Origin of the sequence: Promicromonospora sp. NPDC050249 (assembly GCF_040656015.1) — a bacterium.
Lineage (GTDB): Bacteria > Actinomycetota > Actinomycetes > Actinomycetales > Cellulomonadaceae > Promicromonospora.
This window is the reverse complement of record NZ_JBFAKY010000014.1, coordinates 1-57,671: the sequence shown is the minus strand read 5'-3', so window position 1 is coordinate 57,671 and position 57,671 is coordinate 1. Positions and strand designations below refer to the sequence as shown.

The 57,671-nt window shown below is 70.7% G+C and carries 47 protein-coding genes and 1 pseudogene (1 of these 48 running past the window's edge); 24 read left to right on the top strand and 24 right to left on the bottom strand.

The features are described from left to right. Positions 1–432, bottom strand: the 5' end (the start) of a protein-coding gene (locus tag AB0I32_RS13485; protein ID WP_357506686.1) for a sugar ABC transporter permease. The gene continues 453 nt to the left of window position 1, outside the view; only the first 432 of its 885 coding nucleotides appear in the window; its start codon is at positions 430–432; its stop codon lies beyond the left edge, outside the window. Continuing rightward, positions 429–2,585 carry a beta-galactosidase gene (locus tag AB0I32_RS13480; protein ID WP_357506684.1) on the bottom strand — a complete coding sequence of 719 codons (2,157 nt, stop codon included), beginning with the start codon at positions 2,583–2,585 and terminating at the stop codon, positions 429–431. The genes AB0I32_RS13485 and AB0I32_RS13480 overlap by 4 nt, the downstream gene beginning before the upstream one ends. 164 nt (positions 2,586–2,749) lie before the next feature. On the opposite strand from AB0I32_RS13480, the gene AB0I32_RS13475 reads away from it, so the two are divergent. Continuing rightward, positions 2,750–3,865 (top strand): substrate-binding domain-containing protein, encoded by a 1,116-nt coding sequence (locus AB0I32_RS13475; protein WP_357506682.1) that lies wholly within the window; start codon positions 2,750–2,752, stop codon positions 3,863–3,865. Positions 3,866–4,320: 455 nt separating this feature from the next. Here the strand turns inward: AB0I32_RS13475 and AB0I32_RS13470 are convergent, their stop codons facing one another. Both AB0I32_RS13470 and AB0I32_RS13465 read right to left on the bottom strand, forming a co-directional pair. After that, positions 4,321–4,611 (bottom strand): hypothetical protein, encoded by a 291-nt coding sequence (locus AB0I32_RS13470; RefSeq protein ID WP_357506680.1) that lies wholly within the window; start codon positions 4,609–4,611, stop codon positions 4,321–4,323. Between the two features lie 108 nt (positions 4,612–4,719). Further along, positions 4,720–5,520 (bottom strand): HAD hydrolase family protein, encoded by an 801-nt coding sequence (locus AB0I32_RS13465; protein ID WP_357506678.1) that lies wholly within the window; start codon positions 5,518–5,520, stop codon positions 4,720–4,722. A 169-nt stretch (positions 5,521–5,689) separates the two neighbouring features. Between AB0I32_RS13465 and AB0I32_RS13460 the strand changes: the two genes are divergently transcribed. Genes AB0I32_RS13460 through AB0I32_RS13450 form a run of 3 tightly spaced genes read left to right on the top strand, consistent with a single transcriptional unit; the run spans position 5,690 to position 7,261 of the window. Further along, the gene (locus AB0I32_RS13460; protein WP_357506676.1) at positions 5,690–5,890 is read left to right on the top strand and encodes a hypothetical protein; all 201 of its coding nucleotides are present in this window, start codon (positions 5,690–5,692) and stop codon (positions 5,888–5,890) included. Between the two features lie 2 nt (positions 5,891–5,892). Beyond that, a complete protein-coding gene (locus AB0I32_RS13455) occupies positions 5,893–6,411 on the top strand; it encodes a DUF6879 family protein (RefSeq protein WP_357506674.1) in 519 nt (172 codons plus the stop codon). Position 6,412: 1 nt separating this feature from the next. Beyond that, on the top strand, positions 6,413–7,261 hold the full coding sequence (locus tag AB0I32_RS13450) for a helix-turn-helix transcriptional regulator (RefSeq protein WP_357506672.1): 849 nt from the start codon (positions 6,413–6,415) through the stop codon (positions 7,259–7,261). 19 nt (positions 7,262–7,280) lie between these two features. Here the strand turns inward: AB0I32_RS13450 and AB0I32_RS13445 are convergent, their stop codons facing one another. Both AB0I32_RS13445 and AB0I32_RS13440 read right to left on the bottom strand, forming a co-directional pair. Beyond that, positions 7,281–8,273, bottom strand: a complete 993-nt coding sequence (locus AB0I32_RS13445; RefSeq protein ID WP_357506670.1) for a Clp protease N-terminal domain-containing protein — start codon at positions 8,271–8,273, stop codon at positions 7,281–7,283. After that, positions 8,270–8,515, bottom strand: a complete 246-nt coding sequence (locus tag AB0I32_RS13440; RefSeq protein ID WP_357506668.1) for a hypothetical protein — start codon at positions 8,513–8,515, stop codon at positions 8,270–8,272. The genes AB0I32_RS13445 and AB0I32_RS13440 overlap by 4 nt, the downstream gene beginning before the upstream one ends. A 205-nt stretch (positions 8,516–8,720) precedes the next feature. Between AB0I32_RS13440 and AB0I32_RS13435 the strand changes: the two genes are divergently transcribed. Next, a complete protein-coding gene (locus AB0I32_RS13435) occupies positions 8,721–14,786 on the top strand; it encodes an Ig-like domain-containing protein (RefSeq protein ID WP_357506666.1) in 6,066 nt (2,021 codons plus the stop codon). A 45-nt stretch (positions 14,787–14,831) separates the two neighbouring features. On the opposite strand, the gene AB0I32_RS13430 is transcribed toward AB0I32_RS13435, so the two are convergent. Together AB0I32_RS13430 and AB0I32_RS13425 are read right to left on the bottom strand one after the other, a co-directional pair. Further along, positions 14,832–16,268: a glycoside hydrolase gene (locus AB0I32_RS13430; protein WP_357506664.1), complete on the bottom strand. Its 1,437-nt coding sequence runs from the start codon at positions 16,266–16,268 to the stop codon at positions 14,832–14,834. Positions 16,269–16,421: 153 nt separating this feature from the next. Next, positions 16,422–16,910, bottom strand: a pseudogene (locus AB0I32_RS13425) (ABC transporter ATP-binding protein); the annotation flags it as partial. Between the two features lie 131 nt (positions 16,911–17,041). On the opposite strand from AB0I32_RS13425, the gene AB0I32_RS13420 reads away from it, so the two are divergent. Continuing rightward, on the top strand, positions 17,042–17,263 hold the full coding sequence (locus tag AB0I32_RS13420; RefSeq protein ID WP_357506662.1) for a hypothetical protein: 222 nt from the start codon (positions 17,042–17,044) through the stop codon (positions 17,261–17,263). Positions 17,264–17,383: 120 nt separating this feature from the next. Then, on the top strand, positions 17,384–17,788 hold the full coding sequence (locus AB0I32_RS13415; RefSeq protein WP_357506660.1) for a BlaI/MecI/CopY family transcriptional regulator: 405 nt from the start codon (positions 17,384–17,386) through the stop codon (positions 17,786–17,788). Between the two features lie 26 nt (positions 17,789–17,814). On the opposite strand, the gene AB0I32_RS13410 is transcribed toward AB0I32_RS13415, so the two are convergent. The 3 genes from AB0I32_RS13410 to AB0I32_RS13400 form a co-directional block, all read right to left on the bottom strand. Further along, positions 17,815–18,459 carry a DUF5134 domain-containing protein gene (locus AB0I32_RS13410; protein ID WP_357506658.1) on the bottom strand — a complete coding sequence of 215 codons (645 nt, stop codon included), beginning with the start codon at positions 18,457–18,459 and terminating at the stop codon, positions 17,815–17,817. Between the two features lie 313 nt (positions 18,460–18,772). Further along, entirely contained in the window at positions 18,773–20,050 is a 1,278-nt protein-coding gene (locus AB0I32_RS13405; RefSeq protein WP_357506656.1) for a glucuronoxylanase, read from the bottom strand. 215 nt (positions 20,051–20,265) lie between these two features. After that, the gene (locus tag AB0I32_RS13400) at positions 20,266–21,840 is read right to left on the bottom strand and encodes an alpha-L-arabinofuranosidase C-terminal domain-containing protein (protein WP_357506654.1); all 1,575 of its coding nucleotides are present in this window, start codon (positions 21,838–21,840) and stop codon (positions 20,266–20,268) included. Positions 21,841–22,011: 171 nt separating this feature from the next. On the opposite strand from AB0I32_RS13400, the gene AB0I32_RS13395 reads away from it, so the two are divergent. From AB0I32_RS13395 to AB0I32_RS13375, 5 genes are all read left to right on the top strand, one after another. Then, on the top strand, positions 22,012–23,061 hold the full coding sequence (locus AB0I32_RS13395; RefSeq protein WP_357506652.1) for a LacI family DNA-binding transcriptional regulator: 1,050 nt from the start codon (positions 22,012–22,014) through the stop codon (positions 23,059–23,061). A gap of 84 nt (positions 23,062–23,145) precedes the next feature. Beyond that, positions 23,146–23,721, top strand: a complete 576-nt coding sequence (locus AB0I32_RS13390; protein ID WP_357506650.1) for a hypothetical protein — start codon at positions 23,146–23,148, stop codon at positions 23,719–23,721. Beyond that, complete coding sequence (locus tag AB0I32_RS13385) at positions 23,711–24,442, top strand: glycosyltransferase family A protein (protein WP_357506648.1); 732 nt, start codon at positions 23,711–23,713, stop codon at positions 24,440–24,442. Before AB0I32_RS13390 ends, AB0I32_RS13385 begins: the two co-directional genes overlap by 11 nt. Positions 24,443–24,579: 137 nt before the next feature. Continuing rightward, entirely contained in the window at positions 24,580–25,020 is a 441-nt protein-coding gene (locus AB0I32_RS13380) for a ribonuclease domain-containing protein (protein ID WP_357506647.1), read from the top strand. 86 nt (positions 25,021–25,106) lie between these two features. Then, a complete protein-coding gene (locus tag AB0I32_RS13375; protein ID WP_357506645.1) occupies positions 25,107–25,517 on the top strand; it encodes a barstar family protein in 411 nt (136 codons plus the stop codon). A 2-nt stretch (positions 25,518–25,519) separates the two neighbouring features. On the opposite strand, the gene AB0I32_RS13370 is transcribed toward AB0I32_RS13375, so the two are convergent. The 5 genes from AB0I32_RS13370 to AB0I32_RS13350 form a co-directional block, all read right to left on the bottom strand. Next, complete coding sequence (locus AB0I32_RS13370; protein ID WP_357506643.1) at positions 25,520–26,335, bottom strand: hydrolase; 816 nt, start codon at positions 26,333–26,335, stop codon at positions 25,520–25,522. Between the two features lie 20 nt (positions 26,336–26,355). Next, a complete protein-coding gene (locus AB0I32_RS13365; protein WP_357506641.1) occupies positions 26,356–27,246 on the bottom strand; it encodes an SDR family oxidoreductase in 891 nt (296 codons plus the stop codon). 104 nt (positions 27,247–27,350) lie between these two features. After that, positions 27,351–27,998: a hypothetical protein gene (locus tag AB0I32_RS13360; RefSeq protein WP_357506639.1), complete on the bottom strand. Its 648-nt coding sequence runs from the start codon at positions 27,996–27,998 to the stop codon at positions 27,351–27,353. Then, positions 27,995–28,567 carry a sigma-70 family RNA polymerase sigma factor gene (locus AB0I32_RS13355; protein ID WP_357506637.1) on the bottom strand — a complete coding sequence of 191 codons (573 nt, stop codon included), beginning with the start codon at positions 28,565–28,567 and terminating at the stop codon, positions 27,995–27,997. The genes AB0I32_RS13360 and AB0I32_RS13355 overlap by 4 nt, the downstream gene beginning before the upstream one ends. A 77-nt stretch (positions 28,568–28,644) precedes the next feature. Next, positions 28,645–29,619 carry an MsnO8 family LLM class oxidoreductase gene (locus AB0I32_RS13350; RefSeq protein ID WP_357506635.1) on the bottom strand — a complete coding sequence of 325 codons (975 nt, stop codon included), beginning with the start codon at positions 29,617–29,619 and terminating at the stop codon, positions 28,645–28,647. Positions 29,620–29,823: 204 nt separating this feature from the next. Here AB0I32_RS13350 and AB0I32_RS13345 point away from each other — a divergent pair, with 204 nt between their 5' ends. The 4 genes from AB0I32_RS13345 to AB0I32_RS13330 all read left to right on the top strand — a co-directional run bounded on the left by AB0I32_RS13345 (position 29,824) and on the right by AB0I32_RS13330 (position 36,818). Then, a complete protein-coding gene (locus tag AB0I32_RS13345) occupies positions 29,824–32,430 on the top strand; it encodes a glycoside hydrolase family 9 protein (protein WP_357506633.1) in 2,607 nt (868 codons plus the stop codon). 168 nt (positions 32,431–32,598) lie between these two features. Next, a complete protein-coding gene (locus AB0I32_RS13340; RefSeq protein ID WP_357506631.1) occupies positions 32,599–32,946 on the top strand; it encodes a hypothetical protein in 348 nt (115 codons plus the stop codon). Next, on the top strand, positions 32,947–33,876 hold the full coding sequence (locus tag AB0I32_RS13335) for a cation transporter (protein ID WP_357506629.1): 930 nt from the start codon (positions 32,947–32,949) through the stop codon (positions 33,874–33,876). Positions 33,877–34,151: 275 nt separating this feature from the next. Next, positions 34,152–36,818 (top strand): LuxR C-terminal-related transcriptional regulator, encoded by a 2,667-nt coding sequence (locus AB0I32_RS13330; RefSeq protein ID WP_357506627.1) that lies wholly within the window; start codon positions 34,152–34,154, stop codon positions 36,816–36,818. Here the strand turns inward: AB0I32_RS13330 and AB0I32_RS13325 are convergent. Continuing rightward, positions 36,784–39,468 carry an RNA polymerase sigma factor gene (locus AB0I32_RS13325; protein WP_357506625.1) on the bottom strand — a complete coding sequence of 895 codons (2,685 nt, stop codon included), beginning with the start codon at positions 39,466–39,468 and terminating at the stop codon, positions 36,784–36,786. The two genes, AB0I32_RS13330 and AB0I32_RS13325, sit on opposite strands and share 35 nt — an antisense overlap. A gap of 171 nt (positions 39,469–39,639) precedes the next feature. Here AB0I32_RS13325 and AB0I32_RS13320 point away from each other — a divergent pair, with 171 nt between their 5' ends. Next, positions 39,640–40,404: a hypothetical protein gene (locus tag AB0I32_RS13320; protein WP_357506623.1), complete on the top strand. Its 765-nt coding sequence runs from the start codon at positions 39,640–39,642 to the stop codon at positions 40,402–40,404. Positions 40,405–40,430: 26 nt separating this feature from the next. On the opposite strand, the gene AB0I32_RS13315 is transcribed toward AB0I32_RS13320, so the two are convergent. From AB0I32_RS13315 to AB0I32_RS13285, 7 genes are all read right to left on the bottom strand, one after another. Further along, a complete protein-coding gene (locus tag AB0I32_RS13315) occupies positions 40,431–41,072 on the bottom strand; it encodes a sigma-70 family RNA polymerase sigma factor (protein ID WP_357506621.1) in 642 nt (213 codons plus the stop codon). Between the two features lie 284 nt (positions 41,073–41,356). After that, entirely contained in the window at positions 41,357–41,539 is a 183-nt protein-coding gene (locus AB0I32_RS13310; RefSeq protein WP_357506619.1) for a hypothetical protein, read from the bottom strand. Positions 41,540–41,707: 168 nt separating this feature from the next. Then, on the bottom strand, positions 41,708–42,889 hold the full coding sequence (wecB, locus tag AB0I32_RS13305; RefSeq protein ID WP_357506618.1) for a UDP-N-acetylglucosamine 2-epimerase (non-hydrolyzing): 1,182 nt from the start codon (positions 42,887–42,889) through the stop codon (positions 41,708–41,710). Positions 42,890–43,049: 160 nt separating this feature from the next. Further along, positions 43,050–43,637 (bottom strand): hypothetical protein, encoded by a 588-nt coding sequence (locus tag AB0I32_RS13300; protein ID WP_357506616.1) that lies wholly within the window; start codon positions 43,635–43,637, stop codon positions 43,050–43,052. After that, positions 43,634–43,765: a hypothetical protein gene (locus tag AB0I32_RS13295; protein ID WP_357506614.1), complete on the bottom strand. Its 132-nt coding sequence runs from the start codon at positions 43,763–43,765 to the stop codon at positions 43,634–43,636. Before AB0I32_RS13295 ends, AB0I32_RS13300 begins: the two co-directional genes overlap by 4 nt. A 225-nt stretch (positions 43,766–43,990) precedes the next feature. Then, a complete protein-coding gene (locus tag AB0I32_RS13290; RefSeq protein ID WP_357506612.1) occupies positions 43,991–45,790 on the bottom strand; it encodes a M15 family metallopeptidase in 1,800 nt (599 codons plus the stop codon). Positions 45,791–45,904: 114 nt separating this feature from the next. Continuing rightward, positions 45,905–49,969, bottom strand: coding sequence for a hypothetical protein (locus AB0I32_RS13285; RefSeq protein ID WP_357506610.1), 4,065 nt, complete (start codon positions 49,967–49,969; stop codon positions 45,905–45,907). A gap of 295 nt (positions 49,970–50,264) precedes the next feature. Here AB0I32_RS13285 and AB0I32_RS13280 point away from each other — a divergent pair, with 295 nt between their 5' ends. The 7 genes from AB0I32_RS13280 to AB0I32_RS13250 all read left to right on the top strand — a co-directional run bounded on the left by AB0I32_RS13280 (position 50,265) and on the right by AB0I32_RS13250 (position 57,560). Next, a complete protein-coding gene (locus tag AB0I32_RS13280; protein ID WP_357506608.1) occupies positions 50,265–51,905 on the top strand; it encodes a LuxR C-terminal-related transcriptional regulator in 1,641 nt (546 codons plus the stop codon). Positions 51,906–52,084: 179 nt separating this feature from the next. Next, on the top strand, positions 52,085–52,234 hold the full coding sequence (locus AB0I32_RS13275; protein ID WP_357506606.1) for a hypothetical protein: 150 nt from the start codon (positions 52,085–52,087) through the stop codon (positions 52,232–52,234). Between the two features lie 120 nt (positions 52,235–52,354). Continuing rightward, positions 52,355–53,467, top strand: a complete 1,113-nt coding sequence (locus AB0I32_RS13270) for a PhnD/SsuA/transferrin family substrate-binding protein (protein ID WP_357506604.1) — start codon at positions 52,355–52,357, stop codon at positions 53,465–53,467. Beyond that, positions 53,464–54,318 (top strand): ABC transporter permease, encoded by an 855-nt coding sequence (locus AB0I32_RS13265; protein WP_357506602.1) that lies wholly within the window; start codon positions 53,464–53,466, stop codon positions 54,316–54,318. The genes AB0I32_RS13270 and AB0I32_RS13265 overlap by 4 nt, the downstream gene beginning before the upstream one ends. Then, positions 54,294–55,106, top strand: a complete 813-nt coding sequence (locus AB0I32_RS13260) for an ABC transporter ATP-binding protein (RefSeq protein WP_357506601.1) — start codon at positions 54,294–54,296, stop codon at positions 55,104–55,106. Before AB0I32_RS13265 ends, AB0I32_RS13260 begins: the two co-directional genes overlap by 25 nt. Beyond that, positions 55,103–56,485: an LLM class flavin-dependent oxidoreductase gene (locus AB0I32_RS13255; RefSeq protein WP_357506599.1), complete on the top strand. Its 1,383-nt coding sequence runs from the start codon at positions 55,103–55,105 to the stop codon at positions 56,483–56,485. The genes AB0I32_RS13260 and AB0I32_RS13255 overlap by 4 nt, the downstream gene beginning before the upstream one ends. Before the next feature lies 1 nt (position 56,486). Continuing rightward, the gene (locus tag AB0I32_RS13250) at positions 56,487–57,560 is read left to right on the top strand and encodes an LLM class flavin-dependent oxidoreductase (protein WP_357506597.1); all 1,074 of its coding nucleotides are present in this window, start codon (positions 56,487–56,489) and stop codon (positions 57,558–57,560) included. Positions 57,561–57,671 lie beyond the last annotated feature (111 nt).

Sequence of the window (57,671 nt, the reverse complement as noted above, 5' to 3'; positions counted from 1 at the left end):
GCCGAGCCACTCGTTGATGCTCGCCGTCAGGCCGAAGTTGTCGCTGTACAGGAATCCCCACATGAGGACCGCCACGACGGCGGGCACCGCGTAGGGCAGGAACACCACCACGCGGAACAGCCCGGTGGCGTACAGGCGCGCGCTGTCGATGGCGAGGGCCGCGACCATGGCGAGGACCAGCATGATCGGCACCTGGATCAGCAGGAACCCGAAGACCCGCCCGAAGCCCTCCCAGAAGCTCGGGTCCTGGAACGCCGTGACGTAGTTGCCGAGGCCGACGAACCGGTTGCCGCCCACGAGCTGGTTCTGGAACAGGCTCAGCCAGAGCGCGTAGACCAGCGGCGTGATGAACACGAAGACGAACACGAAGGCGAACGGCCAGGTGAACAGCCAGCCCGTCCAGTCCCTCTTCGGGTGGCGGACGGCCGTCATCGGACCGCCTCGCTGTTCCCGAGTGCGGCGACGAGCTCCGGCGCCCGCTCGTCGACGAGCGTCCGGCAGCCCCACGGCCCCAGCGTGAGCTCCGAGCCGGTGACGTGCGCGGTGTCGGCGCCGGCGTCCCGGACGTCGGCAGAGAGGACGAGCCGCTGCTCGCCCCAGCCCCAGTTGAAGACGAACCAGACGCGGCGCCCGTCGGGCAGGGTGCCCGAGGACACCGTGACGGCCGGGCTGCGGTCGGCCGCCAGCAGGTCGCCGACTCCCTGGGGAGCGGCCCACCGTACGACGGCGGTCGCGAGCGCGGGTGACGGGACCGTGCCGACGGTGGTGACCCGGCCGCCGCCGTGCGGGTGGGTGACCACGGCCGGGAAGTCGCCGAACCGCGGGTGCTCGTACGCGGCAAGGGTCTGGGCGCCGTCGGGGATCAGGCCGTCGACCCAGCGGCGCGCGGAGGCGTCCGCGTCCAGGACGAGCGGGCTGCCTTCGGCGGCCACCACCGTGAGGTCGGTGTCGAGGTTGGAGAACTCCTCGTACCAGACGCCCGCCGCGTCGTGCAGGCCGTCGGGTGCGACCGCGACGCGGGCGCGCGCCTCGTCGTCGGCGTAGGCGGTGCGCGGTCCGAGGATCAGGTGGCCGCCCGCGGCGGCGTACCGGCGCAGCAGGTCCAGGTCGAGGTCGGTGGTGATGTACAGCCCGGCGGCGACGAGGACCGGGAACCGGCGGGCCAGCTCCGCCGCGCCCAGCGCGTGCGCCTGCGGCAGGTGCAGGATGCGCGCCTGCCGGCCGGCGCCGGTCACACCCCGGTAGAAGGAGTCGACGATCTGCTCGTACGACTCGTCCTCGGCCTGCCCGTCGGTGGCGAGCGGGGGCATGTACTGCAGGGCGAAGCGGCTGGGGTTGGACCAGAGGATCGCGACGTCGGCGTCGGGCTCGTACCCGTCGAGCGTGGTCCCGAGCCGGGCCAGCTCGTTACCGATCTCCGCGATCTCCGCGTAGACCCGGCCCGGGCGGAGGCTGTGGGGCAGCACCCCGCCCCAGTAGGTCTCCGCGCCGTACGGCAGCGTGTGCCAGTGCCAGTACTCGATCATCGCCGCACCGCGGGAGATGAAGGCATAGGCGGCCTGCTTGAGCTGGCCGGGGTACGGCGGGTGGTTGGCGTGCGACGCGTCGATGGCCTGCGCGTTGGTCTCGGTGACGAGGTAGCGGGCCTGGCGCGAGGAGTACATGCGGTCGGCCTGGCGCAGCAGCCCGGCCACGCCCGTGGTGTTCCAGTAGTTCGGCTGAGCGAGCTCGGAACCGGCCTCGAGATGGTCCTGCATGCCGTAGTACGGGTTGCCGGACAGCACGTCCAGGTGCCGGCCGAGCTGCTCGTCGTCGAGCGCGCGACGGGGGTACTGCAGGCAGGTGGTGACGAACTGGCCGGGGCCGCGGTACTCGCCGACGATGGCCGCCTGCCAGGCGATGAACTCGCTGGTGACGTCCGCCTGGTAACGGCGCCAGGCCAGGTCGTACTGGGGGAACGAGTTGCCGTCGGGCCGCCACAGCTCGTCCCAGCCGTCCAGCCGGTGGGACCAGTAGGTCAGGCCCCACTCCTCGTTGAGGGTCTCGACGTCGCCGTACTGCTCCTTCAGCCGGCGTACGAACCGCGTGAACGTCCCGTGGTTGTGGATCAGCTCCAGGCCAGGCTCGTTGTCGACCTGGTAGCCGATCACCGCGGGGTGCGAGGCGTAACGGCCGAGGATCGCGCGGATGACCCGCTCGGCGTGGTGCCGGAACGCGGGGTGCGAGTAGTCGACCTCCTGGCGGGCACCCCACGGGATCGGCTCGCCCGTGCGCCGTTCGGCGGCGATCTCCGGGTAGGCGGTCTGCAGCCACGGCGGCACCGCGTAGGTGGGCGTGCCGAGGATGACGTCGATCCCCCGGGCTCCTGCGGCGTCGAGCACCGGTGCGAGCCATTCGAGGTCGAGCTCGCCGTCGCGCGGCTCCCACGTCGACCAGACCGACTCCCCGACGCGGATGACGTTGATGCCCGCCGCCACCATCAGGTCGAGGTCCTCCTGCAGGCGGCCGTGGCGGTGGTACTCCGGGTAGTACGCCACGCCGAAGAGCATGTGGCGGGCCGGGGTGGGGTGGTTGTGCAAGTCCATGAGGCAGCTACTCCGTTGTCGTGCGCTGGAACTTGGGTGACGCTAGCGCCAAATGTGACCGGTCACAATGCTCTGAGACCAACTTGTTACCGGTCACATGCGTCGAACCCAGGGTGACGCGCCCTACGGTGGGACGATCCGAGCTCGCCGACGAAGGAGACCGAATGCCGCACGGCACCGCACCGCTGGAGACCGGTGAGGCGCGGGACGCACCCCGGGACGACCTGTCGTCCGAGGTCACGCCCGGTGCCGGCACGGTCGCCGCCTCGGCCGAGGAGCTGGGGCGGCCCGCGACGATCCGCGACGTCGCGGCACTGGCACGGGTGTCGCACCAGACGGTGCACCGGTTCCTGCAGGGTTACGAGGGCATCCGGCCGACGACCCGCGAGCGTGTCGTCGAGGCGCTCGCGGCTCTGGAGTACCGCCCGAACCTGACCGCCCGCTCGCTGACCACCGGGCGGTCGATGCGGATCGGCGCGCTGACCCACGAGCTCGACCAGTTCGGACCGAGCAAGATCATCCAGGGCGCCGCGCAGGCTGCCCGCGACGCCGGCTACGTGCTCGACATCCTGAGCCTCGACATGGGCGACCCGGAAGAGATCGACCAGGCGCTGCAGACCGTCACGCAGCACGACCTCGCCGGCGTGCTGGCCCTCGCCTCGACCGACCACATGGCGCAGGCGTTCGGCGCCGCGAACTTCCGGGTGCCCGCCTTCCTCGCGGGCGAGGAGGACGAGTTCGCGAGCCACCATCCCTCACAGCTCACCACCGTGGGGTTCCCCGCCCTCATCGACCACCTGGCGGAGCTCGGCCATCAGCGGCTGCTGCACGTCGCAGGCCCCACCGCCTGGTCGGCGGCCCGTAACCGGGCCCGTGCCTTCGAGACCGCCGTCGCCGCCCACGGCCTGGTGTCCGTCGGCGTCGTGCACGGCGACTGGACCGCACGCTCGGGTTACGAGGCCATCTCGGCCCTACCGGCCCGCCTCGACTTCACGGCCGTCGTCGTGGCCAACGACCAGATGGCGCTCGGGGCACTCCTCGCCCTCCGGGAGCGCGGCGTGCGGGTCCCTGAGGACGTGAGCATCACGGGAGTCGACGACATCCCCGACGCCGCCTACTTCTCTCCCCCGCTCACTACTCTCCGGGTCGACTTCGTCGCCCAGGGACGCCGCGCCGTCGAGCACCTGCTGGCGCGCATCGCCCAGCGTGAGCCCGCGGACGACGAGGCGCTGATCTCGCGGCTCGTCGTGCGCCGGTCCACCGGCACCGTGGCTCCGTAGCGCGAGGGATCGGTCGGCAAGGTACATACGTGGAGCAGGTGCCAGGCCTGCTGAATTTCGTTCAGGCCGACCCGGCGCCTCCCGAAACAGTACGCCTCGCCCGCCGGAGGCCATCCGCAGCCTCGCCGCAGGCCCGAGCCTCTAGGCCGCATCCGAGCCTGAGTCCGTCCAGGTTCTCACCGTGCGAGCAGCGCACGCAGCTCGTCAGCCGCGCCCGTGGCACCGAGCAGCCGGACCCCGTCGGGGAGCAGGACGAGAGCCCCCGAGTGTGCCCGTGCCGCGATCCGCGCCTGCTCCCAGATCAGGACGGTCTGCAGGATGACCGCCTGATAGGCGTAGTAGTCACCGCTTCTGCGGGCTTCTGAACGCCGCCACGAACGTGCTGGCGGCGAGCGCGGCGATCTCCTCGCCCAGCAACGCCTCGACGCCCGAGTCCGTGGTGTCGGTCACGGGTGTCAGAGCTCGTCCGCTGCGGGCCGGCTGCGCCGTCCGACGACAAAGCCGGCCGCGCCGCCGAGCAGGAGCGCGCCGGCGCCGGACAGCAGCACTGCCGTCCCGGGCGTAAATGCGCCACCCGGGACGTAGGTCGTGTCCGACAGTGGCGCGTACGCGAACCACCCGGGCGCCGGGCGGCTCTCGACCCAGGCGGCGGTGCCCAGCAGGACCAGTCCGAGGACGGCGAGAGCCGGGATCACGACCTGTACGGCGCGCCTCCGACGGGGTACCGGAGGCGGGGTGGCTGTCATGTCGCTCATCCTCCCGGCGCACGCCACAGAGGGCAACCGTCATTCGTGTCGTATCCGCAACCGCCGCCGTCTACAACGCCGACGTCGGACCGCGAGGGCCAACGGACCTCAGCCAAGCAGCGAGAGCAATGCCGACGCTGCGCCGTCGTCGTCGATCGGGCCCGTGGCTCGGTCCGCGCAGCCCTGCACGTGGGCGGGGGCGTGGCCCATGACGACGGACCGGGCGGCCCAGCGGAACATCTCGACGTCGTTCTCCCCGTCACCGATGGCCGCCGTGTCCCAGGACTCCACGCCCAGCTCGGCCCGCACCTGCTCCAGCGCCGTCGCCTTGGACAAGCGGGGCGGGGTGACGTCGAGCCAGTCCGGGCGCGTCTCGATCACCGTCAGCCTCATGGCGCGCAGCACAGGCACGAGGCCGAACGCGGCGGGCCCGTGGATCACCAGCCGCGGCGTCGGTTCCGCCCACAGCTCCTCAAGCGCGCCCACGCTGCGCTGGTCGCCGTTCAGCTCACCGTCGGGGAACGGGATGTTCACGCGGTACCCGACGCCCACCACCTCTGCCGCGACCCGGATACCGGGCATGACCTCAACAGCCACGCGCACGGCCTGCTCTGGCTCGATGCCGTGCAGGTCGGTGATCTCGTACTCGCCACCCTTGAGGTGCGCCGTCACGGCACCGTTGCTCGCCACCAGCCACACGTCGTCGAGGCCCAGCTCGACGGCAGCGTCCAGCGCGCCGATCAGGGAGCGGCCCGTCGCCAGGACGATGTGATGGCCAGCAGCGCGGACCCGCTCCACCGCGGCGCGCACAGCAGCGGTCGGCGGCCGCCCGGTGTTGATCAGGGTGCCGTCGACGTCGCAGGCGACGAGCTGGGCCGTGTCGGCCTGCACGTCGGTCTGAATTTTCATGGTCCCAGCGAAGCAGGAAGTTGCCGCCGACCACGTGGGATTGCACATGCTCGTGCAATCGAGAGATGTCGTCAAACCATTGCCCCGTGATTGCCTGTGATCGACATCCGGTGCGAGACTCCGGGTGTCGTTCCACTCATTCCGATCCACCCGACCAACCGGAGGAAAGATGGACATCGAATTCATGTGGAAGGACGAGAATTCCAGCGTCACGCAGTGCCCCGCTCTGTACGCCACCGACGGCGGATACGTCGTGCAGGGAGTCAAGCTCGACGCGGCCACGCGCGCGCAGCTCCGTGACCTCGGCGAGGGCGAGGACGGCGTGTTCGTCCCGGCCAACGTGCTCGACAAGCTGAAGGGCGCCCTCTGACGGTGCAGGAGATCACAGGCGGCGAGTTCGGGCATTACATGCTCACCTTCGAGTCCACGGCGTTCCGGTTCGAGCAGCAGCCGGCTTATGTCGTGGCTTACGAGGCCGAGTATTTCGCGTCGTGGCGCGCAGGCGATCCGCGAGACCCGCGAGAGATGCCCGAGCTCGCCGCCTGGCTTCCGATGGTGCGCGACTGGGTCGGGCAAGGTCGACGGATCGAACGTGTCCGCATCCACCAGGACCCGCCCACCGACTACCAGCGCTGGGTCCGGTGGGCCGGGCAGCACAACGTGGAAGCCGGCGAGGTGATCCACTACGCCACGCCCGAGCGGGCGCACGAAGTCGGGCTCCTGCCCGACGCCGGGCCGTACGACTGGTGGCTGCTCGACGACGCGCGACTCTTGCGCATGACGTTCGACGACGACCAGCAGTGCATCGCGATGCACCTGATCACCGACGAACCGTCGCTGGACCGTGCCCGCACCTGGCGGGATCTGGCGATCCGCGCCGCAGCGGACTGACATGGCACTCTTCGCAGGCGCCGAACACTTCGAGGCGATCGGCCACCGACTGCGAGAACTGCGCGAGCATGCCGGGCTCGAAGGCAAGGACCTGGCCGTCCGGCTCGGATGGTCGGCGTCGAAGGTGAGCCGCCTGGAGCTGGCTCGACAGGGCATCTCGCCAGCCGACATCGACGCATGGATCACGACGACCGGCGGAAGCTCCGGGGACCGTGCGGCCCTGCTCGGCCTGCTCGATCAGGCTCGGGAGGAGCAGCACACTCTGCGCCGGCGCGCCCGGCACGGGCAGGCAGCCGTGCAGGCCGGGTACAACACCCTGATCGAGCGCGCTGCAGTCATCCGGTTCCTTGAGACCGCCGTGATACCTGGACCGCTCCAGACACCCGAGTACGCCCGCGCAATCCTCACCGCCGCACAGCGACAGCTGCGACTCTCGGTCGAGGACATCGAAGGGGCAGTCACGACCCGGATGGAGCGGCAGAGGTATCTCTACAGCAACCGCCGGTTCAACCTCTTGATCGCCGAGCCGGTGCTCCGCTGGGGCCTCGTGCCACCGGACGTGATGCGCGGGCAGGTCGACCGCCTGCACACCGTGATCGGGCTCAAGAACGTCCGGCTCGGGATCCTGCCGTTCGGCACGCCCCTGGAGATCGTTCCGCTGCACTCGTTCGTCATGTACGACGACCTCGTCTGCGTCGAGACCTTCGGCCGCGAGCACCGGTACACCGGCCCCGAGGTCGAGACCTACACCAACGTGCTCAACCACCTCTGGGGGTCCGCAGCCACAGGGCTCGATGCTCGCCGACTGCTCGTCAAGGTCGCCGACGAACTCGCGCCACCTGCCATGTAGGCACGCCGGCGTGCGGCGTTCAACGGAAGACGCGGCTGATACCCCCGCCGAGCTGCGACAGCTGCATCCAGATCGAGAGGCGGGTCAGTGGCCGCAGGAGCAGGGCGCGGACCGGACGGCGCGGCCGGTCGGCGTTGCGGTCCCAGGCGAGCGCAAGGCGCAGCTGCGTACCGCCGGCCGCCGGCTCCAGCTCGACCCTGATGCGCTTCGCGTTCGAGAGGGCGACGTCGGGATAGGTGAAGCACCACTCGATGAGCCGGCCCTCTTCGAGGGCGACGACCTCGACCTGCTGGGCCAAGAGCTCAGGCTTGACCCTCAGCGCCTTGCCGTCGGGACGCGTGGTGCGTGTACGAGCCACCCAGGTATCCCCCACGCGCACCGCCGGCGGTCCGCTCTCGATGCTGCCGATGCCCGGTTCCCAGTCAGGCATCCGTGAGGCGTCGGCGAGCAGCTCCCAGACTCGCTCGACCGGAGCAGGGGCGAAGGCCTCGGAGACGCCCGAGAGCCGGCCCGGCGAGACGGTGCGCAACGGTTTGTGGGACGGGTAGCGCTCGGCTTCGTCGAGACCCGCGACGACCGCCTCGGGCGTGGTGCCGAGCCGGCGCAGCACGGCGGCGATCATGCCGCTCGGCTCGACGATCAGCTCGCGCAGCACGGCCGCCGCGTCGCCGCGCTTGTCGCCGCCGCTGGCGCGCTCGAAGATCTCGAGCGAGGGCCTGTCCCACTCGTAACCGCCCGTCTCGTGGAACACGATCTTGCCGCCGGCGGGCACCTCGGCCTTGATGCCGAGCGAGCCCAGCTGCTCGGCGTGCTGCGCGGCAACTGCCTCCCGCACCGCGTCGAGGGTGACCCCCAGACCGCGCAGCACCTGGCCCGCGACCTGTTCGTTCACCGCGAGCGCCATGAGCAGGTGGCCGACGTCGGTCGTGCGCTGCCCCGAGCGCGAGGCCTCTTCCATCGCGGCGAGCGACAGCGTGTGCGAGGTGGCCGCGGCAGTGGCGAACTTGCTCACTTGCTCCTCCTGGGGACCGGGATGGTCTGGTCGATCTTCTTCGCGTACTTCTTGTGCACCGCCTGCCGGGTCACGCCGAGCGCCTCGGCGACCTCGAGCCAGCTCATGCCGGAACGCAGGCCGGCCTCGACCTGACTGAGCTCGAGGCGCTCTGTGAGCACCCGGAGCGAGGCGATGGCCCGGAGCCCTGCACGGGGATCGCTGGTGTCGGCCGCGACGTCCGCGACCTGGGTTGATTCCATAGCTATCAACCTACGTTGCTAAGGCTATCCAAGCAACTCAGGTTGCCAACACGGTGCACAGCCGCCAGCAGGACAGAAAGGTCATTCTGGGTAGTTCTACCCACCGATTTCGGACGACTTTTCACCTTTGTCCTCGGTAGGGTGCTCCGGTTGCGCCTGTGTGGGCCGTCCGGGCGAGCAATCTTTCGTGGAATGGGGAGGACGCATGAGCCTGGTCTCACGCGCGTTGAAGAACCGTCGATCTGTTGTATCGGCCGGTGTGGTGACCTTGTTCGGGGTGGGGCTCGTGAGCTTCGCGTTCCTGTACGAGGGCGAGTCGACGGCCGACGTCGAGCTGAACGACTCGGGTGTCTGGGTGACGCGGACCGCGCAGGGCGAGCTCGGCCGGTTCAACTACGACGCGAAGGCCTTGGACGGCGTCCTGCTGGCCAGCGGCGGGAGCTTCGACGTGGAGCAGGACGCACAGCGCGTCCTCCTGAACAGCACGAGCAGCTTCTCCGCGAGCCCGGTGAACCCGGGGCAGCTGGTGCTCGACGGCACGATGAAGCTTCCCCCTGGCGCGCAGGTCGCCTCGGGCGCCGCGACCACCGCGGTCTACGACCCGGAGACGGGCAAGGCCTGGGTCCTCCCGTTCGACTCGACCACCTTCGACGAGAAGAAGCTCAAGCCCACGGTCAAGGCAGGACCGGGTGGAAAGGTCGCCGTCAGCAACGACGGCACGGTCCTCCTCGCCGTCCCGAGCGACAGCAAGCTCTACACGATCCCCACCAGCAAGCAGGGCGTCCCCGAGAGCGTCGACGAGGTCGGCCTCCCCCTCGGCGCCGACGCCGAGGTGCAGGTCTCCGCGGTGGGTGACGAGCCGGTGGTGTTCGACCAGAAGGCCGGCACCCTGGTTCTGCCGGGCGGCGAGACGGTCAAGGTGGCCGAGGGCGCACAGGGCACGCTGCAGCAGCCGTCGAGCGGGACCGACAACGTGGTGGTCGCGACCCTGAACGGCCTGGTCGTCCAGCCGCTGGCGGGTGGGACCCCCACCCTGCACTCCCTGAAGGGCGGGGCGTCGAGCATCGCGTCAGCCCCGGTGCAGCTGGGCGGGTGTGTCTACGGTGCCTGGTCGGGTCCCGGTCAGGTCGTCCGGGAGTGCGCGGGCAAGGTCGACGACGTCCAGCAGGTGCTTGCGGGTGCTGACACCTCCACCAACCTGGTCTACCGCGTGAACCGTGAGGTCATCGTGCTGAACGACGTGGCGAACGGTCAGCTGTGGATGGCCGCCGACGACTTCGAGCTGGTCGACGACTGGGACTACATGGAGCCCAAGAAGGGCGACGGTGACAAGACCGAGTCGGAGCAGACCACCGCGATGCAGGTCGACCACTTCGTGGCTGACCGCAACAAGGCCAACAACACGCCGGTGCCCGAGAAGGACTTGATCGGCGTCCGGCCCGGCCGCACCACCGTGCTGAACGTCCTGGGCAACGACATGGACAAGGACGGCGACGTGATGACGGCCTCGGTCGCCACGGCGCCCGAGGGCATCACCGTCAACCGCGTGCTCGGCGGAGCGGCCCTGCAGGCCGACGTGCCGGACGCCGCGACAGGTGAGACCACCTTCACGTACCAGGTGGACGACGGTCGCGAGAACGGCACGGCGACCGCCGAGGCCACCGTGCGGGTCGTGCCGCTCACGGAGAACAACCCCCCGGTCCAGCCCGACGGCGAACCCGTGCTCCAGGTGGGCCAGGACCGTCTGGCCAGCCTCAAGGTGCTGCCCTACTTCCAGGACCCCGACGGCGACGACCTCTACCTCTCCGACGCGACGACCGCGGACCCGCTGGACGAGGTGCGGTTCCGCCCGGACGGCACCGTCGAGTTCCGTGACGGCGGCAGCGTCACGGGCCTCAAGGTGGTCGACATCCGGGTCTCGGACTCGGCAGGCAAGGCCTTCGAGGGCAAGATGCACGTGGACGTCGTTGCCGCCAACGTCGCGCCGGTGCCCGTCCAGGACCACGTGACCGTGCTGACCGGTGAACCGGTCACCGTGAAGCCACTGGTGAACGACCACGACGCCAACGACGACACGCTGCGGCTGACGAGCGTCGCCGAGGCGGCCGGCGCCGGCATCACGCAGAACACGACGGCAGGGAACTTCAGGTTCCGGAGCGACCAGGCCGGCTCGTACGACGTGCCCTACTACATCTCTGACGGCATCGAGCAGACGATGGGTCTGGTGCGGGTGGACGTGGTGGACCCGCCGGAGGAGGCGGGTGCCCCGGTCGCCGTCTCGGACCAGGTGCTGCTGCCCACCGGCGGGTCCGCCCTGGTCGACGTCCTCGCCAACGACACCGACCCCGCGGGCGGCGTGCTGGTCGTGCAGGGCGTGAACGTGCCCACCGGCGCTCCGGTGACCGTGTCGGTGCTGAACCATCAGATCCTGAAGGTGTCCGAGATCAAGCGGCTCGGCGAGCCCGTCCTCGTGACCTACCGGGTCGCGAACGGCTCCGGTACGGTCACGGGTCAGGTGCGCGTGGTGCCCATCCCGACGGCCGAGCAGATGCGGCCACCGGAGGCGGGCCCTGACGGGGCGACCGTGCACGTCGGCGACGTGGTGACCATCCCGGTGCTGAAGAACGACAGCCACCCGGACGGTCTGGCGATGACGGTCACCGACGAGCTGCAGGAGGCACCGCCGTCCTCGCTCGGCGAGGCGTTCGTCTCCGAGAACACCGTGCGCTTCCGGGCCGGCCAGAAGGCCGAGGTCGTCCACGCGGTCTACGAGGTCGAGGACGCCAACGGCCAGAAGGACTCCGCGCAGGTCACCATCACCATCAAGGACGAGCCGGAGAACACCGCCCCGCAGCTGCCGGATATCGAGGCACGCGTGCTCAGCGAGGGCTTGGTGCGGATCCCGCTACCGCTGGACGGGGTCGACCCCGACGGCGACCACGTGACGCTCAGCTCCATCTCGGCGGCGCCAGGCAAGGGCACCGCCGAGATCGTGGACGGGGCCATCGACTACCAGGCGTCGGACACCACGGGCTTCGACACCTTCAGCTACCAGGTCACCGACACGCGCGGAGCGATCGGCCAGGGTGTCGTCCGGGTGGGTATCGCGGCGCCCCCGGCGTCCAACCAGGAACCGCAGGCGATCGACGACGAGACCACGGTCCGGCCGGAGCGCACGGTAGCCATCCCGGCGCTGCTCAACGACTCGGACCCGGACGGCGACCGGATCAGTCTGGTCGCCAAGGGCTTCGAGGGCACCAAGGACCTGGAGCCCAGGGCGGTCGACGACGACGTCGTGATCACCGCGCCCGGCAAGGCGGCGCCGTACTCGTTCTACTACGGGATCCAGGACATCTATCAGGCGGGCACCAGCGGCGCGATCACGCTGAACGTCGACCCGAACGCTCCGCTGCTGCGCCCCGTCGCGTACGACGACGTGGTGACGGCCGACGACGTCCAGGGCGCCTCCAGCGTCACGGTGAAGGTGCTCGAGAACGACTCCGACCCGGACGGCGTCGGGGCCGACCTGGGCGTCACGGTGGACCCGGGTCTCGAGGGAGTGACGGTCACCGACTCGAACGCGATCAGGGTCGAGCTCACCGAGGACGCCCGGGTCATCACGTACACCGTGACCGACATGGACGACCTGGAGGCCAAGGCGTTCGTGCGGGTACCGGGCAACCAGGCTCGGCCGCACATCAAGCCGGGCCTGGATCCGCTCAAGGCCTTCAGCGGCGATCCGCTCACCATCGAGCTCAAGGACTACGTGGTGGTCCGGGAGGGCCACAAGCCGCGCATCACCAAGGACAACACGGTCAAGGCCGTGGCGGGCAAGGTCGCCATGGTCGACGCGGACACCGTCGTGTACACCTCCGCGGAGGACTACGCCGGGGCGGCGTCGGTCAGCTTCGAGGTGACCGACGGCACCGGCCCCGATGACGCCAAGGGCCTGACCGCGGTGCTGACGCTGCCGATCGACGTCGTCCCCTCCAACAACCAGCCGCCGAAGATCACCGGTACGCCGGTGCTCGAGGTCGAGGCTGCCGAGACTGCGACGGTCGACCTGTCGCGGTACGTCAAGGACCCGGACAAGGATCCGCTGACCTTCGCGGTGCAGAGCAAGAACGGCATCACGATGGGGGTCGACGGCGCGACAGCGACCGGGGACGTCGACCCGGCGGTCCCCAAGGGCACGGTCGTACAGCTCCCGATGACCGTCTCCGACAACAGGAACCCGGCCGTCACCGCTGAGCTGACCGTCAAGGTGGTGCCGTCCACCCGGCCGGAGGTCAAGACGACCGACGACAAGGTGCCGAATGCGCACCAGGGCAAGCCGTCGACGGTCCCCGTGCTGGAGAACGACTCCAACCCGTTCCCCGAGACACCGCTGAAGGTGGTCGCGGCAGCCAGCGAGGCGGGCGGTGGCGAGGTGTCGTTCACCGACTCCGCAGTGGTCGTCACTCCCGACGACGACTTCACCGGCGTCATGACGGTGCGGTACACGGTGCAGGACGGCACCGGGGACCCGGACCGTCAGGTCGACGGCTTCGCGAAGCTCACCGTGCTGGGCAAGCCCGACGCTCCCCGTGCGCCCCGCATCGAGGAGGTACGTTCCGAGACCGTGGTGCTGAGCTGGGACCAGCCCAACAACAACGGCGCCGACATCACCGGCTACACCCTGCGCACCAACACCGGTCAGGAGCACAAGTGCGCCACGACCACCTGCACGTTCGACCGGCTGAAGAACAACGTCAAGTACAGGTTCACGGTCGTCGCGACCAACGAGGTGGCCGACTCGGCGCCGTCACCGGCGTCCCGCGAGGTGCGACCCGACGAGAAGCCGGAGAAGCCGGAGCCGCCGACGCTCAAGTTCGGCGACCAGAAGCTGACGGTCTCGTGGAAGAACAAGGCGTACACGGACCGGTCCCCCATCGAGTGCGTCAACCTGGAGATCAGCCCGCCGCCGACCGACAACGTGACCCAGAAGACGTGCGAGACCAGCAGTCCGGTCGTCTGGACGGGGCTGCAGAACGGCACCGCCTACACGGTGCGTGTCCAGGCGAAGAACGAGGCCGAGCAGCCGTCGGACTGGAGCGACCCGTCCGTGCCGGAGACCCCAGCGGCGAAGCCCGCCCAGCCGCTCGCACCGACCGCCACCAGCTCGGACACCTACGCCGGTGGTCAGATCACCGTCGCGTGGCAGGCCCCGGCCAACAACGGTGACGCGATCAGGCAGTACTACGTGACCGAGTACCGGGACGGGGTCAGGACCAGGAGGATGGCGGTGAGCGGCGCCCTCACCAGCACGGACATCCAGAAGCTGAGCACCGAATCGGCCTACAAGTACACGGTCGAGGCCAAGAACAAGGCCGGCACGTCGCCGGTCAGCCCGGAGTCCGCCGAGACGGTGCCGTACGGCACACCGGACCCGGTGGGCACTCCGACGGCCAAGCTCGGCTCGAACACCGACGGCCAGGTGGACGTGCAGTGGAACCGCATCAACAACTTCCGCGGCAAGGGCGGGTCCTACAACGTCCGGGCCAACGGCGGGACCGCCTACAACGCGGGCGCCAACCCGTCGTACACGCACAAGGGCCTGAAGAACGGGGAGTCGTACACGTTCCAGGTGCAGGCGTGCAACGCGAACGGCGCCTGCTCGGCCTGGTCGGGCTCGTCGAACGCGGTGTCGCCGTACGGTCCGCCGATCCAACCGACCATGGACGCCGTCGGCGGGATAGGGAACGTGTCCTTCACGTGGGACGCGGACGGGTACAACGGCGTGAACACCAGGGTCCAGGTGACCGGGGCGGTCAGGAGCACGGTCAAGGCCGCCACCGCGACAGCGAACGGCAGCCCTGGTCAGACGCTAGAGGCCTGCGTCACGGTGACCGACGACTACGGGAAGACCAAGCAGGCCTGCAAGTCGGCCAAGGTACTGGAGCCCAGGGCGTGGGTGACGGCGGCGAACAACGGGCCGCACCCCGGCACCCGCTACTGGGTGGTGAACTGGCAGGGCTTCGACGCGACCAGCGAGGTGGCGTGCTGGGCGGGTGACACGTCGCCCGAGGGGCCGCGGGAGTGGCACGACATCCACGAGAGGTCCGATGGGACGCATCCCATGACGTTCGCCGACAGCCCAAAGTACCCGATGAACGGCGCCTCGGGCTCGAGACAGCTCTCCTGCTGGATGGGCTCGAGCTACAACGGGACGGAGGTCGCGTTCATGGTCGACGGTGTCCGGTACGAGACCAGGATCTGGAACGCCGGCTGACGCATGACGCCGGGCGGTCCGCACCGCCCGGCGCTCACGCCCGGCTCACCGTCCCGTCACGAGCGTGACGAGCGACCGGGCCGGCAGCTCCAGCCCCGTGGCACCGCGTGATCTGGTGGCGATCGTGTCGACCTGTTCCAGGTCGTGGTCGTTGTCGGTCAGGTAGGTCGTCACGGGGCTGAGCAGGTCGATGTCCGTGCTCACCGGCGCCGGGTCGAGGTTGAGGAGCTGCACCACGCGTGAGCCGTCCGGGTTCCGGTAGGCGGAGACCTTGAGGCCGTCCGTCTCGTGCTCGACGCCGAACCGGACGGCGCCCGGGTCGATGAACCGGCTGAACGCCGAGAAGACGTAGTACCTCGACGACACCCGGTACGTGTCCCCGGCGACGTCGGCCTGGATCAGCGAGGCGGACGCGCCCTGGCTCACACCGAGCCACCACAGGTAGGCGGTGACCTCGGCCTGGGCCAGGGAGTCGTGCATGTGCTCGGCCATGACTATGCCGTCGGTGGAGACGCCCAGGCCGCCGTCCCAGTTCTCGTTCCACCCGGCCGCAGAGGCCGACGACGCCCACTCCGACATCCAGACGGGCTTGTTCGTGTCAGCGGGCGTCGCCGACGGGCTGGCGTAGGAGTGCGCGCTGTACGTGTCGAGATACCGCCACGCTCTCCTGTCGGCCCTGAGGGCCTCGAGGTACGGCTTGCCCTGCTCCCAGCCGAACGAGTCGCAGCACACGACGCCGTAGCCCGCCCGCTTCGCGACGGGGCCCACGATGCCGGTGAACTCCGCCGCCTGCGCCGGGGTGAACAGCATCGACTCGTAGCTCGCGGTCCAGTCCGGCTCGTTGGTGAAGGCGATGCTCTCGATGTCGATGCCCTCCTGGGCGTAGAAGTCGGCCCACGCCACGAGGTAGTTCGCGTACGCCTTTGTCCAGTCGCCGCTCGCACAGGTGGCGCCCGCGAGACCGCACAGCGCACCGCCCCGGACGGCCGAGCCGTTGGTCTTCATGTAGGCGGGCGCGGTCCAGGCGTTTCCGTAGAAGCGCTCGACGCCGCGCGCCTCGGCCTCCTGGGCGAACCAGACCGAGCCGTTGTCCCACCCGTCCCACTGGTACTGCGGCTCGGCGTCCGGGCCGCCCGGATCCTCGGGCTGGATCGAGAGCATCACGTCGTAGGTGTCGTGGCTCTGTCCGCCGATCCCGATCCGCAGGATGTCCGGCGCGGCGCCGTCCCTGCCCAGCAGGAGGTCGAGCGCCTCCGAGCGCTGCGGCTCCGAGATCTGGTGCAGCAGGGTGGCCCGCTGGAACGCGCTCGAGAACCCGAACCCCTCGACGGTCTGGTGCCGGTCCCCCGGCCGGAGGTCGACGGCGGTGCCGGGGCTTGACCGGTCGGCGGCAGCGAACCCGGCTGCGCCAGGCGCCAGGACCGCTCCCACGAGGCAGGTGGCGGCCGTCGTGGCCAGGACAACGGAAAGTGCTCGTCTCATGGTGCTCTCCTTTGAGCCCTTGGGGGTCGCCTTCCTCACGTGCACCGGTCACGCTATCCCGGGAGCAGCCACTTTGAAAACGTTCTCTCTCTGTTCTCTCCCGGACGAGTTCTCGTTCAGGACCGGGCTCGCCGGGGGCCGCTGTCCCAGCGGCTACCGCGCCGGCCCAGACCGGTGCCGCCCCAGCGGGATCACGAGCGGCGTACCGCTGCGGGGGTCGGCGATCACGTCGCACGGCAGGCTGAAGACGTCCTCGACGATCTCCGCCGTCACCACCTCGTCGGGAGTGCCTTCGATGACTATGCGGCCGTTCTTCATCGCGATGAGGTGGTCGGCGTAGCGGCAGGCGAGGCTCAGCTCGTGCAGCACCATGAATATCGTCTTGCCCCGGTCGCGGTTGAGGTCGACGAGCAGGTCGAGCACCTCGATCTGATAGTTCACGTCGAGGAACGTCGTCGGCTCGTCGAGCAGGAGGATGTCGGTGTCCTGCGCGAGCGTCATCGCGATCCACACCCGCTGGCGCTGTCCGCCGGAGAGGTCGGCGACCCGGCGGGACACGAGCTCGGCCGTTCCGGTGGCCTCCAGCGCCTCGTCGACGGCGGCGTCGTCGGCCGGGGTCCAGCGGCGGAACCAGCCCTGGTGCTCCCCGCGCCGCGTATCACGGCGCTATCTTGACGTCTTGTAGAGATATGCGTGACCCTCGTAGAGGGCACCAGCCCCGCACGAAGTCCGTTTCGTTACATCCCGTGCACGTCCAGGCAAAGGAGACAACGATGAGCGACAACCCTCAGCTTCTTCATGTGGCCACGTTCTGCGGCAAGTGCGACTGCGGCTGCCCGGAGCTGTTCGTCGACCCGAGCGCCGAGCCAGAGAAGCAGATAGTGATCACCGACGACTTCGGTCAGCGGATCCAGATGAGCCACGACCAGCTCGCGGACCTGGTGGAGCAGGCGCGCAGCGGCGCGCTGGACGCGGCGGCGCTCCAGCCGGCGTGACGCCTGACCGTCCGGCCTGACGACCGGCCGTTCCGTCCGGGATCCCGGACGACGCAGAGGTGGCTGTCCACGAGCGGGTGGGCCGCCACCTTTGCAGTATGGTCCTGCCAGGAGGGCAAAATGTCAGGCAGGACCCCGGCAGGCAGGACCCGCGAACGCGGACAGCTCGAGGCAGAGGTCATGCGAATCCTCTGGAGCCACGAGGACGCGATCGGAGCGAGGGTCGTCCAGGAGAGCTTCGAGGACGAGCACGTCCCGGCCTACACGACGCTCCTGACGGTGCTCGACCGCCTGCAGAAGAAGGGCGAGGTCGTCCGGATCGCGACCTCCCCACGGAAGGTCCGCTTCCGGCCCACCCGTTCGGACGGCGAGCGCGCGGGAGCGGAGATGCTGTCCGTGCTGGAGAGCACCGGCGACCGCGAGGAAGCGCTCGCCCGGTTCGCGGACCACCTGACCGCACGGGACGCCGAGATGCTGGAGCGCGCGCTCCGGCCGAGGCACACGGAGCGGCAGCGCGCCGGCTGATCCCGCGCCCGTAGGGTCCGGGCCGATCAGCTCGCGAGCATGAGCCAGCACATCGCGGCCATCCCGAAGCTCATCGCGGAGCCGGCCAGCAGGTCGGAACCGGCGTGGGCCCGCACCGAGCCGCCGTCGCGCAGGTGCCGGAGCAGGCCGACCAGGAAGACCGTCCCGCCGACCACGAGTGCCGCGAGCAGCAGCGTGCCGCTGACCGTGGACCAGCCGCCCGGCTGCGCATGAGCCACCGCGTGGTCCGTGTGGTGCGCGCGCCCTGCCCCGTGCCCCGTCGCGAGCGTTCGCGACGCCGTCAGGCCAGGATGCATGACCACCACCGCCCAGACCATCGCCAGCATCATGACGGCGTGCACCGCCTGGGTCCCGGGACTCTCGTGGTGGCCGGCCGGCTGGCCTCCCGCCGTCGGGCCCCCCGCCGCCGGGCCGCGCGACAGGGCATCGGCCTGGTGCCAGCCGGCAGCCGCGGCGAAGAACACCGCGGCCAGCACGAAGAAGGCCAGCTGCGGCGGCGCGGGCAGCCGGACCCACCACGGCCACACCATCGCGACCATGACAAGGTTCATGCCCAGGTGGCACAGGTAGCCGGTCATCGCGAACGCCTGGCGAGAGGTCACGAGACGCCACAGGGAGTGCGCGGCGAGCGCGGCGAACAACACTGTCACGATCCACTGCACGGCTGGGTCCGACGGCACTGGCGCCCCCGCGTTCTCGACTAGCGACAACAGCGATCAAACCGCCGCGACAGTACCACGTGATGTAGAGATGGCGTCGAGCTGAGGCAGTGACGAGGGCAGCGAGCAAGCCCCCGGACCCTGCGGCCTACCGCCGCTCTGGCCCCTCACCCTGTTCCACCAGGCCGATGACCAGCGGAGAGCTCGCCCGGCGCCTACTACAGGGCCAGGGCCGGAGTCCCCCAGGAGTCACCACCGGGCTTCGGGCGCAGGACGCCTGGGGGACCAGAGACTCCGACCCTGTCTACTCGGTGACGAACGTCCTGATGCTCTGAGCCGGGAGCTCCGAGCCGAACGAGCCGTTCGTCATGACCACCCTGTTGTACGGGGCGAGCGTCCAGTTCGCGTCCGTCACCCAGGTCGAGAACGCGCCGGAACCCGCCCCCTCCACGCTGAACGGGAGATAGACCCCGGCGGAGGTCTTGTTGATCGCGACGATCACGAGCTTCGAGCCGTTGGTGAACGCGGTGACGAAGACGTTCGGCTCGGGGTTCGCGGTCGCCGTGACGCGCCAGTAGCCGGGGCGCACCCACTTCGAGAAGTGCGCCATGTTCGCGCCACGCTTGCTGATCTGCCCGTCCTCGCGCATCGGCCCGTACGAGCGTCGGATGTACCACCACACGTACGCCTGGAACCGGCCGTGCAGGAGGGCGTTGTGCATGTTCTCGCCGGTGGCGAGCGCCTGCGGCCACAGGTCTGCCGAGTCGGTGCTGTTGGGGTGGTAGACCTCCGTCATCCACAGCTCCTTGCCCGCACCCTTCTGCACGAAGAGCGGGTAGGCGAGGTCCGCGGTCGGGGTGCCGTACAGGTGCGCACCGAGGATGTCGACATTGGCCAGCGCCGCGGGGTCGTTGAGGATCGGGTCGGAGAGGTTCTTCCGGTACTGGAACGACTCCGGGGCGATCACCCTGGCGTCGATAGACCCGGCGTTCTCACGGAGGAACCGGACGATCTCGGCCGGCGTCCACGCCGTCCAGTCGTGCGCGTAGTCGGGTTCGTTCTGGACGGAGATCCCGTAGAGGGGCACCCCGCGGTCGCGCATGTAGCGCACGAAGTCGTTGAGGTGCCGGGCGTAGTTGCCGTACTGGTCGTAGCGCAGCCGCTTGCCGCCGGAGAAGGTCTCGGTCATCGCCGCCGGCGGGTTCCAGGGCGACGCGAAGACCTTTGCCCCCAGCTCGGTCGCGCGCTTGGCCGTCGCGACCTCGCCGGCCCACCTGGCCGGGTCCTCGTGGACGGGGATGCGCAGGATCGTGAAGCCGAGCTGCCCCGCACCGTTCCCGAACGCCGTCTCACGCTGTGCCGCCGTGAGGTCACTGATCCAGGCCGTGTGGTTCATGCCGCCGAAGCCCTGGATCGTCTGCTGCCGGATCGACGGCTGGACGAGCACCTGGGCCGCGGCGGCAGGCTGCGCCGACACCAGGCCGGCCGCACCCACCGCGGCGGTGGCGGAGAGCGTGAGGAAGGCCCGCCTGCTGACGGGGTCGAAGCGCGGCTCGTTGATTCTCCCGGGAAGCAGCATCATTGCCCTCTCTGTCGTCGGAGCGCTGTAAAACGTTATCCATTCGACCGCACCGCTCGCCGTCGAGCAGTGGGGCGCGTACCTCGCGGACGGCCGGGCTCCGTCACCCGGCTGCATCTGACGAACGGTACGGCGCGCACGATACGCGCCTAGCCGCCGGACGTCGACCATGGCCTGGGTCATGGTCGACGTCCGGCGGCGTCAGGCAGCGGCGTCAGTCACTCGTCGGCACCCAGCTCCAGCGCGACGGTGACGTACGAGTGCGCGGGCACGTCGAGCTCGAGGCCGCGCGGGTGCCTGCGGATCTCCTCCAGCTTGCGCGGCGCCACCGCCTCGGGCTGTTCGGGCGTGTTGTGGCCGTGCAGCTCCGGCGCCGTCAGGATCTGCGCCGAGAAGCCGACGACGTCACGGCCGCGCAGGTCGAGGACCACGGTGCGCGCCTGGGCGGCGTCGAGGTGGGACAGCGAGACGTACGCCGTCGATCCCTTGGTGGACGCCGAGGCCGACAGCAGCTGCATCTCCTTGCCGTCGACCGCACGCGTCGCACCCGGCGCGACGACGTGCGCGGCGAGCGACGTAGCGTCGTGGTGCGGGGCGTTCATCGCGAACACGTGGTACGTCGGGGTGAGCACGAGTGCGCCGGTGTCCGGGTCGGTGAGGATCATCGCCTGCAGCACGTTCACCGTCTGGGCGATGTTCGCCATGACCACCCGGTCCGCGTGCCGGTGGAACGCGTCGAAGTGGACGCTGGCGACCAGCGCGTCGCGCAGCGTGTTCTGCTGGTACAGGAATCCGGGGTTGGTGCCGGGCTCGACGTTCCACCACGTGCCCCACTCGTCGACCACGAGGCCCACGCGCTTGTTGGGGTCGTAGCGGTCCATCACCGTGCTGTGGCGGGTGAGCAGCTCGTTCATGTGTCCCGCGCGGGACAGGGCGAGGTACCACTCGTCCTCGGTGAAGGCGGTGGCGCTGCCCTTGTCCTCCCAGGGCCCGGTCATCGTGTAGTAGTGCAGCGAGATCCCCTGGAACGGCCCTGCCGGCCCGTCGGCGCCGTCGAGCGGGCCGAAGGACTTCATGAGGACCTCCGTCCAGTGGTAGTCGGAGTCCGAGGCGCCCGCCGCGATGCGGTACACGTCGTTGCCCGCGTGGTTGCGCACGTACGTCGAGTACTGCCGCGCCAGCGAGGCGAACTGCTCGACCCGCAGGTTGCCGCCGCAGCCCCACGCCTCGTTGCCCAGGCCGAAGAACGGCACCTTCCACGGCTCGTCCCGGCCGTTCTGCCGGCGTAGCGCCGCCATCGGGGAGTCGTCGGCGCGGGTGAGGTACTCGATCCACTCGCTCATCTCCGCCACCGTGCCGGAGCCCACGTTGCCGCTGATGTACGCGTCCGCCCCGAGCAGCTCGCACAGCGCCATGAACTCGTGCGTCCCGAACGAGTTGTCCTCGACGACGTCACCCCAGTGGGAGTTGACCATCCGCGGGCGTTCCGCACGCGGGCCGATACCGTCGCGCCAGTGGTAGTCGTCGGCGAAGCATCCGCCGGGCCAGCGCAGGTTCGGGATCTGGAGCGCTCGCAGGGCCTCGACGACGTCGAGGCGGATGCCGCCGACGTTCGGGATCTGCGAGTCCTCCCCCACCCAGAACCCGCCGTAGATGCAGCGCCCGAGATGTTCGGCGAAGTGCCCGTAGACGTGCCGGCTGATCGTGGGTCCCGGCAGGTCGAGATCGATCACCACACGGGCAGGCTCGGTGGACAGCTGGTTGGGCAGCTCAGCGGGCAGCTCAGTGGGCATGCGAAAGGCCTTCCGGACGCAGGGTTTCGACCGAGGTATCGTTTCCTCAAGGGCGCAGAGGAGCCGCTTTGACAGCCCGTTTTACTGGTCCTCGTCGCTGCGGTAACGATTCCCTCGGCGGATGCGGATGTCAAGAGGCGTCCTGCGGCCGAGACAGTGAGGAAGGTTCGTATGAGTACCGGCCCACGTGCGGTGACCATCGGCGACGTGGCACGGGCGGCACAGGTCTCGACCACCACGGTGTCGAAGGTGATCAACGGGCTGCCCCGGGTCGCGCCGCGGACCCGCGAGCGCGTGCTGGACGTGGTCGCCGAGCTCGGCTACCAGGCGAATCCCACCGCGCGGAACCTGCGAGCGGGCCGCACGGACGCCATCGGCCTGCTGGTGCCAGAGCTCGACCGGCCGTACTTCGGTCAGCTCGCGACCCGCCTCGCCGACGCCCTGGAGCCCACCGGCAGGCACCTCGTCGTCCAGCGCTCGGGTCTGAGCCGGGCCGACGAGCTCGCTGCGGCCTCGTTCGCCCGCCTCCGCATGTACGACGGTGTGATCATCACCGTCGTCGGGCTCAACCCTCCCGACCTGGAGCAGCTCAACTTCCGGACGCCGGTGGTGCTCGTGGGCGAGCGTCCGCTCCCGCGGACGTTCGACCACGTGATGATGGACAACGTCGAGGGCGCAGCGACCGCCACCGCCCACCTGCTCGAACGAGGGTCCCGGCGTATCGTGATGCTGGGCGGGCGACAGGGCACGACGGAGCAGGACATGCCGACGCTCCGCACGCTCGGCTACTACAAGGCGCACGCCCGCCTGGGCGTCCCGCTGGACGAGCGGCTCGTCGCACCGATCCGGCTGCTGGACATGGCGTCCGGTTACGCGGCGGTCCGCCGTCTCGCCGACGACGGCGTCGCGTTCGACGGCATCGTCGCCGCCACCGACGTCGTGGCCATCGGTGCGCTGCGGGCCCTCGGCGACCTCGGGATCCGCGTGCCGGCGGACGTCCAGGTCGTCGGGTTCGACAACATCGACGAGACGGAGTTCACCAAGCCGCGGCTCACCTCTGTCGACCCCGGCAACGAGCAGATCGCCGCCACCGTCCTCCGGTTCCTGGAGTCCCGGATGGCCGCTCACTCGGGTGAGCAGCCTGAGGCGGCGGACGAGCCGACCGTCGAGGTGACCATCCCCGCGCGGCTCGTGGTCCGGGAGTCGACGCGGCCCGCGTAGCAGCCGGCCGAGCGCGCTGGTGCGTGTGGCAGGGCTCCGGGTGACACTGGAGGGCCACCGTCCCGAACCTCGCCGGAGGCGCCCGTGCAACAGGTCACCGCCGAACACGGCCTCGTGCCGGGCGACGTGGTGCGTGTCGCTGCCGCGGGAAGCGTCGTCGTCGGCATCGTGACCTCCGGAGGGGTGGCGGGTGCGCTGTTCTTCCTCGTGCTGGGCGGTGCGCTCGTCCCGAGGTTCCTGCGGCTGCCGGCGGCCCTGGACCTCTCCTTCGGCGGGAGCCTCCTGCTGGCGGCGTGGGCGGCTCAGCTCGGGTGGTACGAAAGCGTGCCGTGGCTCGACCTCCTCGTGCACGCTGTGTGCACCGGCCTCGTCGCGGCCGTGGGTGTCATGGTCCTGATCCGGGCGCGGATGCTGGAGCTCGCCGGGCCCACGGCCCGGGCCGAGGTCGGCCTCGCCGTCACGACCGCGGGGATCGGTGCGCTGAGCGCGATCCTGTGGGAGCTCGGCGAGTGGGCGGGGCACACGTTCCTCGACGACGGCATCGACGTCGGGTACACGGACACCGTCACCGACCTCGCGGTCGGCCTGTTCGGTGCGACGCTTGCCGGGATCGCCCTCGCCTCCCGGGGTCCGACGTCGGGGTTCGGTCGTGACGCCTGATCTCGCGCCGACGGTCTCGGTGGTGATCCCGGTACGCGACGACGCGCGGGCGCTGGACGTGTGTCTGTCCCTGCTGGCGCGCCAGACCGTGGCCCCGCTGGAGGTCGTCGTGGTCGACAACGGCTCGACCGACTCGTCCGCCGCGGTGGCGCACCGCTGGGGCGCCGTGGTGGTCGGCGAACCGCACGTCGGGATCCCCGCCGCGGCAGCGACCGGGTACGACGTCGCGAAGGGCGCGGTCATCGCGCGGCTCGACGCCGACTCCCGGCCCGGACCGCGGTGGGTGCAGACCGTGGTGGAACGGATGTCCGCCGACGAGGGTCTCGACGCGCTCACCGGGACCGGCAGCTTCTATGACGCGCCACGGGGCCTGCGGACCGCTGTGTCGGTCGCCTACCTGGGGTCGTATTACGTGCTCTGCCACCTCGCGCTCGGGCACACCGCCCTGTGGGGTTCGTGCATGGCGATGCGCTCCGGCGCGTGGCGAGCCGTGCGCCGGGATGTCGTACGCGACGACTCGGAGGTGCACGACGACCTCGACCTGGCGTTCCGGCTCGGCCCCCGCCGACGCATCCGGCTCGACCGTTCGTGGCGGGTGGGGGTGTCCGCGCGCAGCCTGCGCGGGCGGAGGCAGCGCCGTCGGCGGCTCGACCGCGCCTGGCACACCCTGCGCGTCAACTGGCAGGTCTCCCCTCCGTGGGAGCGGTGGCGACGCCGTTGACCGGCGAGGCAGGCTCGCGGATCTTTCCCGGACAATACGGACAGGTTAAATTCACCCGCAGGTAGGTGTGTCGTCGGGTCCGCGTCGGGTGGGCGAGCCAGTATTCCCCCGGTAGTCCCAACCGAGAGGGGAACAGCGTGTCCGAGAACCACAGCACCGTGTCCATCCAGAAGCACAGCGCCGTGTCCACGATGCTCAGGATGCTCGTCGTCCTGACCGCCATGGTCGGCTTCGTCGCCGGCGGCGTCACCGTCGCAGCGCCGGCCGAGGCGAGCGTCTTCAACTCCTGCACGCACAGCGGCTGTGCGGAGGCGTACTCCTCGAACTCGATCTGGAGCTCCAAGGGCTACCCGAGCACGCGCGGCTGGGTCAGCTGGCCGGGCGGCCAGTGCAACTTCGCGGGCGGCGTGCACCGCAACTCCGAGGGCCAGCTGCCCGCCGGCCACTCGTACCTCGAGTTCGACGTCACGCCGCGGGCCTGCGGCGCCGCACGGCAGTCCTACCGGCTCGTGCTGGACCGCACCACCGGCGTCGTCTACTTCTCCCCCAACCACTACGGCGACTTCTACCGGATGTGACCCGGTCCCGTGCGCTGCGTCCGGCCCTGCCAAGGGCTGGACGCGGCGCACGGACCCGGCCTTCAACGGACGGATAGCCTCGGACCATGACTCGTGACCTCCCCGTGCTCGTCGTCGACGGGACGCGGTTCAGCGACCTCGACGGCTTCGCCCGCGAGTTCTCCCGCCTCCTGAACGGGTACACCTGGCGGGGAAACCTCGACGCCCTCAACGACGTGCTCCGCGGGGGGTACGGCACGCCCGACGGCGGCTGGACGCTGAGGTGGCTCGCCTCGGAGACGTCCCGGGAGGCACTCGGCCACGCCGAGACCGCCCGACGACTGGAGCGGCTGCTGCCCGGCGTCGATCCGTCGAACCGCGCGGCCTTCGAGGCGAGACTCGATGCGGCGCGCCGCGGCGAGGGCCCTACGTTGTTCGACGAGATAGTCGCCATCGTCCGCGAGCACGGGCCCGGTGGCTCGGAAGCGGCGGACGGGATCCTGCTCGAGCTGAGCTAGGGCTACGTCAGGTGGTCGAAGTCGCCCCGGGCCCAGGCCGCGTGGCGCTCCGCCGAACGCAGCACGACCTCGCGCGCGTCGACGGGGATGGCGCCGCGGAAGTTGTTGTAGAGCCTGTCGAACTCGAACCGCCTGACGTGGTGCGCGATCCGCAGCACGACCGCACCTGAGAGCGGGATCCGGTTCGGATAGCTGCGCATGAACGAGACCGACGTCCGGTCCGGGTTGGCGAAGATGGTGTCGCCACCCAGCAGCACGCCCTTCCCCGAAGCCCCGGCCGCCCAGTGCGCGACCGTGGAGCCCGGGAAGTGCCCGCCCGGTTGAGTCAGCGTGACGCCGGGCAGGATCTCCCGGTCGTCCTTCCAGAGCTCGACGGCGTCGTCGGTCCGGGCGAGCCAGCCGGCATCGGGCTCGCTCACGAGGATCGGCACGCCGCCGAGCCGGCGGCTCCACTCGACCTGCACCCCGTACATGTGCGGATGGCTCGCCACGATGTACGCCAGCCCGCCCATGCCCCGGACCGCGGCGACCGCCGCGTCGTCGAGGTAGGCCGGCACGTCGAACATCAGGTTGCCGCCGCTGGTGCGGACGATCTTCGCGGTAGGCCCGATGCCGACGTCTGGCATGGTGGTGAGGCCGTACAGGTCGGGCTCGAGCTCCTCGACGGCGATGCTCTGCCCGTCGGCGGTGAGCTCTTCCAGCGTGGTCCAGTGCTGCCCGTCGGCCGGCACCAGCTCGCGCTCGTCGGCGCAGATGGCGCACACGGCGGGCTGGTGCTCGTGCTCGACGCCGCACCTGGCGCAGATCCAGAACGTCACGCGACAGCTCCCCTCGCCCGCTACAGCGGGCGGCCGCCGGTCACGCCGATGCGGTCGCCGGTGATGTAGCTGGACTCCTGGGACGCGAAGAACACGTACGCCGGGGCCAGCTCGGCGGGCTGGCCGGCGCGGCCCAGCGGTGTGTCGGCGCCGAACTGCTCCACCTTCTCCTCCGGCATCGTCGCGGGGATCAGGGGCGTCCAGATCGGCCCCGGCGCCACCGCGTTGACGCGAATGCCTTCCGGCGCGAGCTGCTGCGCCAGCCCCTTGGTGAAGTTGAGGATCGCCGCCTTGGTCGTGGCGTAGTCGAGCAGCTGGGGGCTCGGCTGGAACGCCTGGATCGACGTCGTGTTGATGATCGACCCGCCCTTCGGCAGGTGGTCCAGCGCGGCCCTGGTGATCCAGAACAGCGCGTAGACGTTGGTCTTCAGCACCCGGTCGAGCTGGTCCGTCGTGATCCCGCGCAGCCCCTCGTCCTGGGACATCTGGTACGCGGCGTTGTTCACCAGGATGTCCAGGCCCCCGAGCCCGTCCACCGCGTCGACGACGAGCCGGCGGCAGAACTCCTCGTCCCGGATGTCGCCCGGCAGCAGCACCGCCTTGCGACCGGCCTCCTCGACCCAGTGCGCCGTCGTCCGGGCGTCCGGTTCCTCCTCCGGGAGGTAGGAGATCGCGACGTCGGCCCCCTCGCGCGCGAACGCGATCGCCACCGCTCGCCCGATGCCGGAGTCGCCACCCGTGATCAGCGCCCGCTTGCCGTCCAGCCGGCCGGATCCCCGGTACGTGGACTCTCCGTGGTCCGGCTCCTGCGACATGTCCCCCGTACGACCGGGCGGCTGCAGGTCGTCGGCCGGCTGCTCCGGCTGCGGGTGCTGGGTGGTCGGGTCCTGCGGCGTGGTCTGGTCCGACATGTTTCGCTCCCCTGTCGACTTCGCGCGGAGCGTCCAGCATGCAAGGAGCGGCGTCCACTCGCACCAGAACCGGTCCTCGACGAGCCGCGACCGACCTGTCGGGGTCAGGGGGTGAACGCCTCCTCGAAGGACGTGAGGAGATCGGGGGTCAGCTCACCCGTGTAGCCGCAGATGCTGACGATCCCGTCCCGCGCGGTCACCAGGTAGGCCTTTCCCTCGGTCATCTCCACGCTCTCCGACATCTCAGAGCCGGTCTTGGACACCCGCACCGTGGTGACGCCGTCCTCGCCGCCGCGGAACCAGCGGTCGACCTTCAGGACTGCGCTCGTGTCGCTGACCTCGACGGCTTCGGCCTGGAACGCCACCGGCATCTCCTGCAGGAACGCGATGTCGAACTCCGCGCATGCCTGGGACACGTCGGAGGCGGGCGCCTGCAGTGCCATCACCTGGGCCGCCGGAGGAGCCGGGTCCGGCGTCAGGGGCCCGAGCGCGATCGCCGCTCCGACTGCGCTCGTCGCGAGGACGGCCGCGGCAAGGCCGAACGCCAGCCGACGGCGCGGCCGGCTCGGCACGGCTGCACGGGCAGCGGGGTCGGTCGTAGAAGGGGTGGCGTGCTGGTCGACAGGGGTGTTCATGGTGCGCTCCCAAAGGGCTCGTGCCTGCGGTCCGGACGCGGCATCGACCGGTTGGCCGACCGCGGGGTCGCGGCGGGACAGGGCGGCCCTCAGCTCGTCGTCGTTCATCCGGCTCATCGGGCCTCCTCCTCGCTCACATGTACTTCCTGTCCCCCACCGGCCGAATCCTGTCGCGGGCCGTGAGACGCGAGGTATGACTTCATCCGTCGTCTGGCCCGCGACAGACGCAGGCTCACCGCGTTCGCGCTCGTTCCCAGGGCGACGGCGATCTCGCGGGGTGCCAGCCCTTCCCAGGCCCACAGCATGACGACCTCCCGCTCCTTGGCGGGCAGCGCCGCGAGCGCGGCGTGGAGGTGGTCCTGCCCGCCCTCGACGGCCGACCCGTCGCGGTCTGTCACCTGCAGCTCGTCCGCCAGCCGCAGCGTGAGCCGTACCCGGCGATGAGTGGACCGCCGCAGGTTCGCCACACAGTTGCGGGCCACGTTGTAGCACCACGGCAGCTCCGCCTCGGCGGGGACGTCGTCGAGCCGCCGCCACAGGACCAGCAGGGTCTCGGCCACGATGTCGTCGACGTCGGCCGGATCGACCCGGCGCATCACGTATCGATGTATCGGTTCGTGCACGAGCGCCGCGAGGCGCGTGAAGTGCGCCCGGCGGTCGTGCTCCTGTGGTGGGGCAGCGGTCATGTCACTCTTCTGTCCGGCACGGTCCCCAATCTGTCACCGTCCGAACCACGACGTCTTGCGGAACCCCTGTGGGGGAGCTAGTCGCGCGCCAGGTCGCGGAGAGCGGCGTCGGAGGCTGCCTGGGCGGCGCGGTCATAGGTGGAGCTGAACGCCACGATCTCCTGCGCCCCGGTGGCCTCCACCAGCCGGTCGAGGTGGCTCCGCACCGTGGCAGGAGACCCGATGGCGCCCTGCGCGAGCTGGGCCTCGACCCGCTCGCGCAGCTGGTTGGTCCAGGGCTGGGCGCGGATCGCCGCGACCGGCTCCAGCGGGCCGAACTCGCCCGTCTGCCGGGACCGGGCCATCGCCCACGCCTCCGGCAGGGCAAGGTCGCGCGCCTCGGCGTCCGTGTCCGCCACGAGGACGTCGAGCGAGACGGTCACCGCGGGTTCCGGCGCTCGGAGCGAGGGCCGGAACTCGTCTCGGTACGCCGCGAGCGCGTCCGGCAGCGACGGGCTGCTCAGCACGGGTCCACCGATGACCACCGGCAGCCCGAGCCGGGCGGCGACCGCGAGGCCCTTCCCGGTGGCGAGCACGAAGATCGGGATAGTCCGCTCGGCGACGGGCCTGGCGGTGACCGGCGCGGCGCCGTCGAGATGGTCGCGCAGCTCCTCGATGTCCTCCGTGAACGTGTCCGGGGCGTCCAGGCCGTGCCTCAGCGCGCGGCGCACGGGTGCCGTGAAGCCCAGGGTGCGTCCGACCCCCAGATCCACCCGGTCCGGGTAGAGGGCATCCAGCATCAGGAACTGCTCGGCGACGACCAGCGGCTGGTGATGTGGCAGCATCACGCCACCCGAGCCGATCCTGATGGTGGTGGTGTGGGCGCCGAGCGCACCGAGCAGGACCGGCGGCGAGGCCGAGGCGATGCCCGGCACGGCGTGATGCTCGGCGACCCAGAAGCGGTGGTAGCCGAGCCGTTCCGCCGACACGGCCCGCTCGATCGTGTGGGTCAGCGCGGCGATGTCGGAGTACCCCGCACGGGTGCGGGAACGGTCGAGCAGGGAGATCCTCACACGCAACCCAACCGCGAGAGCACCGGAGCGCTTCCCGCGAGAGGTCCCCGCACCTGGCGCGCCTCGCACAGCGTGTGAATCGTTTAGGTCGTTGACGGTGAAATCCGCCCCTCGCGACGATGTCCAGGCGCGTCGCACCGGGGCAACGGCGTGCCACGGCCCGACGTCGTCTCCCCGACCGTCTCCAGCGCTGAAGAGGTCCTCATGGCACACTCGTCCGGCACTCCCGACGCGCCGGCCCGCCGCAGGCGCGCCGCCGCGCTCGCCTCGGGCACGGCTCTCTCGCTCGCCGCCGGCCTGCTCGTCGCGTCGCCCGCCACGGGCGCGCCGGCCGCCGACCCGGCCTTCAACTACGCCGAGGCCCTGCAGAAGTCGATGTTCTTCTACCAGGCGCAGCAGTCCGGCGACCTGCCGGACGACTACCCGGTGAGCTGGCGCGGCGACTCCGGCCTGCAGGACGGGGCCGACGTCGGCAAGGACCTCACCGGCGGCTGGTACGACGCCGGCGACCACGTGAAGTTCGGTTTCCCGATGGCATTCAGCACGACGATGCTCGCGTGGGGCGCGATCGAGTCGCCCGAGGGATACACGCGGGCCGGCCAGCTCGACGAGCTCAAGGACAACCTGCGCTCGGTCAACGACTACCTCGTCAAGGCCCACACCGCACCGAACGAGCTGTACGTGCAGGTGGGCGACGGCGAGGACGACCACAAGTGGTGGGGCCCTGCCGAGGTCATGACCATGGATCGCCCGTCGCACAAGATCACCGCGTCCTGCCCCGGCTCCGACGTCGCCGCCGAGACGGCCGCCGCGATGGCGTCCTCGGCGATCGTCCTCCAGGACGACCCCGGGTACGCGAGCGAGCTCATCACGCACGCCAAGCAGCTCTACTCGTTCGCGGACACCTACCGCGGCAGCTACTCCGACTGCGTGACCGCGGTCGCCCCCTATTACAAGTCATGGTCCGGCTACCAGGACGAGCTCGTCTGGGGCGCCTACTGGCTCTACAAGGCCACCGGGGACGCGACGTACCTGGCCAAGGCCGAGGCCGAGTACGACAAGCTGGGCACCGAGAACCAGTCCAGCACCCGTAAGTACAAGTGGACGATCGCCTGGGACGACAAGTCGTTCGGCGCGTACGCGCTGCTGGCGATGGAGACCGGCAAGCAGAAGTACGTCGACGACACCAACCGCTGGCTCGACTACTGGACGGTCGGCGTGAACGGGCAGAAGGTGCCCTACTCCCCCGGCGGCCAGGCCGTGCTCGACTCGTGGGGCTCGCTGCGGTACGCGGCCAACACGTCGTTCGTCGCGCTGGTCTATTCGGACTGGCTCACCGACCCGACGCTCAAGGCGCGCTATCACGACTTCGGAGTCCGCCAGATCGACTACGCGCTCGGCGACAACCCGCGCGACTCGTCGTACGTGGTGGGCTTCGGCACCAACCCGCCGACCAAGCCGCACCACCGCACCGCGCACGGGTCCTGGCTGGACAGCATCGCCGACCCGGTCGAGACCCGGCACGTCCTCTACGGGGCGCTCGTCGGCGGACCGCCGTCGGCCAACGACGCCTACACCGACTCACGCCAGGACTACACGGCCAACGAGGTCGCGACCGACTACAACGCGGGCTTCTCCGGCGCCCTCGCGCGGCTGGCCAAGGAGTACGGCGGCACGCCCCTGGCGAGCTTCCCGCAGGCGGAGACCCCCGACCAGGACGAGGTCTTCGTCGAGGCGCAGCTCAACCAGCCGCCGAGCGGTACGTTCGTCGAGATCAAGGCCCTGATCCGCAACCGGTCGGCCTTCCCTGCCCGCTCGCTCGAGAACGCGAGGCTGCGGTACTGGTTCAACCTCGACGCCGGCGACTCCGCGGCCAACCTCGCCCTGTCGTCGAACTACAGCGAGTGCGGCCCGCAGACCGCCAGGCCCGTGCAGGCGTCCGGCAGCCTCTACTACGCCGAGCTCAGCTGCGCGGGACAGAACATCCACCCCGGTGGGCAGTCGCAGCACCGCCGCGAGCTCCAGTTCCGGGTCAGCGGCGGCACCGGCTGGAGCAACGCGAACGACCCGTCGTTCGCCGGCCTCAACTCCACCTCGCTGGTGAAGACGAAGGCGATCACGCTGTACGACGGCGGCAGGCTGATCTGGGGCACCGAGCCCACCGGCACGCCCACCGACACCACCGCGCCGGGCACCCCTGACCGGCCGACGGCGACCGCCGTCACCTCCTCCGGCGCCCGGCTCACCTGGCCGGCGGTGACGGACGACGGCGACCCGCCCAGCGGCGTCGCCGGCTACGACGTCTACCGCCTGCAGGGCACCACCGAGGTGCTCGCCGGTTCGTCCACCACTACCGCCTACACGGTGACCGGCCTGACCGCCGGCACGTCGTACTCGTTCGTGGTGCGTGCCCGGGACGGCGCAGGCAACCCGTCCGGCGCGAGCCTGGCCGTGACCTTCACGACGACGGCAGGCCCGACCGGCGGATGCCGGGTCAGCTACTCGGCGAGCACCTGGAGCAACGGCTTCACCGGCTCGGTACGGATCACGAACGACACCGCGGCGCCGATCACCTGGACGCTCGGGTTCACCTTCCCGTCCGGCCAGCGAGTGACTCAGGGGTGGGGGGCCACCTGGACGCAGTCCGGCACGGCCGTCACCGCGACGGGGTCGCCATGGAACGCCACGCTCGCGCCAGGGGCCAGCACGGACCTGGGGTTCAACGGCTCGCACACCGGCGTCAACACCAACCCGACCGAGTTCACGGTGAACGGCGTGGCCTGCGATCAGGCGGCGCCGCAGGCGAGGTGATTCGCCACCGGCTGCCGCCCATCTCGAACTCAGGATCCAAGCATTTCTCCGTATGAAATCCCGGGGAACCTTGACGAGGCCGCATGGCCCCTTTGCCGGAATTGCCGCGCGCAGGTTTCAGTATGCGCTTCTACACTCCCCGAAGGAGGCAGGCCCGAGGCTTCATCGATGAGCAGTCTCGAAGCCGAGAACGGAGCGGCGATGTCGGCACGGCAGAGATCCGGGTCTCCGGGTGCTCTCCGACGGCGCGGCGCGGCGGCAGTGACCGTGCCGGCGCTCGGAGCCATCGCGGCAGGGGACTTCATCGTCTCGGGCCACCCGTTCGGCTACGTCGTGGGCGGCGAGACCGGCGCGCACACCCCGACCGTTCCGGCCCCGCCCGACCAGCTCGCCGCGACCGGCGCCGACCTCCGGGGTCCAGCCGGCGCGGCAGTGGCAGCGGTCGTCCTCGGCTCGCTCCTCGTGTGGACCAGAGCACGGCTGCTGCGCCCGCCTCCTGGCGATCGGGAAGCCTAGGTGCCCGCCCGGACCCCAGCAGCCGCTGCTACGACCTCGGAGGCTCAGGAACACGCAACGCTACTCGGTTCGGCGGTCGGCGGGGCCGTCATCGCGCTGACCGCCGTGGTGTGGGGGCTGCTCTCCGGCTCGGGCATCATCCTGTTCGACGGGATCTTCGCGGCCGCCGGGATCGTGCTGGTCGCGGTGTCGATGCTGGCGGCGCACGCGGCCGGTTCCGAACCTACCAGCCGCTATCCCTTCGGCAGGCACGCGGCGACGCCACTGGCGGTCGCGATGCAGGGGGCCGCCCTGTTTGCCACGCTGGCCTACGGCGCTGCGGAGGCGACAGCAACCCTGGTGGCGGGTGGGTCCGACGGCGATCCGGTGCAACTGATCCTCTACGGCCTGGTCGCTGCGCTCGGCTCCTGGGGACTGTCGGTCTGGGTGAACCGCCGGGCGCCCGACTCAGGGCTGGCCCTCGCCGAGGTGGTCTCCTGGCGCTCCGGCGCGTGGCTCAGCCTGGCGATCGCCGGGGGTGGTGCGGTCGGCATGGTGCTGGACCGGACGCTGGGTCGGGGTGTCGCACAGTACGTGGACCCGACGCTGCTGCTCGCGGTCTCGGTGCTGCTCCTGCCGATGCCGGTACGGCTGATCCGGCAAGGAATGCACGAGCTTCTCGAGGGAGCGCCCGACACCGTGACCTCCGCACAGCTCGCCGACGTGATCGGTCAGGTACGAACAGAACACGATCTGCCCGAGCCGCTGGTGCGCGCGTCGAAGGTGGGCCGCCGGCTATACGTCGAGGTGGACTTCGTCGTCGAGCCGGGCACCTGGTCCGTCGACGCGGAGGACGACATCAGACGTGCTGTGGTGACCGGGCTCGAGGCCCTCCCGCTCGATGTGTGGGCGACGGTGGAGCTGACGACCGACCCCGACCTGGCGGCCTGACCTTCCCCGGCGATCAGAACTGGTGGTGGAGCAACACGTCGACGGGTCTTGCAGCAGGGACCGGCCGGGCTCCTCCACCATCCGGAGGCCGCGCTGTGACACAGGTCACTCGACACGTCGACCGCCTCACTCCGTCCTACACGAGTGTGATCAGAGCTCTTGCCCGGATAGGCGTGCGCGCTGCACGCTGCCGCCCCGCGACCCTAGGTGGCTGAGTGGATAGCCGCTCGCCTCGACCGGCCATGCGGTCGCCGCGTGCTGAAGGAGGTATTCCCGTGCCACCGGTCGGCGCGTTCCGTAGGCCGACCGTCGAGAAGGCGCTCCAGCGTGCCATGCGCCCAGACACCGGCGGACTGGTGCTGTTGCGGGGCCCGAGTGGTACGGGCCGCCGGACCGCTGTCGCACTGTGGTCGAGGCGGCTCGCCCGCGACCGAACCGTGGTCTGGGTCGACGTCGCTCCGTCCGATGCGCTGGACGGCGACGCGCTTGCGTCGGCCATTCGCACCAAGCTCTCCCATCTGATCGGCGAAGACCCGGCAGCGCCGCTTGCCGAGAACACGAGCGTGGGGGCGACGGCCACTCAGGGTGTGGCTGCTGCGCTCGACGCTCACGGGGTGGTCCTCGTGATCGACCGGCTGGGACCGGCGTCGGCTGCTGCGCTCACCCATCTCGACCGGATGGCACGCCTGTTGCGCAAGGCCCACGTCGTCGCGTTGACCGCGCTACCGGTGCCTCACGCCGCTCCGACGTTCAACAGCTGGACCAACGCCCTCGGGGACACCTGGGACGTCACCATGGCCGCCGACCGCGCCCCCGTCACCAACGTCGAGCTGGGCATGCGCGACCTCGCCGTGCGCCCGGACGAAGCGCACGCAACCGCGTCAGCACTCGGCACACCGCTCAGCAGGTCGCAAGCAGACCTCCTCTGCACGGCGACAGCAGGATGGCCCGCCGTGCTCTACCCCGCGCTCGAGGAGCTCCGCCGCGCGTCCGCGATGGGCGACCCGATCACCAACGACCTCGTATCGACGGTCGCTGCCGCTCACCGTGCCGCGTTCCTGCGCGGCATGGTTCCGGAAGAGACGGTCGACGTCCTGGTCGAGGCGAGCATCGCACCCACGTTCAGCCGCAGAGAGCTGTCGGAGACTGGCCTCCTGGCCGTGATCCCGGACGGACACAGACTTCTCGACCGCCTCGTGGAGGTCGGCCTTGTCCTCGACGACCCAGCCGCACCGGACGACGTCCTCGCCGTCGAACCCTACGCGCGAAGAGCCATCCTCGACTACGCGCGTGGTCGTGACCGGGGCGAGCTGTCTCGGCGGGCGGCGAAGGTTGCGCTGCGCAGGGAGCAGGCGTACGACGTGCGCGGTGCACTCCTCGTAGCGCTCGAGTCCGGCGATGCCGGGCTGGTGCGCGACCTGCTGCACAGCATGTGGACCGGTGTACTCGACGGGCACGACGCCACGCTGCACGAAGCCCTGTGGAGCGCCGCTGCCTCGGTCCCCGCCGCCCACGTCCCCACCGAGCTGCGGGCCCTGCTGGCCATGACACGGCGCACTCCCGGACAGCCCGGCGCGCACGAGCCGTCGACCGACCAGCTCTCCGGTCCTCCGCTGTCCGACGGGCCCGATGGTCCGCTCCTGACATTCGCCCGGATCGCCCAGCTGCGTCGCGCGGGCCGTACCGACGACGCCCTGCGCCTGGCGCGCCGTCCGCTCGGCACAGCCGGCAGGGGGTCCGACGTCGCACGCGTGCTCGTCGGCCTGCAGGCCGCTCTCACTGCCGCGGAAGCCGGCTTGCTCGACGAGGCCCTGCGGTACGCGAAGGGCGCTCATCAGGGGGCGCTCAGCTCCGGCGCACTTCCACTCGGCGGAGCTGCAGCGGAGCTGGTTGCTCTGGTTCACGCGCTCGACTCCGGCGTACGCCCGGCGGCCGACTGGTCCCGTGAGGCCCACGCCCTGCCCGAGCCACCTACCTGGTGGCGGCATGCCGTCGGCGATCCGACCACACTGACCTCGGCCCTCACGCGGCTGGAACGGCTCGACGACGACCTGCCTGACCGTCTCCTGACCGCCGCACAGGACACCGCAAGCACCGACCTGTGGTTTGCCGGGCTGCACGTCGAGGCGACGCTCGCCGCGCTGCGGCATCAGGAGGAGCCGGCCGTGGCCAGGTTGCGCGAGACGCTCGCCCAGCGCGGGCGGACACCGCACGACACATATCCTTCTGCCGAGCGCCGCCAGGTTCCGCCGTTGCTCGCGCTCGACCTCGGCCGGCTCTACCTGGCGCTGGGCCGCGGCACCAACGCCTTGGTCATCGCCGACGCCGTGATCACGAGAGCCCCGGCGGCGGCGCTGCTCGAGGGCCGACTGCGTCTCGCGCGGGGGCAGGCCCGCGACGCGCTCCTCGCGGTGACCTCCGTCGGGTATCAGGACTCGACAGCGGGCACCCGGCTTCAGGCGCACCTCATTGCGGCCGAGGCACTGGGTGCCGACGCCGGCCAAGGCGTCGACGAGGGCGCGCGGGCCGACGTGCGCCGCGAGCTGGCCCACGCGGCCGCTCTGGCCCAGCGTGTCGGCGGAGCCCTGCCCTACTGGTGGGCGTCGTCCGACGTGCTGCGCCTGGTGGCCCGCGACGCCCCTGAGCCGGTGCGCGAGCAGATCGCCCAGGTACTGCGCCGACGTGGTGAGCCGACCCCTGTCGAGTTCGTGGTCGTGCCCGACCGGCAGCTCGTGGTCCTGCACCACCTGGCCGACGGGCTCACCTCGACCGAGATCGCCAAGGTGTCCTTCGTCTCGCACAACACGATCAAGACGCAGATCCGTGAGATCTACCGGCGCCTCGGCGTGCACGACCGGTCGATGGCACTCCAGCGGGCCCGCGAGCTAGGCCTCCTGGACCCGATCGTCAGGGCCCGGCTCGACCTCCCGTCGCGACCGTGACGACACCGACGGTGAACGCGTCCCCGTTGGTCTCCACGGCGGTGAGCTCGGCGCGCGTCGAGGTCAGGGCAGCGGGCTCGAACGGCTTGACGTCGACCCCGAGCGCGTTGGCGTAGGCGGATCCCCAGGCCGTCGAGTCGAACGCGTTGTCGCCCGGGCCCGGCCCCGTCGGCCCGGTGCCGCTCCAGCGCGACGGAACCAGCGGCACGCCGTCGAACAGGAGCTGGTCCCCGGGCGCACTCCGGTCCCCGTCCCACACCACGGCGCCGACCCGGGCCGTCGTGCCCGGGCGGCCGGCCACCGAGAAGGTCGCGGCAGATCCGGAGGCGGACGACACCGGCAGCAGCCCGTCGTAGACGATCGCGAGCCCCGAACCGGCCGGGCTGGTTCCCGGCGGCCGGTGCACGACGACGAGCGCCCAGCCCGCATAGCCGCCCAGCCCCTCGGTGGCGCACACGTCGGCCACGCCCCACGTGCCCGCACCACGGGCGCGGACGAGGTCGGTCACGTCGGCACTCGCCTGGTACGTCTGGCCCCCGGAGCGGTCGACGGCGACGTCCCCGACGGCGGCGAGCGCACCTCCCGGCGGCGCGACCCGGACCGGCGGGACCGTGCCCGCGCACCCCCCTGCCCAGTAGAGCCGGGCGGCCAGCACCTCGGACCCGGCGGGGATGTCCAGCACGGCCGTGGACGAGCTGGTCCCCGTGCCCAGCGCATCGACGGACACCATGTTCCACGCGTTGTTGTTCTGCGCGGAACCGGTGGCAGTGCCGTCGGTGACCGCCGCGCACCCCGTGGCGGCGGGATCGCAGTGCAGCACGGGCGCCCCCGCCTGACTCACCTCTACGGCGCCGGTCGCGACGTACCGGGCGGCGAGGGAGCCCGCGCGCACCGGCACCGGCCGGCGCTCGCTCGTGGGCGCTATGCCGTCTCCGCGCACGTCCAGCCGCAGCTCGACGCTGCCCTCCGCGACGTCCGCCGCGACCAGGACCGGCACCAGCAGGGTCGAGGCCCCGCCTGCCGGAATCGTGGCGACGGTGCAGCCGACGCCGCCCGAGGAGCCGGCGTCGGCGCAGGTCCACGCTGAGACGGCGCGTGCAGCCCCCGCCGTGTCGAGCTCGACGCCGGTCGGCAGCGTGACGTCGACGGCCACGGTGCCCGTCCGGTCCGGGTTCGGGTTGCTCACGGTGGCGCCGAGCACACCGGTCCGCCCGGGCACGAGGTCGCCCAGATCGTCGTGGGCCACCTCGAGGACCATCGGGTCCGGCGTGGGTGCCGGCTCGGGGTCAGGCGTCGGTGTGGGCCCGAGCGTCGGAGTCGGCCTCGCACCAGGGGCCGACGGCGGAGCGGGCCGCCCGCCGGGGTCGGCACCCGCTCCGGGCGTGGGTGTCAGGTCGACGGGCGCCGGCCCGCGGCCTCCGGTCCCGGCCCCTCGCACGGGCCCGCTGCCGGCATATGGCGTTCCATCCGCCGTGTCGTCCCGGAGGCCGGGCGACGGGCTGGACGACGGGGCTGCCCCCGACCCTGGTGCCGGGTCCGCCTGCCGGAGATCATCCCCTTCGGTCCGAGGACCGTCACCGGACCGGTCGGGGTCCGGCAGCTGCCGGTCGGCGTCCGGCACGGTCGCGGTGTCCGCGACGGGTCCCGGCGGGTGCCCGAGCCTGTCTCCCACGACGCCAGACGCCGCGACCATGGACAACGTGAGCAGGCACAGCGCCACGGCAAGGACCCCGAGAAGGACCGCCCGCCGGCCGACCCGCGGCCGCGCCCACCACCAGCGCCTGCCGAGTGCCCGCGCACGCCCCGGCCCCGGGTTCGGTACCGGCGCCTCTGCGTGGAAGTCCTTGTCGTGGGGCCCGCCGGTGGCCGCGAGCGCCAGGCCCAGCGGGAGCAGCACGGCGCGCATGCGGCGCTTGAGGTCGCGCATCTGCTCGACGGCGGCGGTGCAGTACACGCAGGCCAGCACGTGTGTATCGATTCGGTGGTGGACGGGCACGGCCAGCGTCTCGTCGACGTACCGGGCCAGGTGCGGCGCATAGTCCTCGCACCCGGGCGCCACCCGGTCCTGGTGGGCCTGCAGGTACTCCTGCCGGAGCCTCTCGCGGGCCCTGCGGGCCAGCGAGGACACCGCGTTGGGCGAGACCCCCAGGAGCGGACCGACCTGCGCCGGAGGAAGTTCATGGACGTCGACGTACCAGAGCACCCTGCGCCACCGTGCGGGAAGTTCGGCGAACGCCCGCCGGACGCGCCGGTCGTCGTCGGCCATGGCCAGCCCGTCGCGATCATGGTGCGGGCGGTCCACCACTGCCGCCTCGGCGGGCACCGCCTTCTGCTGCGCCCGCAGGAACCCGATGGCGGTGTTGCGCACCGTTGTCAGGAGGTACGAGCGGACATTGGTCAGCGGGCCGCCACCGCTGCGCACTGCCGCCAGCAGCGAGGTGAATGCCTCGGCGACCACGTCGTCGGCCGTCGGCCCTCTGCCGACCACCCGGCGGGCGACGCTTGTCGCGATGCGATAGTGCCGCGCGTAGAGCTCGGCGAACGCCCGGTCCTCACCGGAGCGGAACTCGGCGAGCAGTGCCTCGTCGGAGATCGGTGTCGCGGCATCCGCGCGCTGCCGCGACGGTGTGGAACTGGTCGTGTCGACCATCCGCGAGCGCCCCCTGGCACGTCGATGTAGTTGTCCTGAATGCGTAAAATACTACCGAGGGGTAGGTGCTACTTCGCACGTCGCCAGGGTGATCTGGGGGGTGATCCGGCGTCATGACCCCGGTTTGGCTTGCGCCGTCACCAGTTGCTTGTGTCACCGTCTAGCCCGGCGATGAACAAGGCACCCGCGGGAGACGACGGACTCGGCACGCTGTGCGCGCGATGGCGCCGGCACACGGTGGCCGAGGGCTGGCGCGTGCCGGAGGACTGGTCGAGCCCGGCCGTGGTTCCGTTCGCATACGCAGTCATGCACGGGCTCCCCGCCGAGGCGCCCGCCCAGGCTCTCGGTACCGCCCGCGCTCTGGCCGACGTCGGGATCACCGAAGGCCTGCGCGACGTCGGCGCGCTCTACGACCTGTGCCGGGCGAGCATGCCCGTGTCGGTCACGCTGGCGTTCGCGGCAGGCTGGGAGACCACCGACACCGGCCCCGACCCCCAGATCGCCGCGCGTGGTATGAGCGGGCTGCCGCAGCATGCCGAGTTCCTCGCGCGCGCCGCTGACGTCTTCGCCGGCATCGAGAGCACCAGGGAGGGCGGGTCGCTCGTCCTGGTGACCATCGACGGCCGGGTCGGCCGGATCGGTAGCGCCGGTCGGCTCGCGCGGTGGAAGCGCGATGTGCTGCTCGGCGAGGCGGTCCGTCTGTCGTTCGGCGAGGACTACCCCACCGGCTACCGCGACGGCGTGGCGGTTGCGCTCGGCCGGTCCGAACCCGCGGGCCGTGTCCTGGCGTCCGTGGCCCGGGCCCGCGCCACGCTGTCCAGCCTGGCCCGCGAGAACCCGAGCATCCTGCGAGCGCCCGTCCGGATCACCGTGCGGCCGTTGCCCGACGACCTCGACACCCTGCGCGGCCTCATCACCGCCGACGACGCCGCGTAGCCGGGCACGCCGGCTCCGGCATCGAGCTAGCTCCGCTCGCCGCGGTGCTGCGCCGCACGCCGGGCCTCCGTGCCGTGCTCGTGCACCCCGAGCGCGACGAACCGCCGGATCGACTCGCGAGCACGCATGAGCAGGGCCGCCACGGCGTTCTTGGAGATCCCCAGCTCCTCGGCCACCATCGAGATCGAGACACCCTCGAACACCGTCATCTGCATGGCGTACCGCTGTCGCGGCGGACAGGCGGCCAGACCCTCCAGGACGTCACCGAGCTCCATGGCCGAGAGCGCCGCCGCGGCCGGGTCGTCCGGCGCCGGCAGCTCGTGCGCCTCGTCGATCACCGCCATGGGCGGCTGTCGCCGGCGTGAGCGGTCCGTTGCGATGTTCCGGACGGTGCGAGCCACGTACGTCTTGCCGTGCTCCCGCGGGCCGCGCCCCTCACGCAGCAGCGACAGGATGCGGACGAACGCCTCAGCCGCCAGGTCATCGGCATCGCTCGGACTACGGGTGTAGCGCCGCGCCACCTTGAGCGCGTATGGATAGTGGCGGCGCCAGACGAGGTCGATCGCGAGCCTGTCCCCGGCCTTCGCCCGCCCGAACAGCTCGATGTCGCCGAGCTCCTCTGCCTCGCCACCGTTCTGCACCTCTGGGCCCCCCTGCCCCTGCCCCATCTGGCCAATCGCTTGCTGCCAAGCCGCTGTCGTCATCGGCATCCAGACCCCCTCCTCGCAGTGACAGCCAGACCGCTCGAGCGGGCTGTCGGCGCACGGACGTACGCGATGGGGAAGACGCGAGGGCATGAGAGGCGTGTCGCAGGCCACTGAGGTGATCGAGAGGGTGATCTGCCTGGTCAGGGCGGTTGGGAGCATGCGAATGCATGCATAATGCAGGCCCCGCACCGTGCGGTGCGGGGCCATCGGGACGTGCCGTCGCGGAGGACGAGGTCGTCCCGGGGTCAAGTCTTGCGGCCGCGGACCGCGGTGACGGCGAAGAGCACGTACCCGACCACACAGGCCGCGACGGCGGCCTCGGCGTAGCGGGACGTCGCGACCGAGGCCAGCACGAGTGCGCACAGCACCACGAGCACGATGTAGACCGCGCCGCGCGTCATGGCCCGCGAGAGTCGGACCAGCCTCACGGCGGCATCGGGCAACGGTGGGAGCGGAGCCGGATCCGGAGGCACAGGCAGAGGGTGAGACATATGCGTTTCCTCTCGGTAGGACGAGCGGCTCCCGCCGAAAGCTCGGTTCATGCCCGAGAACCCCAGCTTCCGGGCATGAACCGAGCAACCAGCGGGAGCCAGGGGTCAGTTGGCGAGTGCGGGTGCGGACCTCCCGGTGACGACGTCCTCCGTTCGCCGGCTGGCGAGCAGGTTCTCGATGACGTCGACGACGCGGCTCGCGGCATGCCCGTCACCGAACGGGCGGTGTGCGTTCGCCATGCGGCGGTGCAACGCCTCGTCGGTGAGCAGCGTGGTGAGCGTGTCGACGATGCGCCCCGTGTGGGTGCCCACCAGCACGCCGCCGCCGGCATCGAGGAGCTCGGGGCGCTCGGTGGTGTCGCGGGTGATCACGACGGGCACGTCGAGGGCCGGCGCCTCCTCCTGGATGCCGCCCGAGTCGGTGACCGCCACTGTCGCGTTGGACAGGGTCCGGATGAACTCCGCGTACGGCAGGGCGTCGGTCAGCAGGATGTTGGGGGTGTTGAAGGTGGTCGGCACTATCGCCTCGCGCACCAACCGGCTGCCGTGCAGCGGCAGGACGACAAGCACGTCGGGGAACCGGTCGGCGACCTCGACCAGGGCACGCGCGACCCGCTCGATCCCGTCGTCCCATGACTCACGCCGGTGTGCGGTGACCAGGACGATGCGACGCCCCTCCTTGATGGCCGCCTCGACGACCGGTTCGCTGACCCGGACCGGCTGGGAGGCGGTGTACATCAGCGCGTCGATGACGGTGTTGCCGGTGACGGTGACCTGGTGTTCCGGCACGTGCTCGTGCCGCAGGTTGCGTGCCGCCAGGGCCGTGGGCGCACAGTGCCGGGCGGCGATGGTGCTGATGAACTTGCGGTTCGCCTCCTCCGGGAACGGCGAGTAGATGTCCCCGGTACGCAGGCCCGCCTCGACGTGCACCACGGGAATCTGGCGGTGATAGGCGGTCAGTGCGCCGGCGAACGCCGTGGTGGTGTCGCCCTGGACCACCACGGCGTCGACCTGGTGCCCGTCGAGGTACTCGCTGAATCCTCGGACGGCGCCGATCAGCACGTCGTCGAGCGAGTAGCCGCGCCGCAGCAGGCCCAGATCATGGTCGGGAACGATGTCGAAGAGCTGGTTGACCTGGTCGAGCGCGGAGCGCTGCTCTCCGGAGGACACGACGCGCGGTATGTGGGTGTCCCGGCGCTTGAGCTCGTTGACGACCGGGGCGAGCTTCACCGCCTCCGGCCGTGTTCCATAGACCACTGCGATGTCACGGCGAGCTATCTGGGGCATGCTGCTTCTCTCTGCTCGGACGGGTGGCTCGCAAGTACGAGCCGACGTGACCGACGCGACCGGGTGGGAGTGATGACGCCCTTGGTCGTGATTTCTCTTGCCAGCAGTCCGGCCGCTGACCAGGCCCGATGGTCCGGACTGCCGAACAGGCCGAGAGGGCTCACGCGTCCCCCGTGGGTCGAGCAGCCCCCAGGAGGGTGCCCGGCGTGAAGAGCAGCGAGCACAGGCACATCGTCGCGACCATCAGGAGCGGGCCACCGACCGTGTGCATCGTCCAGCCGAAGCCGGTCTCGCCCCAGCGGGCGGTAGCTTCGATGGACAGAACCGTTCGCGCAGTGCTCACCACGGCGAGTGCGGTGATCGTCACCAGGCTCGCGACCAACAGGCCCGCCACCGGAGCACGACGCCAGAGGAGCAGCATCAATGAGGTGATCAGAAGCATGCCGCCCACGAACCACGAGGCCGAGACGGTGCCGGTGACCATCACGGCGGCCCACACGGGCACTCCGCCCGCCATCGACTCGTAGTAGAGGCCCGGGGCAGTCGAGCTCACCATCGACGAACGGGAGAACAGGTGCTCGAGCAGCCGAGCCACGAGCACCGCCTCACCATGGCGGAAGTGATCGGCAGAGACCAGGGCGGCGAAACCAAGCGTCGCTACCGGTACCGCGACCAACGCACGCGGCAAGACCCGAGGAGGCGGGGTGCGGGACTCGACGATCATGACCTCGACCGACGGTGCGATCACGGCTCGCCGGCCACGGTGGCACGACGGCGGTGACCACTGGCTCGGATCACGATGAACCCGTCGGCGCTGCACGTGATCACGGGGTCGGTCGCGACTCGAGTACCGATACCAGGGGTGGTGTTGTACATGATGCGTTCCTCTCAGGACGTGGACCGCTGGTTGGCGGCCCGCTCCTGCGGACAGACGCCAAGGAGCCGACGTCACGACGGTCCCGGACTGTGTGACACAGGTCACTCCCTCACCACGGCGCGAGGCATCCACGTTCGCTCCGGCCCCCTCAGCCCCGTGGCTGGTCGGGCCCCTCTGCATCACGGTCCCTTCCCGTTGACGCCTCGGGCGCCTCGACCTTCCGGTCATTCCTCGGCGCCGTCGACGTCGAGACCCAGGCCTCGAACGAGCCCCGAAAGGGGACGGGACGACACTGCCGGGGTGGGCGACGGCGATTGCCGCGTCTCGCCGCTACCCTGCAGCGTGGGCTCCGGGCTGGGGCTGGGCGCCGGCTTCGACGGTCTCGGTGATGGTGAGGTCGAGGGTTCCTGGCTTGGGCGCGACGGTGAGGGACTCGGTGACGGCGTGGCCGAGGGCTCCGCGGTCGGGAGTGACGGGGTCGGCGTGGGCGTGGGGGTCGTCGGCTCCGGTGCCGGGACGCTCTGTGTCGGCTTCGGGCGGGGGCCGGGGTTGGGCCTGGTCGGCGGTTGCGCCGGTTGGCCGGCGATGGGCTTGTCCACCGGCTTCTTACCCGGCTTGCGGACTTCCTCCCCGGCTGGGCGCTCCTTCGGTCGGGTGTCGGCCGCCGCCTGGTGACGGGAGCGGGTGACCTTCCTGTCGTCAGCCGTCCCCGCCGCGTTGACCGTGCCGGGTGGGGTGGAGGGGCGTTCCGAGCCCCCGTTGCCGACGTCGGACGGATCGATCGCACGGCCGGGAACCTGCCCGGCGGCGAAGAACTCGAAGTGCCACGGCTCGGGCTTTGCGCCGTCCGGCCGGGCCCAGGACGGGTTGTCCCAGCCGTGGTCCGGGCCGTGCACCCGCAACCACCTGTACTCCGGGGAGGTGCCACCGGAGATCGGGTCGCTCAGGTCCACGGCCAGGCCCCAGCCGTGGTTGGACGTGCCAGGGATCGCGGCCAGGTGCGGCTTGGCGTGCGCGACGGCGACCTGTGCCACGTAGGACCGGTAGGAGTCGGTGATCGGGATCGGGTGCCCGAACTCGCGCTCGAACTCGGCGCTCAGCGCCGTCAGCCGCTCAGCGGCGTCGCACCGCAGCATGTGCCCCGGTGCGAAGTCCAGCGGGCACAGCACCGCGGCGGGGATCCGGCCGTTGGCATAGCCCACGGTCGAGCCACCGAACGCCTTGACGGTTTCGAGCAGGCCCGCGCGCAGCGGGAAGCCCTGCCCTTGCTCGAGGCCGTCCGCACCCCGCACCCGGGGCTCACTCGGCGTCATGCCGTCCTGGTGCTGGTCGGGGTGCTGCACGTCCACCTGACCGGTGTGCGCCGGGGCATCCAGCAGGCTCGCCAGTCGCACGGCCGCGACCACCACCTCCTCATAGGTGACATAGCCGGTGTGCGCGTGCGGCTCAGCGTGGCCCGCGTCCGGCCCGGCAGCGCGCCCGTCCGGCTCGGCAGAGTGCGACTCGGGGACCGCCGCCGGCCTGTATGACACCTGCACGGCAGACGGAACCTCCCCCTCCGGGACGCCGCGTGCGCCGCCGTTCTCGTCGGCGCGTGCGATCGGCGCGTCCTGGATGCGCAGGCCTTCGGTGCCCTCCGTCAGCGTCAGCTCTTGCGCGAGGTAGGTGGTGTAGAGCATGCCCAGCTCGGCAGCGGCCTGCGCCACGCTCGGACTGAGGTCTGGGCCCTGCTCCCGCGCCTGCCGCTCGGCGCGCTGCAGGACCACCACGACCTGAGCCGGGCTCACGTCGGCCGGGCTCGTCTCGGCCTGCCTGACCAGCACAGCTTCGGCGAGTCCGCGCGGCTCGGCCGCAAGACCACGGGAACCATCGGGAGCGTCCGGGGTTGGGACACCGGGCAACGCGGCGAGCAGCAGACCCCCCGCGGTCACCGCAGCGATGGCGCCGGCCCATGCCGTGCGCAGCACTCTGTGCGGGCTCGGGCCGGAGGTGGTCCTTGCGAGGTTGTGTGCCTGGTCCTTCACGCGTCGCTCCCTTGATCGGTGCGTTGCTGGGTGGTGCGCAGTGCGGGTGGTGCGGAGATGGAAGCCCTGCCCACGAGCTGGGTGCCCGTGGGCAGGGCTTCCGGTGTCACGGCGTCAGCCGATGATGCGGCGGTGACGCGAGACGACCATCGCGGCGGCACCGAGCAGGATCAGCAGCGCTGCTCCCCCGGCGATCCACCCGATGTCGGCGCCCGTCATCGCCAGAGGCGGCGGGTCGCTCGGCGTGCCCGGCTTCACCGGGTCGGCCGGGTCACCCGGCTCGACCGGCTTGCCGGGCTCCTTCGGAGTGGCGCACGCGTCCGCGCTGTCGGTCAGGTCGTTGTGACCGATGCCGGCAGTGTTCGCGAACCCGCCCGGCTTGCCGGAGCCGGACTCGGGGCACGTGAACGTGGACTCGTTGGCGGCGTCACCGTCAACGATGGCCTCGACCTTGACCCGGTACGTGTGGGTGGCTCCCGCACGCAGGTTCACGCCGGAGGCGACCACGTTCGCGTCGTCACCCTCGACACCCTGACCGGTCCACGACTCCGCGGCCGTCACACCCTTGGGCGTGGCCGTCACCTCCGCGGACGTGACGTCGATACCCGCGCCGAACCGCAGGCGGTCGGTGAGCGTGTACTTACCGTCGGCGGCACCGCTGTTGGTGGCCTTGATCTCGTACGTGATCGTCCACTCCCCGTCCTTGCCGGCAACGGGGTCGCCGACCACGGACTTGGTGATGTCGATCGACGGGATCGGCGCACACGCCTGATCGTCCTCGACCTGGCCGGCCGGGTCGGTCATCGCAGACGTGTTGTTGAACGCCGTGTCGGAGTCGTCACCGTCCGGGCCGCACATGGTCGGGTCGTCCGCCGTGCCCGCACCGGGCACCTGCAGCGGGACGTCGGCGATCACGGTCAGCTCGTACCGGTGCGGCTCGTAGCCACCGTCGTCGTTGCCGAGGAGCGGCACCGCGGAGGCGACGGTCAGGTTCTTCTGACCGTCCCAGACAGGTTCGGCCAGCGTCACCCCGTCCGGCGAGGACGTCACCTCCGCCGAGACGATGGTCGCCGCCTCGGCGAAGTGCAGCTCGTCGTCCAGCGTGTACGACGTGGCCGCGGCCTTCGTGTTGGTCACCTCGATGCCGTACACGACCTCCCACTGGCCGTCACCGATCGGCTTCGCCGAGATCAGCGTCTTCTCGTGCGCCGGGTCGCCGACGATCGTGAGGCCTGCCGGGTCGCAGTTGATCGTCGGCGGGTCCTCGGAGTCGTCCGGCTGGGCGGCCTCGGCACACGCGGTGTTGACGATGCCCTCGCCGGCCGAGGCATCAGCGGTGATCTCGAACTCGTGGCTCTCGGAGGCACCAGGCTCCAGCGAGTCGATGGTGAAGGAACCGAGCTCGGGCTGCTTGTCGTCGGAGACGACGACGTCGGTCAGCGTGCCCTGCCCGGTGTTCTCCACCACGATCCGGTACCGGATCGTGTCACCGTCACGGAAGACCGGGTAGTCCGCGACATCGTTCGCGTCGCGCCACGTCCCGTCGAGGTCCTGCACGTACTTCTTGAGCGACGCGGAGTACATCGTGCCCATGGTCAGCGGCTCGGAAGTCCGCATCACCAGGCGGGTGTGCTCCGCGCGGGCCTGCGAACGGTTCACCCAGGTGTCGCCCGGGTCCGCACCCTCGGTCTCGATGTTGATGCGGAACGCCAGGGTGGCCCCCGGTGCGAGCCCGCCACCGATCACGCGGACGGCCGTCGGGTTCTCCGGCTGGGTGGTGGTCCACCCCACCGTGTTGCCGTCGGGGTCGCCCGCGGCGCCGTTCGACTCGTCGGCCGGGTCGTCCGAGAGGGTCGCCGGGTCCGCCTCGGTGTAGTACACCGTCGCGCCCGCCGGCACCTCCACGTCCGTCACCCGATAGGTGCCCTCGAAGTCCGTCCCACGGCCGTCACCGTTGTACGGGAGGATGTCGATGGTGTCCGTGTAGGCCTGCGCCTGCGGGTCCTGCGACTTGAGCGTCACGGTCCACGACCCCTCGCCGTCGCCCGAACCGTCCGGGTTGGCGATGAACCACTGGTCGGTGGTCTTGGCGATCAGCGTGTTACCGCTGCTGCTGATCGTGACCTGAGCGGTCGCGGGCCGCGACGACTCACCCGCCAACGAGCTGGTGACGGTGTTGGTGAGCACCTGGCCCGGCTCCACCGAGTTGCTCGCCACCGCCTGGTAGGTGAGCTCCTGCGGGTCGTTCGTCGGCACACCGTCGATGGACCAGGTCAGGACCTGCTGCCCCTCACCGTTCGTGGTCACCGTCGGCTCAGGGTCCGCGGACCCACCGACGTAGGACATGCCCACCGGCAGCGTGTCCACGATCGAGTAGTCGTCGACCGTGTCGGGCAGCGCCCCCGAACCGTTCGCCGAGTACGTCAGCGTGAAGGTCGCCGGCTCGCCCGGTCGGACGGTCGACCTGTCTGCGCTCTTCTGGATGGCGGGGGTCGCGTAGATGATCCGCAGGATGTCGCGGCGCCCGTTGGTCGCCGGGTAGCGCGCGCCGGGCGTGGGCGTGATCGGCGACGACTCCCACGGCTCACCGGTCCCCTCCCACACACCGCTGACCGGGTTGTAGACGGAACCGAACATCCAGACGTCCTGGCCGGTCGCCACGTCGTCCTCGATCGTCGGGTATGCGCGGAGCTGCATACCGTTCCACCCCTGCTCCGCGGGGAGAGCGTCCGGGTAGAGGATCCGGACAGCCCCGACCGTGGTCAGGTCCGCCGGCTCCGTGGTCGTCCAGCTCGCCGGGTTGCTCCCGCAGTTGAACGTGTTCGGATCACCTACGTCACCCACGTAGTACTGGACCGCCGGCGGGTCCTCGAGCGCGCCCGATCCACCGCCCTGGTTGTATCCGATGACCATCGGTTGTGCCCCCTCGGGCACCGGGCTGTAGTCGACGTAGTCGGTGTCGAACACCAGGCACTGACCGTGCGTCGCCGTGGGCGGCGCGTTCACCCGGTAGGGGTTGTTGTTCACGTACTGCATCACCTGCGTCCCGGCCGGTACACGGTAGGTGTCGTCCCAGTTGGTGCCGCCTGCACCGGTGAACTCCCGGTACCACGGCGCGGCCCAGCGACCAGGCAGCACGTAGGACTTGCTCGTGGAGTTGTTACCGGCGAGGTCGGTGGACGTCAGCCCGGTCGTCGACGTGTACGTCGGCGCGTTCGACTGCAGCGTGAGCGACCCTGCCTGGTTGGTCTCGATGTGGAACCACAGGGTGCCGCTGGCAATGTAGTTCCAATCTGTCGGAAGCGGGTTGCGCGCCCCGCTGGAGTCGTACTTCGGCACGTTGGCGAGGTCGTAGTTGATGCCGCTCAGCGTCAGGTCGAAGACGCCGGGCTGTCCTGCCACCGGTGTCAGCGTGCAGCTGTCCACGAACGACGTCTGCTGGTCGGCGGGATAGCCCGGCAGCTCCGACCAGGGGACTCCGTCCGCCCGGAAGTAGTTGAACGGTGAGCAGCCCGGAAGACCGGCGGGCCTGCTCGCCGCGACGGTCACGGGCGCTCCGTTGCTCTCCGTGAGCCGCAGCCGGTAGGTCACGCTGTCGGGGCCGGGGTCCGAGCCCTTGCCCAGCCGCAGTGCCCACTGCAGGTCCAGGTCGAGCGCCGTGTACTCGTTGTTCCAGTAGTACTGGTTGGTGTTGCCACCGAACTGCATGTCCAGCGAGAAGTCGTTCACGATCTCGATCGGATCCAGCGGCAGCTCCTGGCCGTTGATCTCACCGACCGCGGTGAGCTCTTCGCCCGTCTCGCCGTCGACCACCACCGGCGTCTGCACCACGACGGCGGTTCCCTGCACGACGGTGCCCAGGTTGCAGGTCAGCGTCTTGCCGTCCTCGGAGATCGCCGAGACCGGGTCGACGTCCGCAGTGAGGCAGACGTCGGGGATCTCGTTGAACCGCCCCTTGTCCAGGGTGGCGGTGAAGGTCACGTTCTCCACCGGCTCGTTGGCCGGCGCCTCCTCGTCGTCGTTGACGTTGACCCGCCAGACGGCGTTGACCACGTCACCACGGCCCACCGTGGCCGGCGTGCCCTCCTCCCACTCACCCGCGATCTCGTAGACGGTCTCGGCGAACGCTGGGGGTGCCGCCGCGACGACGAGCCCGCTGCACGCCGTCGCGGCGGCCATCGCACCACCGAGCAAGCGCTTGAACAGACTGCGCCGGGCACTGCGAGCCCCCGGCGACCCTTCAGAAGACCGGCCGCTTGCGCGACCGGTGCGATGGTCTTGTGACGCACTGCGCATGGCTTTCCTTTCCTGTTCACACGCGCCGCTCGCGTGCTCATTGCCATCCCATTAGGACGTCGAGACGCAAGCCGTAGACGGCAGGAACATCAAAAAATCATCAGTTGTGTCATCAGTTCTGACCCGGAATTCACCCCACATCGCGCGACATCATCGTTGTAACGGCAGGATCCGAAGAGTGCCCACCCCACCTGAGAGCGACGACCTGAGTGACGTGAAGATCCGCGCTGGCCTGGCATCCGGCGACCTGGACCGGGTCGAGGACCTGTTCGACGCCCGCTGGTACGACCTCGCCGACAGATTCGCGGCGGAGGTGCTGCGGGCCACCGATGGGGTACCAGCTGGAGTGCTCCAGGTGCGGCCCAGACTGCTGCACGCGGTACTCCTCGCCCACCACCACATGACCTACAGAGAACAGAATCACCACCAACTGCGCCGGACGCTCCAGTTCTATGTCGTGATGGGACAGCGCTACGGCAAGCGGTTGAGCTCGTTCACCCAGCCCGGCGATCTCATCGCGGCCGGCGTGGCTGCCGTGGTCTCCGAGCGGATGCGCGGCGAGTACGGCGGGGCCGAGCGCATCGGGGCGTGGACCGACGCCCAGATCACCCTGGGGAGGGCACACCCGGCACCACCGTGGACGGCGACCAACGCAGCGGCCCGACCCGGATGGCTGTCGTCCGAACGCGGGCTCACAGCGATGCTCGCGGGCTCGCTCGACCAGGCGACACAACTACTCACCCGGGCACACGCCGAAGCGGGCGAGCTGCCTTACGCCCATTACGCCGGGGCGAACGCCGCGGCGAACCTCGCGCTCCTCGCGGCCTTCCGCGGTCATCTCGACCTCGCCCGTACCTGGCTCGAGACGCTTGACCACCTGAGCCCGCTACCCGGCTGGGTCGAGCATCTGACGACCGTCGGCGCGGAAGTCGCCCGCGTGCTCATCGCGATCGACGAGGGTGACCCCGCCACCGCGGCGAGACTCCTGGACCAGCTCGGGCCGGCGACGCACCCGAGGGAGCTCTGGGCTTTCGTGGCCTTCGCCAACGCCAGCTACGAGGCGCACTTCGGCGACCCGCACAGGGGCCTGCGCATGCTCGACACCACACGCCAGCAGCAAGGAGCGCTCAGCCCCGACCCGAGCACCATGGCAGGAGAGCTCGTGCTGCGCGCCGAGGCGAAGCTCCTGCTGCGAACCGGCACGGGAACACGCGTGCTTCATCTCGCCGAACAGCACACCGAGGTCGAGTCACTCGCACTGAGCGCCGCCTGGGCACACCTCCTGGCTGGAGAGCACAGCGAGGCGATGCGCCTGTCCGCTGAGATGGTCCAGTACAGCGACCTGCCGGTCAACGACCGCATGGGCCACCATCTCGTTCAGGCCACTGCACACCTGAGAGCGCGGCACCCGGAGCGCGCGCGCACCTCGTTCCTGGCCGCGATACGTCTGCGTTCCACCCCCGCGCACGTCTCACCGTTCCTCTCCCTGCGCGACAACGAGCTCGACGACCTCGCGCGGCTCGCCCACGTGCCGAATCCGCTGCACAGCGGGGGCGCTGTCCGGCGCAATACCCCGCCCTCGGCTCCCCTGGTACACCTCACCCCGCGCGAGCGAGAAGTGCTCCGCGCACTGAGCGCCCGACAGACCGCCGAACAGGCGGCAGCGCAGTTCGGTGTCTCGGTGTCTACCGTGCGCACCCAGATCCGGAAGATCTACCAGAAGTTGAACGTCTCCCACCGCACAGAAGCGATTGCAAAGGCACAAGACCTGGGCCTCATTCGCGCGACACGAAACACTCCTCGCGACCGGGCTGGGTAGGCCTCACACGCACCCCAACCGCGAGAGCGCCCGAGCGCGTCCTGATCGGACGAGGCGACGGCAGATGTCCAGATAGTGAGAGCTATGACCCGGACTCTGGTCAAGCTCCGCGCCGGCGCCTATACCTCTGGCTCATCACGAGAACGACATCAGGAGAACGACGTCGCGAGGAGCGCACCATGACCGCACAGCCCACCGTGAATCTCGGCCTGTACGCGCTGGAAGACCTCCTGATGCAGCACTGCGGATCCGACGACGGATCCCGCACCTGTCCGCCGGTCCGCAAGGACCGCGCCGACCACCGTACCGGTGACCGCACGGAGCTCTGACCGCTCGCCCGTCACCTGACCGGGACCTCTCGCACGAGATCCCACGAACAGCCCTGAGCGTCGAAACCCCGACCGGCAGGGCCGCCCCGCCGTACCCAAAAACAGACGATCGGACGACCCATGCCCCACACACCTGCCGGCGTGGCCGCGAGTCGCGCGACGACACACCGCGGCACGACCACGACCACTGCCCTCGCCGCCGTCACGGCCCTCGTGCTGCTGGCCTCCGGCTGCGCCGCCGGCGCACAGGCCGACGTCCAGGGCGGCCTGGCCCCCGATGCGGCGCTGCCCACCGAGATCCCCGCCGGTACGACACTGGCGATCGGCGACCCGACGACCCAGAAGGCGTTCGAGCTGGCCGGCGACGAGATCGACTCGAAGTTCGACTTCGAGATCGAGTGGGCCAACATCTCGGGCGGCCCGCAGACCATCGAAGCGTTCAACGCGGGTGTCCTGGATCTCGGCGCGGTCGCCGAGATCCCTCCGATCCATGCCGCCTGGACCGGCCTCGACGTGCAGATCTACGCGTCCCAGTACCGCCAGGACTGGCAGGAGTACCCGGTCTACGAGCTAGCGGGCGCACCCGGCGTCACCCTGGACGACCTGTCGGACCTGCGTGGCAAGAGGATCGCGTTCAGCCCCGGCCAGGCCCAGGGATCGCTCGTCCTGAAGTCCCTGCGATCGGCGGGGCTCACGCAGGACGACGTCGAGCTGGTCGAGCTGCCCTCCACCGGCGACGTGTACCCGACCGCGCTCGCGGCAGGTGAGGTCGACGTCGCCCCCGTCGGCGGCACCGCGCTGCTGCGCTACCTCGACAAGTACGGGGCCGACGGCGCGACGTCGCTCCGGCACGGCCTGCGGGACGACCCCAGCCATCTCTACGGCCCGACCGACGTCGTCCGTGACCCGGGCAAGGCGGCCGCGCTGCGCCAGTACGTCGCCGCCTGGGCCCAGGCACGGGTGTGGATCTACGAGAACCCCGAGATCTGGAAGGAGAAGTACTACGTCGAGGACCAGGGGCTGACCGACGACGACGCGCAGCACCTCATCGACACCGCGGCCCGGCCCGAGGTCCCGTCCGACCTCTCCGACGGCATCGAGCGCACCCAGGAGACGATCGACCTGCTCGCCGAGGAGCTCGACCGGCCGGCGCTGCAGGCCGCCGATCTCTTCGACGAGCGGTTCGGCCCGGTCGCGGGCGAGGCCGCCGAGCGGGCCTGGGGCACACGGTGACCGCCCTCGCCCAGACGGACCGGGCAGTCCTCGAGCGCCCGGTACGACAGCCGCCGGCCGACGTCCGCCCCCGGATCCGCCGCCTCGGTCTGCGCAAGCCGGTGCCCCTGGCCGCCGGCTCCGGCATCGTCCTGCTCCTGGCGGTCTGGACGGCCGGCTCCGCCGCCGGACTCATCGACCCGCGCGTGCTGTCGGCTCCGTGGACGGTGGTGACCACCGGCGTGGACCTCGCGGTGGGCGGCAACCTCCTGGAGAACCTGTGGGTCTCGTTGACCCGGGCCGCGCAGGGCCTGGTCTGGGGAGTGCTGGCGGGGGTCGTCCTCGCCCTGCTCTCCGGCCTGAGCCGCGTCGGGGAGGCGCTCCTCGACGGACCGATCCAGGTCAAGCGCGCCGTCCCGAACCTGGCCCTGCTGCCGCTGCTCATCCTGTGGTTCGGGATCGGCGAGGAGATGAAGGTGATCACCATCGCGCTCGGCGTGTTCATCCCGATCTACATCCACACCCACAACGGGCTGCGGTCGATCGACAAGCGGTACGTCGAGCTCGCCGAGACCCTCCGCCTGGGGCGCCGCCAGTTCGTCACGCGAGTCGTCCTGCCCGGTGCGCTGCCCGGGTTCCTGCTCGGCCTGCGCTTCGCCGTGACCGGCTCGCTGCTCGCGCTCGTCGTCGTCGAGCAGGTCAACGGCACCGCCGGGATCGGCTACATGATGGAGCTCGCGCGTACCTACGGGCAGACCGAGGTCATCTTCGTCGGCCTCGTCGTCTACGGCGTCCTCGGCTACACCGCGGACTACTCCGTCCGGCTGCTGCAGAGGAAGGCGCTGACATGGCGACGCACGCTGGAGGACTGACCGCGGCCATCCCTGGAGACGGTGCCCGCCGGGACGTGCGCGACCCGGCCGACGGCCGCCCCGCCGTCGTCGTACGCGACCTGGTGCGGACCTACGGGACGCCCGCCGGGGTGCTCAACGGGCTGGACCTGGAGATCGCCGAGGGCGAGTTCGTCGCGATCCTCGGCCGGTCCGGGTCCGGCAAGAGCACCCTGCTGCGGGCGCTCGCGGGGCTCGACCACGACGTCCACGGGTCGGGGCAGGTCCAGGTGCCGCGCAACGTGTCCGTCGTCTTCCAGGACTCGCGGCTGCTGCCCTGGGCGCGGGTGCTCGACAACGTCGTGCTGGGGCACGAGGCCGCGCCGTCGCAGGCCCGCGCGGCCGGCCGCGCCGCGCTGGCCGAGGTCGGGCTCGGCGGACGCGAACGGGCCTGGCCGAACGAGCTGTCGGGCGGCGAGCAGCAGCGCGTGTCGCTGGCCAGGTCGCTGGCCCGCAGCCCGGAGCTCCTGCTCGCGGACGAGCCGTTCGGCGCGCTCGACGCGCTGACCCGGCTGCGCATGCACGACCTGCTCCGTGACCTGCTGCGGCGGCACCGGCCGACCGTCCTGATGGTCACCCACGACGTGGACGAGGCGATCGTGCTGGCCGACCGGGTGGTCGTGCTCGACGCGGGGCGCATCGTGCTGGAACGCCGCACCCCGTCCACCCCGTCCACCCAGACGCACGACGCCGTCGACCAGGACACGCACCGCACACTGCGCGCCGAGCTGCTCGACGCGCTCGGCCTGGACAGAGAGGACACCCCATGACCACGAACCACCGCCCCGGACGGCTCAACCTCAACGCCTTCCTCATGAGCAGCGGCCACCACGAGGCGTCCTGGCGCCTGCCGGAGAGCGGCCCGGACGCCACCGGCCACGACATCGCCCACCTGCGCCGGCTGGCCCAGATCGCGGAGCGCGGGCGGTTCGACTCGATCTTCTTCGCGGACGGGCCAGGTCTGCAGGGTGACGTGGGGCGCCGTCCGGCGGGCACCTTGGACCCGCTCATCGTGCTCACCGCGATCGCTGCGGCGACCGAGCGGATCGGGCTCATCGCGACGGCGTCGACCACCTACAACTCGCCGTACAACCTGGCGCGGCGGTTCGCCTCGATCGACCACGTGTCGTCGGGTCGCGCGGGCTGGAACGTGGTGACGACGGCGGGCCCGGAGATCGCCAAGAACTTCGGCCTGGACGACCAGCCCGCGCACGCCGAGCGCTACGCGCGGGCGGCCGAGTTCCTCGACGTGGCGTTCAAGCTCTGGGACTCGTGGGAGGACGACGCGATAGTCGCCGACAAGGCCGCGGGCGTCTGGGCCGACAGCGCCAAGATCCATCCGCCGGGGCACGTCGGGCAGTACTTCTCGGTCGCCGGGGCGCTCAACGTGCCGCGGTCGCCGCAGGGCCGGCCGCTGATCGTGCAGGCTGGATCGTCGAACGACGGCAAGGACCTCGCGGCCCGGCACGCGGAGGCCGTCTTCACCGCGCACCAGAGTCTCGGGGACGCCCAGGCGTTCTACCGGGACCTCAAGTCGCGGGCAGTGGCCGCCGGGCGGGACGCCGACGGGGTGCGCATCCTGCCCGGCATCGTGCCGGTGATCGGCACGACCGAGGCCGAGGCCCTCGCGAAGGAGCGTGAGCTCGACGAGCTCATCCTGCCGCAGTACGCGCAGCGCCAGCTCGCCCGCACGCTCCGGCTGGCACCCGAGGACCTGCCGCTGGACCGCGAGCTGCCGGCCGACCTGCCCGACGAGGACGAGATCGAGGGCGCCAAGAGCCGCTACACGCTCATCGTGCAGCTCGCGCGGCGCGAGCGGCTGACGGTACGACAGCTCATCGGGCGGCTCGGCGGCGGGCGCGGGCACCGCACCTTCGCGGGCACCCCGGAGCAGGTCGCCGACGCACTGCAGGAGTGGTACGACGCCGAGGCCGCCGACGGGTTCAACATCATGCCCGCCGCGCTGCCGTCCGGCCTGGAGCAGTTCACCGCACACGTCCTGCCGATCCTGCGTGAACGCGGGCTGTTCCGCAGCGAGTACGAGGGCACGACCCTCCGCGAGCACTACGGGCTGGCCCGCCCCGCCAACCGGTACACGACCCTCCAGCGCGCCACGACGACTGCGACCGCAACCGCGACGGGAGCCTGACATGGCCGACGACATCCTCTGGTACATCCCCAACCAGACGCACCCCGGCCACCGCGGGGACGACGCCACCGCGGGACACAACAGCCTCGACACGCTGACCGAGCACGCCACGCAGCTCGAGAAGCACGGCTGGGACGGCGCCCTGCTGGGCACGAGCTGGGGTCGCCCGGACACGTTCACGGTGGCCACAGCGCTGGTCGCCCGGACGACGACGTTCGAGCCCCTCGTCGCCGTCCGGCCGGGGTACTGGCGGCCGGCCCACCTGGCGTCGGCGGCGGCCACGCTCGACCACCTGTCGGGCGGGCGCGTGCGCATCAACATCGTGTCGGGCCAGGACGACCTGGCCGCGTACGGCGACACCGAGGGCGACCAGGCGGACCGGTACGCGCGCACCAAGGAGTTCCTGCAGATCGTGCGGCGGCTGTGGACGCAGGAGTCGGTCACCTATACGGGCGAGCACTTCCAGGTCACGGACTCGACGCTGGACCTGCGCCCGGCGGCCCGTCCGGGTCGTCCCCATCCACGGCTCTACTTCGGCGGGGCGTCGGCGGCGGCCGAGCGGGTCGCCGCCACGGAGGCGGACGTGCAGCTCTTCTGGGGCGAGCCGCTGGACGGCATCGCGGAACGGATCGACCGCTTGCGCACCCTGGAGGCGGACCTGGGGCGCGAGCACGCGCCGCTGGAGTTCGGCCTGCGCATCACGACGTTCGTGCGGGACACGCCCGAGGAGGCGTGGGCCGATGCCGAGTCCAAGGTGGCTCAGCTCGCCGCCCGGACGGACCACGAGCAGCCGGGTGGTCGCCGCTGGGGCAGCTCCTCCGCCGTCGGGCAGCGGCGGCTGCTGGAGCTCGCGGACCGGGGCGACGTCCTGGACGACATCCTGTACACGGCTCCGGGACGTGCCGGGGGCGGCGGAGCCGGGACCACCTGGCTCGTCGGGACAGCGCCCGAGGTCGCGGAGGCGCTGCGGAAGTACGAGCGGCTCGGCGTGACCCACTTCGTGCTGTCCGACACCCCATACCTGCCCGAGATCGAGCGTCAGGGATCGGAGCTGGTGCCCTTGCTGCGCGGGTAGCCACCTTGCGCGGCCTTCCTTGACCTCCAGCAGCGCGATGCACGAGACGAGGACGATGCTCGCGCCCGTGAACACCACCGCGATGGACAGTCGCAGGACGTCACGCGGGAT

Coding starts and splice junctions, on each gene's coding strand:
- AB0I32_RS13480 (WP_357506684.1), bottom strand. CDS start 2,585: ATGGACTTGCACAACCACCCCACCCCGGCCCGCCACATGCTCTTCGGC.
- AB0I32_RS13475 (WP_357506682.1), top strand. CDS start 2,750: ATGCCGCACGGCACCGCACCGCTGGAGACCGGTGAGGCGCGGGACGCA.
- AB0I32_RS13470 (WP_357506680.1), bottom strand. CDS start 4,611: ATGACAGCCACCCCGCCTCCGGTACCCCGTCGGAGGCGCGCCGTACAG.
- AB0I32_RS13465 (WP_357506678.1), bottom strand. CDS start 5,520: ATGAAAATTCAGACCGACGTGCAGGCCGACACGGCCCAGCTCGTCGCC.
- AB0I32_RS13460 (WP_357506676.1), top strand. CDS start 5,690: ATGGACATCGAATTCATGTGGAAGGACGAGAATTCCAGCGTCACGCAG.
- AB0I32_RS13450 (WP_357506672.1), top strand. CDS start 6,413: ATGGCACTCTTCGCAGGCGCCGAACACTTCGAGGCGATCGGCCACCGA.
- AB0I32_RS13440 (WP_357506668.1), bottom strand. CDS start 8,515: ATGGAATCAACCCAGGTCGCGGACGTCGCGGCCGACACCAGCGATCCC.
- AB0I32_RS13435 (WP_357506666.1), top strand. CDS start 8,721: ATGAGCCTGGTCTCACGCGCGTTGAAGAACCGTCGATCTGTTGTATCG.
- AB0I32_RS13430 (WP_357506664.1), bottom strand. CDS start 16,268: ATGAGACGAGCACTTTCCGTTGTCCTGGCCACGACGGCCGCCACCTGC.
- AB0I32_RS13420 (WP_357506662.1), top strand. CDS start 17,042: ATGAGCGACAACCCTCAGCTTCTTCATGTGGCCACGTTCTGCGGCAAG.
- AB0I32_RS13415 (WP_357506660.1), top strand. CDS start 17,384: ATGTCAGGCAGGACCCCGGCAGGCAGGACCCGCGAACGCGGACAGCTC.
- AB0I32_RS13405 (WP_357506656.1), bottom strand. CDS start 20,050: ATGATGCTGCTTCCCGGGAGAATCAACGAGCCGCGCTTCGACCCCGTC.
- AB0I32_RS13400 (WP_357506654.1), bottom strand. CDS start 21,840: ATGCCCACTGAGCTGCCCGCTGAGCTGCCCAACCAGCTGTCCACCGAG.
- AB0I32_RS13395 (WP_357506652.1), top strand. CDS start 22,012: ATGAGTACCGGCCCACGTGCGGTGACCATCGGCGACGTGGCACGGGCG.
- AB0I32_RS13375 (WP_357506645.1), top strand. CDS start 25,107: ATGACTCGTGACCTCCCCGTGCTCGTCGTCGACGGGACGCGGTTCAGC.
- AB0I32_RS13365 (WP_357506641.1), bottom strand. CDS start 27,246: ATGTCGGACCAGACCACGCCGCAGGACCCGACCACCCAGCACCCGCAG.
- AB0I32_RS13360 (WP_357506639.1), bottom strand. CDS start 27,998: ATGAGCCGGATGAACGACGACGAGCTGAGGGCCGCCCTGTCCCGCCGC.
- AB0I32_RS13355 (WP_357506637.1), bottom strand. CDS start 28,567: ATGACCGCTGCCCCACCACAGGAGCACGACCGCCGGGCGCACTTCACG.
- AB0I32_RS13345 (WP_357506633.1), top strand. CDS start 29,824: ATGGCACACTCGTCCGGCACTCCCGACGCGCCGGCCCGCCGCAGGCGC.
- AB0I32_RS13340 (WP_357506631.1), top strand. CDS start 32,599: ATGAGCAGTCTCGAAGCCGAGAACGGAGCGGCGATGTCGGCACGGCAG.
- AB0I32_RS13325 (WP_357506625.1), bottom strand. CDS start 39,468: ATGGTCGACACGACCAGTTCCACACCGTCGCGGCAGCGCGCGGATGCC.
- AB0I32_RS13320 (WP_357506623.1), top strand. CDS start 39,640: ATGAACAAGGCACCCGCGGGAGACGACGGACTCGGCACGCTGTGCGCG.
- AB0I32_RS13315 (WP_357506621.1), bottom strand. CDS start 41,072: ATGGGGCAGGGGCAGGGGGGCCCAGAGGTGCAGAACGGTGGCGAGGCA.
- wecB (WP_357506618.1), bottom strand. CDS start 42,889: ATGCCCCAGATAGCTCGCCGTGACATCGCAGTGGTCTATGGAACACGG.
- AB0I32_RS13295 (WP_357506614.1), bottom strand. CDS start 43,765: ATGTACAACACCACCCCTGGTATCGGTACTCGAGTCGCGACCGACCCC.
- AB0I32_RS13285 (WP_357506610.1), bottom strand. CDS start 49,969: ATGGCCGCCGCGACGGCGTGCAGCGGGCTCGTCGTCGCGGCGGCACCC.
- AB0I32_RS13275 (WP_357506606.1), top strand. CDS start 52,085: ATGACCGCACAGCCCACCGTGAATCTCGGCCTGTACGCGCTGGAAGAC.
- AB0I32_RS13270 (WP_357506604.1), top strand. CDS start 52,355: ATGCCCCACACACCTGCCGGCGTGGCCGCGAGTCGCGCGACGACACAC.
- AB0I32_RS13260 (WP_357506601.1), top strand. CDS start 54,294: ATGGCGACGCACGCTGGAGGACTGACCGCGGCCATCCCTGGAGACGGT.
- AB0I32_RS13255 (WP_357506599.1), top strand. CDS start 55,103: ATGACCACGAACCACCGCCCCGGACGGCTCAACCTCAACGCCTTCCTC.
- AB0I32_RS13250 (WP_357506597.1), top strand. CDS start 56,487: ATGGCCGACGACATCCTCTGGTACATCCCCAACCAGACGCACCCCGGC.